Annotated in this window: 52 protein-coding genes (1 of these 52 only partly in view); 41 read left to right on the plus strand and 11 right to left on the minus strand. The window is 71.1% G+C overall.

Annotated elements, in window-relative coordinates; translation table 11 throughout:
- The first annotated feature begins 345 nt into the window (after positions 1–345).
- Positions 346–1470: a tRNA 2-thiouridine(34) synthase MnmA gene (gene mnmA / locus AV521_RS33695; protein WP_076093903.1), complete on the plus strand. Its 1125-nt coding sequence runs from the start codon at positions 346–348 to the stop codon at positions 1468–1470.
- Positions 1471–1487: 17 nt separating this feature from the next.
- On the opposite strand, the gene AV521_RS33700 is transcribed toward mnmA, so the two are convergent.
- A complete protein-coding gene (locus tag AV521_RS33700) occupies positions 1488–2270 on the minus strand; it encodes an alpha/beta fold hydrolase (protein ID WP_076093905.1) in 783 nt (260 codons plus the stop codon).
- A 37-nt stretch (positions 2271–2307) separates the two neighbouring features.
- Entirely contained in the window at positions 2308–2631 is a 324-nt protein-coding gene (locus AV521_RS33705) for a DUF427 domain-containing protein (RefSeq protein WP_076093907.1), read from the minus strand.
- Positions 2632–2715: 84 nt separating this feature from the next.
- On the opposite strand from AV521_RS33705, the gene AV521_RS33710 reads away from it, so the two are divergent.
- The 5 genes from AV521_RS33710 (at position 2716) to AV521_RS33730 (ending at position 9730) form a co-directional block, all read left to right on the plus strand.
- On the plus strand, positions 2716–3255 hold the full coding sequence (locus tag AV521_RS33710) for a TIGR00730 family Rossman fold protein (RefSeq protein ID WP_076093909.1): 540 nt from the start codon (positions 2716–2718) through the stop codon (positions 3253–3255).
- Positions 3256–3262: 7 nt separating this feature from the next.
- Positions 3263–3961 carry an SDR family oxidoreductase gene (locus tag AV521_RS33715; RefSeq protein WP_076093911.1) on the plus strand — a complete coding sequence of 233 codons (699 nt, stop codon included), beginning with the start codon at positions 3263–3265 and terminating at the stop codon, positions 3959–3961.
- A 50-nt stretch (positions 3962–4011) separates the two neighbouring features.
- A complete protein-coding gene (locus AV521_RS33720) occupies positions 4012–5019 on the plus strand; it encodes a methionine synthase (protein ID WP_076093913.1) in 1008 nt (335 codons plus the stop codon).
- 15 nt (positions 5020–5034) lie between these two features.
- Positions 5035–7233: an NAD-dependent DNA ligase LigA gene (gene ligA, locus AV521_RS33725; RefSeq protein WP_076093915.1), complete on the plus strand. Its 2199-nt coding sequence runs from the start codon at positions 5035–5037 to the stop codon at positions 7231–7233.
- A gap of 259 nt (positions 7234–7492) precedes the next feature.
- Positions 7493–9730, plus strand: a complete 2238-nt coding sequence (locus tag AV521_RS33730; protein WP_076093916.1) for a bifunctional diguanylate cyclase/phosphodiesterase — start codon at positions 7493–7495, stop codon at positions 9728–9730.
- Positions 9731–9840: 110 nt separating this feature from the next.
- Here AV521_RS33730 and AV521_RS33735 read toward each other — a convergent pair whose 3' ends face one another.
- A complete protein-coding gene (locus AV521_RS33735) occupies positions 9841–10362 on the minus strand; it encodes a TetR/AcrR family transcriptional regulator (protein ID WP_076093918.1) in 522 nt (173 codons plus the stop codon).
- A 101-nt stretch (positions 10363–10463) separates the two neighbouring features.
- Here AV521_RS33735 and AV521_RS33740 point away from each other — a divergent pair, with 101 nt between their 5' ends.
- The 13 genes from AV521_RS33740 to AV521_RS33800 all read left to right on the plus strand — a co-directional run bounded on the left by AV521_RS33740 (position 10464) and on the right by AV521_RS33800 (position 23042).
- The gene (locus tag AV521_RS33740) at positions 10464–10835 is read left to right on the plus strand and encodes a DUF4267 domain-containing protein (RefSeq protein ID WP_076093919.1); all 372 of its coding nucleotides are present in this window, start codon (positions 10464–10466) and stop codon (positions 10833–10835) included.
- Between the two features lie 28 nt (positions 10836–10863).
- Positions 10864–11358 (plus strand): cupin domain-containing protein, encoded by a 495-nt coding sequence (locus AV521_RS33745; protein WP_076093921.1) that lies wholly within the window; start codon positions 10864–10866, stop codon positions 11356–11358.
- Positions 11359–11455: 97 nt separating this feature from the next.
- The gene (gene gatC / locus AV521_RS33750) at positions 11456–11752 is read left to right on the plus strand and encodes an Asp-tRNA(Asn)/Glu-tRNA(Gln) amidotransferase subunit GatC (RefSeq protein WP_076093923.1); all 297 of its coding nucleotides are present in this window, start codon (positions 11456–11458) and stop codon (positions 11750–11752) included.
- Positions 11753–11757: 5 nt separating this feature from the next.
- Complete coding sequence (gene gatA / locus AV521_RS33755) at positions 11758–13257, plus strand: Asp-tRNA(Asn)/Glu-tRNA(Gln) amidotransferase subunit GatA (protein ID WP_076093924.1); 1500 nt, start codon at positions 11758–11760, stop codon at positions 13255–13257.
- Positions 13254–13496: a hypothetical protein gene (locus AV521_RS33760; RefSeq protein ID WP_023546573.1), complete on the plus strand. Its 243-nt coding sequence runs from the start codon at positions 13254–13256 to the stop codon at positions 13494–13496. The genes gatA and AV521_RS33760 overlap by 4 nt, the downstream gene beginning before the upstream one ends.
- Positions 13497–13512: 16 nt before the next feature.
- Positions 13513–15027 (plus strand): Asp-tRNA(Asn)/Glu-tRNA(Gln) amidotransferase subunit GatB, encoded by a 1515-nt coding sequence (gene gatB, locus AV521_RS33765; RefSeq protein WP_076093926.1) that lies wholly within the window; start codon positions 13513–13515, stop codon positions 15025–15027.
- 110 nt (positions 15028–15137) lie between these two features.
- Positions 15138–15461: a hypothetical protein gene (locus AV521_RS33770; RefSeq protein WP_076093928.1), complete on the plus strand. Its 324-nt coding sequence runs from the start codon at positions 15138–15140 to the stop codon at positions 15459–15461.
- A 211-nt stretch (positions 15462–15672) separates the two neighbouring features.
- The gene (locus AV521_RS33775; RefSeq protein WP_076093929.1) at positions 15673–17904 is read left to right on the plus strand and encodes an MMPL family transporter; all 2232 of its coding nucleotides are present in this window, start codon (positions 15673–15675) and stop codon (positions 17902–17904) included.
- Complete coding sequence (locus AV521_RS33780) at positions 17882–18457, plus strand: GNAT family N-acetyltransferase (RefSeq protein WP_076093931.1); 576 nt, start codon at positions 17882–17884, stop codon at positions 18455–18457. Before AV521_RS33775 ends, AV521_RS33780 begins: the two co-directional genes overlap by 23 nt.
- 45 nt (positions 18458–18502) lie before the next feature.
- On the plus strand, positions 18503–19123 hold the full coding sequence (locus tag AV521_RS33785; protein WP_076093933.1) for a hypothetical protein: 621 nt from the start codon (positions 18503–18505) through the stop codon (positions 19121–19123).
- A gap of 206 nt (positions 19124–19329) precedes the next feature.
- Positions 19330–19521 (plus strand): hypothetical protein, encoded by a 192-nt coding sequence (locus AV521_RS33790; RefSeq protein ID WP_076093934.1) that lies wholly within the window; start codon positions 19330–19332, stop codon positions 19519–19521.
- Positions 19522–19733: 212 nt separating this feature from the next.
- Positions 19734–22775, plus strand: a complete 3042-nt coding sequence (locus tag AV521_RS33795; RefSeq protein ID WP_179023588.1) for an AAA family ATPase — start codon at positions 19734–19736, stop codon at positions 22773–22775.
- A gap of 48 nt (positions 22776–22823) precedes the next feature.
- Positions 22824–23042 carry a DUF6191 domain-containing protein gene (locus AV521_RS33800; RefSeq protein WP_076093936.1) on the plus strand — a complete coding sequence of 73 codons (219 nt, stop codon included), beginning with the start codon at positions 22824–22826 and terminating at the stop codon, positions 23040–23042.
- A gap of 37 nt (positions 23043–23079) precedes the next feature.
- Here the strand turns inward: AV521_RS33800 and AV521_RS33805 are convergent, their stop codons facing one another.
- Both AV521_RS33805 and AV521_RS33810 read right to left on the minus strand, forming a co-directional pair.
- Positions 23080–24249: a sorbosone dehydrogenase family protein gene (locus tag AV521_RS33805; RefSeq protein ID WP_179023582.1), complete on the minus strand. Its 1170-nt coding sequence runs from the start codon at positions 24247–24249 to the stop codon at positions 23080–23082.
- Between the two features lie 98 nt (positions 24250–24347).
- Positions 24348–25346: an aldo/keto reductase gene (locus AV521_RS33810; RefSeq protein WP_076093940.1), complete on the minus strand. Its 999-nt coding sequence runs from the start codon at positions 25344–25346 to the stop codon at positions 24348–24350.
- A 76-nt stretch (positions 25347–25422) separates the two neighbouring features.
- Between AV521_RS33810 and AV521_RS33815 the strand changes: the two genes are divergently transcribed.
- From AV521_RS33815 to serA, 6 genes are all read left to right on the plus strand, one after another.
- On the plus strand, positions 25423–26376 hold the full coding sequence (locus AV521_RS33815; RefSeq protein WP_179023584.1) for a 2-hydroxyacid dehydrogenase: 954 nt from the start codon (positions 25423–25425) through the stop codon (positions 26374–26376).
- 377 nt (positions 26377–26753) lie between these two features.
- A complete protein-coding gene (locus tag AV521_RS33825) occupies positions 26754–29783 on the plus strand; it encodes a bifunctional diguanylate cyclase/phosphodiesterase (protein WP_076093943.1) in 3030 nt (1009 codons plus the stop codon).
- 243 nt (positions 29784–30026) lie between these two features.
- Complete coding sequence (locus AV521_RS33830; RefSeq protein ID WP_179023586.1) at positions 30027–31874, plus strand: acetolactate synthase large subunit; 1848 nt, start codon at positions 30027–30029, stop codon at positions 31872–31874.
- A gap of 21 nt (positions 31875–31895) precedes the next feature.
- Positions 31896–32420, plus strand: coding sequence for an acetolactate synthase small subunit (gene ilvN / locus AV521_RS33835; RefSeq protein WP_076093947.1), 525 nt, complete (start codon positions 31896–31898; stop codon positions 32418–32420).
- Positions 32421–32640: 220 nt separating this feature from the next.
- The gene (ilvC, locus tag AV521_RS33840) at positions 32641–33639 is read left to right on the plus strand and encodes a ketol-acid reductoisomerase (protein ID WP_076093948.1); all 999 of its coding nucleotides are present in this window, start codon (positions 32641–32643) and stop codon (positions 33637–33639) included.
- 242 nt (positions 33640–33881) lie between these two features.
- Positions 33882–35471 carry a phosphoglycerate dehydrogenase gene (gene serA, locus AV521_RS33845; RefSeq protein ID WP_076093950.1) on the plus strand — a complete coding sequence of 530 codons (1590 nt, stop codon included), beginning with the start codon at positions 33882–33884 and terminating at the stop codon, positions 35469–35471.
- A 108-nt stretch (positions 35472–35579) separates the two neighbouring features.
- Here the strand turns inward: serA and AV521_RS33850 are convergent, their stop codons facing one another.
- A complete protein-coding gene (locus tag AV521_RS33850; protein ID WP_076093952.1) occupies positions 35580–37115 on the minus strand; it encodes an MFS transporter in 1536 nt (511 codons plus the stop codon).
- Positions 37116–37212: 97 nt separating this feature from the next.
- On the opposite strand from AV521_RS33850, the gene AV521_RS33855 reads away from it, so the two are divergent.
- Both AV521_RS33855 and AV521_RS33860 read left to right on the plus strand, forming a co-directional pair.
- Positions 37213–37797: a TetR/AcrR family transcriptional regulator gene (locus AV521_RS33855; RefSeq protein WP_076093953.1), complete on the plus strand. Its 585-nt coding sequence runs from the start codon at positions 37213–37215 to the stop codon at positions 37795–37797.
- Positions 37798–38118: 321 nt separating this feature from the next.
- Positions 38119–38640: a hypothetical protein gene (locus AV521_RS33860; RefSeq protein ID WP_076093955.1), complete on the plus strand. Its 522-nt coding sequence runs from the start codon at positions 38119–38121 to the stop codon at positions 38638–38640.
- Between the two features lie 13 nt (positions 38641–38653).
- On the opposite strand, the gene AV521_RS33865 is transcribed toward AV521_RS33860, so the two are convergent.
- On the minus strand, positions 38654–39943 hold the full coding sequence (locus AV521_RS33865) for a CdaR family transcriptional regulator (RefSeq protein WP_076093956.1): 1290 nt from the start codon (positions 39941–39943) through the stop codon (positions 38654–38656).
- 183 nt (positions 39944–40126) lie between these two features.
- On the opposite strand from AV521_RS33865, the gene AV521_RS33870 reads away from it, so the two are divergent.
- The 3 genes from AV521_RS33870 (at position 40127) to AV521_RS33880 (ending at position 43363) form a co-directional block, all read left to right on the plus strand.
- Positions 40127–41053, plus strand: coding sequence for a proline dehydrogenase family protein (locus AV521_RS33870; protein WP_076093958.1), 927 nt, complete (start codon positions 40127–40129; stop codon positions 41051–41053).
- A 39-nt stretch (positions 41054–41092) separates the two neighbouring features.
- A complete protein-coding gene (gene pruA, locus AV521_RS33875) occupies positions 41093–42724 on the plus strand; it encodes an L-glutamate gamma-semialdehyde dehydrogenase (protein ID WP_076093960.1) in 1632 nt (543 codons plus the stop codon).
- Between the two features lie 99 nt (positions 42725–42823).
- Positions 42824–43363, plus strand: coding sequence for a GNAT family N-acetyltransferase (locus AV521_RS33880; RefSeq protein ID WP_076093961.1), 540 nt, complete (start codon positions 42824–42826; stop codon positions 43361–43363).
- Between the two features lie 7 nt (positions 43364–43370).
- On the opposite strand, the gene AV521_RS33885 is transcribed toward AV521_RS33880, so the two are convergent.
- Positions 43371–43580: a hypothetical protein gene (locus tag AV521_RS33885; RefSeq protein WP_371917090.1), complete on the minus strand. Its 210-nt coding sequence runs from the start codon at positions 43578–43580 to the stop codon at positions 43371–43373.
- Here AV521_RS33885 and AV521_RS33890 point away from each other — a divergent pair.
- From AV521_RS33890 to AV521_RS33900, 4 genes are all read left to right on the plus strand, one after another.
- The gene (locus AV521_RS33890; RefSeq protein WP_371917088.1) at positions 43494–43862 is read left to right on the plus strand and encodes a LysR substrate-binding domain-containing protein; all 369 of its coding nucleotides are present in this window, start codon (positions 43494–43496) and stop codon (positions 43860–43862) included. The genes AV521_RS33885 and AV521_RS33890 overlap by 87 nt on opposite strands.
- A gap of 222 nt (positions 43863–44084) precedes the next feature.
- On the plus strand, positions 44085–44216 hold the full coding sequence (locus tag AV521_RS51385; protein WP_107481103.1) for a hypothetical protein: 132 nt from the start codon (positions 44085–44087) through the stop codon (positions 44214–44216).
- Between the two features lie 80 nt (positions 44217–44296).
- Positions 44297–45340: a 3-isopropylmalate dehydrogenase gene (locus AV521_RS33895; RefSeq protein WP_076093963.1), complete on the plus strand. Its 1044-nt coding sequence runs from the start codon at positions 44297–44299 to the stop codon at positions 45338–45340.
- Positions 45341–45586: 246 nt separating this feature from the next.
- Complete coding sequence (locus tag AV521_RS33900) at positions 45587–46675, plus strand: branched-chain amino acid aminotransferase (protein ID WP_076093965.1); 1089 nt, start codon at positions 45587–45589, stop codon at positions 46673–46675.
- A 111-nt stretch (positions 46676–46786) separates the two neighbouring features.
- Here AV521_RS33900 and AV521_RS33905 read toward each other — a convergent pair whose 3' ends face one another.
- Positions 46787–48223, minus strand: a complete 1437-nt coding sequence (locus AV521_RS33905) for a cytosine permease (protein WP_076093967.1) — start codon at positions 48221–48223, stop codon at positions 46787–46789.
- 144 nt (positions 48224–48367) lie between these two features.
- Between AV521_RS33905 and ureA the strand changes: the two genes are divergently transcribed.
- The 7 genes from ureA (at position 48368) to AV521_RS33945 (ending at position 56164) form a co-directional block, all read left to right on the plus strand.
- A complete protein-coding gene (gene ureA, locus AV521_RS33910; protein WP_076093969.1) occupies positions 48368–49066 on the plus strand; it encodes an urease subunit gamma in 699 nt (232 codons plus the stop codon).
- On the plus strand, positions 49063–50805 hold the full coding sequence (locus AV521_RS33915; protein ID WP_076093970.1) for an urease subunit alpha: 1743 nt from the start codon (positions 49063–49065) through the stop codon (positions 50803–50805). The genes ureA and AV521_RS33915 overlap by 4 nt, the downstream gene beginning before the upstream one ends.
- Positions 50806–50821: 16 nt before the next feature.
- A complete protein-coding gene (locus AV521_RS33920) occupies positions 50822–51862 on the plus strand; it encodes an agmatine/peptidylarginine deiminase (protein WP_076093972.1) in 1041 nt (346 codons plus the stop codon).
- A 19-nt stretch (positions 51863–51881) separates the two neighbouring features.
- Positions 51882–52490, plus strand: a complete 609-nt coding sequence (locus tag AV521_RS33925) for a TetR/AcrR family transcriptional regulator (protein WP_076093974.1) — start codon at positions 51882–51884, stop codon at positions 52488–52490.
- Between the two features lie 54 nt (positions 52491–52544).
- Positions 52545–53867, plus strand: a complete 1323-nt coding sequence (locus AV521_RS33930; RefSeq protein ID WP_076093976.1) for an MFS transporter — start codon at positions 52545–52547, stop codon at positions 53865–53867.
- 289 nt (positions 53868–54156) lie between these two features.
- A complete protein-coding gene (cimA, locus tag AV521_RS33940; protein ID WP_076093979.1) occupies positions 54157–55767 on the plus strand; it encodes a citramalate synthase in 1611 nt (536 codons plus the stop codon).
- Positions 55768–55780: 13 nt separating this feature from the next.
- Positions 55781–56164 (plus strand): VOC family protein, encoded by a 384-nt coding sequence (locus AV521_RS33945; RefSeq protein WP_076093980.1) that lies wholly within the window; start codon positions 55781–55783, stop codon positions 56162–56164.
- 28 nt (positions 56165–56192) lie between these two features.
- Here AV521_RS33945 and AV521_RS33950 read toward each other — a convergent pair whose 3' ends face one another.
- Both AV521_RS33950 and AV521_RS33955 read right to left on the minus strand, forming a co-directional pair.
- Entirely contained in the window at positions 56193–56792 is a 600-nt protein-coding gene (locus AV521_RS33950) for a GPP34 family phosphoprotein (RefSeq protein ID WP_076093982.1), read from the minus strand.
- A gap of 103 nt (positions 56793–56895) precedes the next feature.
- Positions 56896–57172, minus strand: partial view of a ricin-type beta-trefoil lectin domain protein gene (locus tag AV521_RS33955; RefSeq protein WP_076093984.1) — the final stretch only. 1592 nt of this gene lie beyond the right edge of the window; the window shows 277 of its 1869 coding nt (coding positions 1593–1869); its start codon lies beyond the right edge, outside the window; the stop codon is at positions 56896–56898.

Below are 57172 nucleotides of genomic sequence, written 5' to 3' on the forward strand. Positions count from 1 at the left end.
AGGCGGCTGAGGCGCAAGCGACAGCCGCCGCGACATCAAGCGACCTACGAGGCGGGTTCCCTTCGCCGGCATTGTCCGGATCAGGTAGTTGGGGGTCGCCTTCCGGTCCAGTACTTGCGACCTTCCGGCCTCTCAGCCCGAGCGTCGACGTCGGCACCAGCGGAGATCGTCTACCTCTCACTGGGGGAGATACTGCATCTCTCGCTGAAGTCGGCTACTCCGCTTGAACTCCCTCACTCGTCTCGCAGGTCTAATTCCAGGGTAAATCGGTACCTATCATGCGCAAGGGGTCCGGCCTTGATTTTTTCGGAGCCGCGTCCCGGAGCCCCGTACCCTGGAGGGGCTATGACTGAGACACCGCAGCGCCCCCTCCGCGTCCTCGCCGCCATGTCCGGTGGAGTCGACTCCGCCGTCGCCGCCGCGCGCGCCGCGGAAGCCGGCCATGACGTCACCGGCGTCCACCTCGCGCTCTCCGCGAACCCGCAGTCCTTCCGGACTGGCGCGCGGGGCTGTTGCACCATCGAGGACTCCCGTGACGCCCGCCGCGCGGCCGACGTCATCGGCATCCCGTTCTACGTGTGGGACCTCGCCGACCGGTTCCGCGAGGACGTGGTCGAGGACTTCATCGCCGAGTACGAGGCCGGCCGCACCCCCAACCCGTGTCTGCGCTGCAACGAGAAGATCAAGTTTGCCGCCCTGCTCGACAAGGCGCTGGCCCTCGGCTTCGACGCGGTCTGCACCGGTCACTACGCCAAGGTGATCGTGCGCGAGGACGGCTCGCGTGAGCTGCACCGCGCCTCCGACATGGCGAAGGACCAGTCGTACGTGCTCGGTGTGCTCGACGACAAGCAGCTCGCCCACGCGATGTTCCCGCTCGGCGACACGGTCACCACCAAGGACGAGATCCGCGCCGAGGCCGAGCGCCGCGGCCTGGCCGTCGCCAAGAAGCCCGACTCGCACGACATCTGCTTCATCGCCGACGGCGACACCCAGGGCTTCCTCGCCCAGCGGCTCGGCAAGGCCGAGGGCGACATCGTCGACGAGTCCGGCGCCCGGCTGGGCACGCACGAGGGCGCGTACGGTTTCACGATCGGCCAGCGCAAGGGCCTGCGCCTCGGCACCCCGGCCCCCGACGGCAAGCCGCGCTACGTCCTCGACATCTCGCCGGTGAACAACACCGTGACCGTCGGCCCGGCCGCCGCCCTGGACGTGACCGGACTGACGGCGATCAAGCCCCGCTGGTGCGGCACCGCCCCCACCGGCCCCGGCACCTACACCGCCCAACTGCGCGCCCACGGCGGCGAGACCGAGGTCAGAGCGGAACCGGTCGACGGCGAGCTGCGCGTCAGCTTCACCGAGCCGGTCCGCGGCGTGGCCCCCGGCCAGGCGATCGTCCTGTACGACGGCACGCGCGTGGTGGGCTCGGCGACGATCGCGACGACCACGCGCGCGACGGCCGCGGCGGTGTAACCGCCGCCGACCGCCGCTCACCCCGCGACGAACTCCGCCAGCACCGGCCCCAGCACCTCCGGCTCCACCATGTGGGTCTGTCCCTCCAGAACCCGGTAGGTGCCCCGGGGCACGGTCCGGGCGACCGCGCGGGACGCGTCGCGCATCCACTCCGGGCTCGCCCCGCCCGCGACCGACAGCACCGGTACGGAGATCGCCGCCAGCCGCTCGCGCGGGAGCAGGCCGTCGCCCATGACCGTGTCGTCGTGCGCGAGGCTCGGCGCGACGGCTTCCATCCCGGCCCACATCGGCGACTGCCGGGCGCCCTGGATCATTTCCTCGCCGAGGCCGGTCAGCCGCAGGAACAGCTCCACCGCGTCCCCGCGCCGGCCGTCCGCGAGCGCCTTGGTCAGGTTCTCCTTGTACGCGGCCTCCCGCTCGGCGCCGCCCGCCAGCGTGTCGGCGTACGGCACCTCGTACACCGCCGCCCGGGGGATCGGCAGCCCGCTCGCCGCCGCCTCCAGGACCAGCGCTCCGCCCGAGGAGACCCCGAACAGCACCGCGTCGCCGCCCACGGCCTCGACCAGCGCGGCCAGGTCCTCGACCTCGCGCCCGACCGAGTACGGCGCCGTGTCACCGCTCGCGCCGCGGCCCCGGCGGTCGTAGACGACGGCCGTGCAGCGGTCCGCGAGCCGCTGTGCCAGGGGCGCCATGGTGCCCCCGGTGGACATGGCGCCGCTCACCAGGATCACCGTCGGCCCCTGGCCGGTCACTTGGTACGCGAGGGCGGTGCCGTCGCGCGAGGTCGTCTTCTTGTCCATGCCGGTGCAGACTGCCGTACCGGCATGAACTCATCGCTCACGACACGTCGACGTCGTAGAAGCAGTAGTGATCCTTGATCTCCGCCACGTCCGGCTTCGGCTCCGGGTACGCCCACACCAGGTCCGCCGCGTCCGGCAGCGACCAGTAGGAGGCAGTGCCCTTGAAGGGGCACACGGTGTGTGTGCCGGAGGGCGTCAGCAGGTCGAGGCGTACGTCCTCGGCGGGGATGTAGTACCGAACCGGGCTGCCCGTCTCGCGCAGCACCAGCGGACGGTCGGACTCCGCGAGCACCAGATCGCCGTGCACCACGCGCACGTGCCGCTCGCTCTTCTCGATGGTGATGGTGTGTCCTTGGCTCATATCTGGACAGCACCGGCGGGCCCGCGCTTCTTCCCGCGCACGGCGCCTCTTCCCGCGTACGGCGCGAGCCGTACGGTAGGGACCATGAACATCTGCGTCTTCCTGTCCGCCGCCGACCTCGACGAGCGTTACACGCGCCCCGCGCGCGAGTTCGCGGAGCTGGTCGGGCGGGCCGGCCACACCCTGGTCTGGGGCGGCTCCGACGTCGGGCTCATGAAGGTCGTCGCCGACGGAGTGGAGGAGGCGGGCGGCCGGCTGCTGGGCGTCACCGTGGAGTTCCTCGCGAACAAGTCACGGCCCGGCGTCGACGAGATGGTCATCGCCGCCGACCTCTCCGAGCGCAAGAAGCTGCTGCTGGAGAAGGCGGACGCCGTGGTGATCATGGTGGGTGGCACCGGCACGCTGGACGAGGCCACGGAGATCCTGGAGCTGAAGAAGCACGGCCGCGCCGAGAAGCCGGTCGTCCTGCTGAACACCGCGGGCTTCTACGACGGTCTGCGCGAGCAGTTCCGACGCATGGAGGACGAGGGCTTCCTGCCGCGTCCGCTGTCCGAGCTGATGTTCTTCGCCGAGGAGCCGGCCGGGGCCCTGGCCCACCTGGAAGAGCAGCTCGGCGTCCACTGATGCGAGCATGGCGGTCATGGCTACTCATGTGATCACCGGGGCCGGGTCCGGCATCGGCGCGGCAGTCGCCCGCCGTCTGCACGCGCGCGGGGACGAACTCGTCCTGCACGCGCGCGACGCAGGCCGTGCGAAGGAACTGGCGGCCGAGTTCCCCGGCGCCCGGACCCTGGTGGGCGACCTCGCCGACCCGGACAAACTGTCCTGGGCCTTCTCGCACCAGACGCTCCCGGACCGCGTGGACTCGTTGCTGCACATCGCAGGCGTCGTCGACCTGGGCGAGGTCGGCGACCTGACCCCCAAGTCCTGGCGCCACCAGCTCAACGTCAACCTGATCGCGCCCGCCGAGCTGACAAGGCACTTCCTGCCCCAGCTCCGCGCGGCCCGCGGCCATGTGATCTTCGTCAACTCCGGCGCGGGCCTCAACGCCCATGCCGGCTGGTCCGCGTACGCCGCCTCCAAGCACGGCCTGAAGGCCCTCGCCGACTCGCTCCGCCACGAGGAGCACGGCAACGGCGTCCGCGTCACCTCGGTCTACCCCGGCCGCACGGCCAGCCCCATGCAGGCCAAGGTCCACCAGCAGGAGGGCAAGGACTACGACGCCGCGAAGTGGATCGACCCCGAGTCGGTGGCCACGACGATCCTGATGGCTCTGGACCTGCCGAGGGACGCGGAGGTCAACGACCTGACGGTACGTCCGGGGCGCTGACCGCTTCATCGGCGGAGTCGGGTGGCGGGTGTTCGGCATACCCTGCCGGGGTGAGTGAGAACAGCCAGTTCAGGTTTCCGGGGGCCACCGGAGTCGGGTCCATGCCGGGCGGCGATGCGCGCGAGGCCGCGAAGACAGTCACCGGCACCTTCGAGGACTTCCCGTTCCTGCCCGAGCTGCCCGCCCGCGGGCCCGGCGCCGACATGATCGGCCGTACCGCGGGCATGCTCGTCGAGCTGTACGCGCGCGTGGAGCCCAGCGGCTGGCGGATCGGGGACCGGCCGGGCCGGGACACCAAGCGGGCCCGGTCCTGGCTGGGGGAGGACCTGGACGCCCTGGAGGAGTTCACCCAGGGGTACGAGGGCGATCTGAAGGTGCAGGCGGTCGGGCCGTGGACCCTGGCCGCCGCCCTGGAGCTGAAGAACGGCGAGGCCGCCCTCGGCGACCCCGGCGCCTGCCGTGATCTCGCCGCCTCGCTCACCGAGGGGCTGCGGCTCCACCTCGCCGAGGTGCACCGTCGGATCCCCGGCGCCCGGCTCGTCCTCCAGCTCGACGAGCCCTCCCTCACCGCCGTACTGCGCGGACAGGTCCGTACCGCCAGCGGCTACCGCACGCACCGCGCCGCGGACCGGCAGGTCGTGGAGGCCACCCTGCGGGACGTGATCTCGGTCCATGGCGAAGGGCCCGTGATCGTGCACTCCTGCGCCCCTGACGTGCCGTTCGCGCTGCTGCGCCGGGCCGGCGCAGCGGCCGTCTCCTTCGACTTCTCGCTTCTCACCGAGCGTGACGACGACACGATCGGCGAGACCGTCGAGGCCGGCACGCGGCTGTTCGCCGGAGTCGTGAGCGGGACTCAAGGGCCATTGTCAGACCCTGCCGGTAGCGTCATGGGTGTCAGGACGCTGTGGCGCAGGCTGGGGCTGCATCCGGGGTTGCTCACGGAGGCGGTCACGGTCACCCCGGCGTGCGGTCTCGCGGGCGCTTCCCCCACGTACGCACGCCAGGCGCTCGCTCACTGCGTCCGGGCGGCGAGATCCCTCGCGGACAACCCAGAGTAACGGGAGGACACAACGGTGGCCGGCGACAAGCAGCAGGCGGAGACGGCAGTGCCCGCCGAGGCACGTGAGAAGCACGCGCAGCTCGCTGAGCAGATCGAGGAGCACCGCTTCCGGTACTACGTGAAGGACGCTCCCGTCATCAGCGACGCCGAGTTCGACAAGCTCCTGAAGACCCTGGAGGCCCTGGAGGAGCAGTATCCGGAGCTGCGCACCCCGGACTCGCCGACCCAGAAGGTCGCGGGTTCGTACGCGACGGAGTTCACCGCGGTCGAGCACCGCCAGCGCATGCTGTCGCTCGACAACACCTTCAACGACGAGGAGCTGGCCGCCTGGACCGAGCGCATCGCGCGCGAACTCGGCGACCAGGAGTACCACTTCCTGTGCGAGCTGAAGGTCGACGGCCTCGCGGTCAACCTGACGTACGAGAACGGCCGCCTCACGCGCGCGGCCACCCGGGGTGACGGCCGTACCGGAGAGGACATCACCCCCAACGTCCGTACGATCGCCGAGATCCCGGACCGGCTGCAGGGCGACAAGGTCCCCGACCTGGTCGAGATCCGCGGCGAGGTCTACTTCCCGATGGAGAAGTTCCTCGAACTGAACGAACGCCTGGTCGCCGCCGGTGACAAGCCCTTCGCCAACCCCCGCAACGCCGCAGCCGGTTCGCTGCGCCAGAAGGACCCGAGGGTCACCGCCACCCGCCCGCTGCACATGGTCGTCCACGGCATCGGCGCCCTGGAGGGCTTCACGGGCATGACCCGGCTGTCCCAGGCCTACGACCTGCTGAAGACCTGGGGCCTGCCCACCTCCCCGCACAACCGCGTGGTCGACGATCTCGACGGCGTACGGCAGTTCATCGCCCACTACGACGGCGAGATGCGCCACTCCGTGGAGCACGAGATCGACGGCGCCGTGATCAAGCTGGACGAGATCCGCCTCCAGGGCCGCCTCGGCTCCACCGCGCGGGCGCCCCGCTGGGCGATCGCGTACAAGTACGCGCCGGAAGAGGTCAACACCAAGCTCGTCGACATCAAGGTGGGCGTCGGCCGCACCGGCCGGGTCACGCCGTACGCCCAGGTCGAGCCGGTCACGGTCGCGGGCAGCGAGGTGGAGTTCGCCACCCTGCACAACCAGGAGGTCGTCAAGGCCAAGGGCGTCCTCATCGGGGACACGGTCGTCATCCGCAAGGCCGGTGACGTCATCCCGGAGATCCTCGGCCCGGTGGTCGACCTGCGCGACGGCAGCGAGCGCGAGTTCGTGATGCCGAGCGAGTGCCCCGAGTGCGGCACACCGCTCCGGCCCATGAAGGAGGGCGACATCGACCTCCGCTGCCCCAACGCCCGTACCTGCCCGGCCCAGTTGCGCGAGCGCGTCACCTACCTCGCGGGCCGCGAGTGCCTGGACATCGAGGGCTTCGGCGCGGTGGCCGCCGCCGCGCTCACCCGCCCGCTGGAGCCGGCCGACCCGCCGCTGGTGGACGAGGGCGACCTGTTCGACCTGACGGTGGAGAAGCTGCTGCCCATCAAGGCCTATGTCCTCGACCCCGACAGCGGTCTGCCCAAGCGGGACCCGAAGACGGGCGAGGAGAAGGTCGTCACGGTCTTCGCCAACCAGAAGGGCGAGCCGAAGAAGAACACCCTCGCCCTGCTGGAGAACATCGAGGCGGCCAAGCAGCGCCCGCTGGCCCGGTTCCTGAACGGCCTGTCCGTCCGGCACGTCGGCCCGGTGGCCGCGCAGGCCCTCGCCCGCGAACTCCGCTCCGTCGACCGCATCGAACAGGCCACCGAGGAGGAGCTGGCGGCCACCGACGGCGTCGGCCCGACCATCGCCGCCGCGCTCAAGGAGTGGTTCGCCGAGGACTGGCACCGCGAGATCGTCCGCAAGTGGAGGGCCGCCGGAGTCCCGCTGGAGGACGAGTCCACCGGCGAGGACGAGGGCCCGCGCCCGCTGGAGGGCCTCACCGTCGTCGTCACCGGCACACTGGAGCACTTCACCCGGGACGGCGCCAAGGAGGCACTGCAGAGCCGGGGCGCGAAGGTGACCGGATCGGTGTCGAAGAAGACCTCGTTCGTGGTTGTGGGTGACAACCCGGGATCGAAGTACGACAAGGCCATGCAGGCGAAGGTGCCGGTGCTGAACGAGGACGGTTTCAACGTCCTCTTGGAGCAGGGCCCCGAAGCGGCGGCCGAAGTCGCGCTTTCGACCGAGGAGTAGCGGTTGAAGGCCACCCGTTCGGCGCATATCAGTTGCATACGGGTGGCCCGGGCGCATTCGGGCAACCGTCGACGACCGGTGCCCGTGGAAGCCTTCCGCGGCCTACTGTTGAGATGTGCACCTGCCGTGCCCGGCTGCGGTTGGGGCATCCTCGTGCGCTCCCGGCGTGCGCGGAAGGTCGCTTCAACGCGGAGCTGCTGATGGGTGTCGGACATCGGGCCGCGTGGCGTGGGCACCGCCGGCTGTGAGAGGGACGGGAATGGAACCGACCGAGAGCGTCGCCCCGGACTCACGGCTACGCCTGTGCCGCCGCGCGATCACCTGGCGCGGGACCCGGTGGCCGGCGCGGGGCCACGGCCGTACGGGCCAGGCCCGTACGGCCGGACCGCGCACCGCCGCCGACGCCCACCCGCCCATACCCCTGGCCATCGAATCTGCCCCCGGCCTGAGCGGCGCCGAACCCGAACGGCATCTGTCCTGGCCCGCACTGCCCGCAGCCGTCGTGGCCGCCGCCGCGTTCGTCCTCGGCGCCGGCTTCTACCGCGGCTTCAGCGGCCACCACGCCCTCTTCCCGAGCGGCGCCGTCGGCTGGTCGCTGGCCCTGCTCACCGGCGTCATCGTCGGCCACCTGGTGATGCTGGGCCGTGCCCGCTGGTGGGGCGGCACCGGTTCCGGCGCCGCCCTCACCCTCGCCGTGCTGCTGCTGTACGGCTGGGTGCCCGCCGGCATGGTCAGCCTCACCGTCGTCGTCCTGGTCGGCATCGCCCGGCGCCACCGCTGGCGGCAAGGCGTGCTGCACGGCGCGGTGGACATCCTCGGCATCGGCGCAGGCGCCCTGCTGCTCGGCGCGTTCGGCCGCGTCCCGAGCGTCGAGACACCCTGGCGGCCGGACAGCTGGAGCATCGCCACCGCACCCGAGGTCGTCCTCGCCGCCGTCGCCTATCTCGCGGTCAGCCGGGGCCTGCAGTGGTATCTGTACGCCCCGCGCACCGGCAAGGTGCCCACCGTGGCCCGGACCGCCCTGGTCAGACAGGGCCTGGTCGCCGTCGCGCTGCTCGGCATCGCACCGCTGCTCTGCGTCGTCGCCGACGCCCAGCCGATCCTGCTTCCGCTGTTCGCCATCCCCCTCATCGCCCTCGACTCCACCCTGTGGATGGCCCGCGCGCGTGCCGAGGAGCAGCTGCGCGACCCGCTGACCGGGCTGCCCAACCGGCAGTGGCTGCTGGAGCGGATCTGGACGGCCCTCGACGACGCGGAACGCATCGGCGCCCGCTCGGCCCTCATGCTGATCGACCTCGACCGGTTCCGTTCGGTGAACGACACCCTCGGTCATCTCGCCGGTGACCGGCTGCTGCTCCAGATCGCCGACCGGCTGCGGCTCGCCCTGCCGCGTGGAGCGGAGGCCGCGCGGCTCGGCGGCGACGAGTTCGCCGTGTTACTGCCCGTCGCCGACTCCACCACGTCGGCCACGCGGATCGCCCGCGGCCTCGTCGCCGCGCTCAGCTCCCCGCTCGATCTCGACGGGCTCACCCTCGTCCTGGAGGCCAGCGCCGGCGTCGCCGTCTTCCCCGACCACGCCCTGGACGCCGAAGGCATGCTGCGGCGGGCGGATGTGGCGATGTACCAGGCGAAAAGGGATCGTACGGGCGTGGAGGTGTACGAGTCCAAGCGGGACTCCAACACCCCGGACCGGCTCGGCCTGCTGGGCGATCTGCGCCGGGCGCTGGACGCGCACGAGGTGCAGCTGCACTACCAGCCCAAGGTCCGCTTCGACGGTCAGGTCGCGGGCCTTGAGGCGCTCGTCCGCTGGGTGCATCCGGAGCGAGGGAAGGTTCCGCCGGACGAGTTCATAGCGATCGCCGAGTCCTCCGGACTGATGCCCCATCTGACGGAGTACGTCCTGGAGACCGCGCTCGGACAGGTCGCCAAGTGGCGCGCGCAGGGGCTGCGGGTGCCGGTGGCCGTGAATGTCTCGCCGCGTGATGTGCATACGCCCGGTTTCGCCGGATCGGTCGCGGCCCGGCTGGCCCGGCACGGGGTCCCTGCGGGCGCCCTGCAGCTGGAGATCACCGAGCATGTGCTGCTGGAGGATCCGCAGCGGGCCGCCGACACCCTCGCCGGGCTCACCGGGCACGGCGTGAAGATGTCCCTGGACGACTTCGGCACCGGGTACTCGTCCCTGGTGCATCTACGGCGGCTGCCGGTGAGCGAGCTGAAGATCGACCGCTCCTTCGTGGCGCGGCTGGCCGTGGACAACGAGGACGCGGAGATCGTGCGCTGCACGGTCGATCTGGCGCATTCGCTGGGGTTGCTGGTCGTCGCCGAGGGTGTGGAGGACGACGAGACGTGGGAGCGGTTGCGGGACCTGGGGTGTGACGCCGTGCAGGGGTGGCTGGTCGCCGCGGCGATGCCGCCCGAGGAGACCACGGCGTGGTTGCGGGCGCGGGGGTCCCGTGGGTGGCAGAGGCCGCGCGCCGCGCTGCCCGCTGCCGAATGACGTTTCCCGCCCGCCCGTTCCACTTGGTCGACTGGCGGGTCTTCGCCGTGTGTCCTGGTCGGCGTCGGCGGGTGCGGGTTCGGTGTGGCTTGTCGCGCTGTTCCCCGCTCCTAGGGGGTTTGCGGTCGGCCTGCTGTGAAGTGGCTGACCAGTAGCGCCCAGAACGTCTCCGTCAGCAGGTCCGGGCCCTCGCCCTCGGACCTGATCGGCTCCACGACCACGAGCAGTTCCCCGAACGCCTCCCGGAGCGGCGCCGGTGCTTCCTCCGTCGCGAAGGGCAGATCGACCAGGTGCGTGAACATCGCGTCGTAGAGGGCGGGCCGGTGGCCGGCGAAGGATGTGCAGGTCTCCGCCACGGCCGCCAGTGCCTCCCGCGTGCCTCGTACCGCCGTCCGCGCCTGCCGTAGCTCCGCCGCCAGGTCGGCGCAGCCCTGTACCGCGACCGCCGCCGTGATCGCGTCCTTGCCCTTGAAGTGGCTGCGGGGGACCGGCTGGCTGTACTCGATCTCGGCGGCCGGCCGGCGTGTGGTCACCGCGTCCCAGTCTTCGTCCTCGGCCAGCTCCCGTGCGGCCGTCACGATCAGCCGCTCACGTTCCGCTCGTTCGCGCTCCCGGCGCGTCCGGACCGCCATGAGCTCGAATTCTAGCAGCGCTAGCTAATCTGTCGGCGCTCTGCTAGCTTGGCTCCTGTTCCTAGCATTGATAGAACAGCCACACAGGGGGGGAGACCCACATGACCGTCACCGCGTACACCCTGGCCGTCCTGCTCGACCTGTTCTGCGTGTTCCTCGGCTACCGGTTCCTGTTCCAGCCCGGTCCCGCCGCGGCCGGGTACGGCGTCCCGGCCGACCCCGCCGGCGATGCCCGCGCCTACCTCTCGATCAAGGGGCTCAGGGACGGCACCTTCGGTCTGCTGGGCCTGGCCCTGCTGGCCTTCGCCGGAGCCCGTGCCGAGGCGCTGTTCATGCTCTGTGTGGCGCTCGTCCCGCTCGGCGACACGCTGAACGTCCTGCGCAACGGGGGTACGAAGGCGGTCGCCTTCGGGATCCACTTCGCCACCGCGGTCGTTGTACTGATCAGTGCGGGTCTGCTGTTCGCCGTCTGATCACCCGGTCACTCACAAGGGGCGTCCCATGTCGCTGTTCGTACCGAAGTTCGAAGAATCCGTGATCGTCCGCGAGGCGGAGGCCGAAGTCGTCGGCCGCGCTCCCGCCACCGTCCGCCTGCTGGCCGACAGCAGCTCGACCGGCGGCGCCCTGTCCACCCAGCGGGTCACGCTCACCCAGGGCGCCGACGGCGCCAAGCCGCACTGGCACGACCACTCCGCAGAGATGTTCTTCCTGCTCGACGGCGCAGCCGACATCCTCTCCGGCGAGGACGTCGTCACCGCCGGCCCCGGCGACCTCGTCGTCGTCCCGCCCGGCAAGCCGCACGCCTTCGCCGCCGTACCGGGAGCCGACGCCGATCTGCTCATCGTGATCACACCCGGTGTCGAGCGCTTCGAGTACTTCCGCCATCTGCGGCGCATCGCCCTCGGCGAGGCCACCCCGGAGAGCCTCCTGGAGGTGCAGGAGCTGTACGACAACCACTTCCTGAAGAGCGCCACGTGGGACACCCGGCACCGCTGAGGACGGGGCCCCGGGAAACCGTTTCACGCGCAGCCGGGCCAGCCCCATAGGATTGGGGCTGGCCCAAACCACACACACTCACCCAGAGGATCGCTGCATGCCTGGCATCACGCGCGAGGAGGTCGCCCACCTCGCCCGGCTGGCGCGTCTGGAGCTGAAGCCCGAAGAACTCGACCACTTCGCGGGACAGCTGGACGACATCATCGGCGCGGTCGCCCGCGTCAGCGAGGTCGCCGACCAAGACGTACCGCCGACCTCGCACCCGCTTCCGCTGACGAACGTCATGCGGACGGACGAGGTCCGTCCCTCGCTCACCCCCGAGCAGGCGCTCTCCGGCGCCCCGGCCCAGGAGCAGCAGCGTTTCAAGGTGCCGCAGATCCTGGGGGAGGAGTGACCGACATGACGGACAGCAACATCATCAAGCTCACGGCCGCGCAGATCGCCGACAAGATCGCCTCCGGCGAGCTGACGGCCGTCGAGGTCACCGAGGCCCATCTCGCCCGGATCGAGGCCGTCGACGAGAAGGTGCACGCCTTCCTGCACGTCGACCGCGAGGGCGCCCTCGCTCAGGCCCGCGCCGTGGACGCGAAGCGGGCGCGCGGCGAGAAGCTCGGGCCGCTGGCCGGCGTCCCGCTCGCGCTCAAGGACATCTTCACCACCGAGGGCGTGCCCACGACCGTCGGCTCGAAGATCCTGGAAGGGTGGATCCCGCCGTACGACGCCACCCTCACCAAGAAGCTGAAGGCCGCCGACGTCGTCATCCTCGGCAAGACCAACATGGACGAGTTCGCCATGGGGTCCTCCACCGAGAACAGCGCCTACGGGCCGACCGGCAACCCCTGGGATCTCACCAAGATCCCCGGCGGATCGGGTGGCGGTTCCTCCGCCGCGCTCGCCTCCTTCGAGGCCCCGCTCGCCATCGGCACCGACACCGGCGGCTCCATCCGTCAGCCGGCCGCCGTCACCGGCACGGTCGGCGTGAAGCCGACGTACGGCGCGGTGTCCCGCTTCGGCATGGTCGCCTTCTCGTCCTCCCTGGACCAGGGCGGGCCCTGCGCCCGTACGGTCCTGGACGCAGCCCTGCTGCACGAGGTGATCGCCGGTCACGACCCGCTCGACTCCACCTCCATCGACGCCCCGGTCCCCCCGGTCGTCGAGGCCGCCCGCAACGGCTCCGTGGCCGGCATGCGCGTCGGCGTGGTCAAGCAGTTCCGCGGCGAGGGCTACCAGGCCGGTGTCATCCAGCGCTTCGACGAGTCGGTCGAGCTGCTGAAGGAGCTGGGCGCCGAGATCGTCGAGCTGGACTGCCCGTCCTTCGACCTCGGACTGTCGGCGTACTACCTGATCGCGCCCTCCGAGTGCTCCTCCAACCTCGCCCGCTTCGACGGCCTGCGCTACGGCCTGCGGACCGGTGACGACGGCGGCCACTCGGCCGAGGAGGTCACCTCCCTCACCCGCGAGGCCGGCTTCGGCCCCGAGGTGAAGCGCCGGATCATGCTCGGCACGTACGCGCTGTCGAGCGGCTACTACGACGCGTACTACGGCTCCGCGCAGAAGGTCCGCACGCTCATCACGCGCGACTTCGAGAAGGCTTTCGAGCAGGTTGACGTCATCGTCTCGCCGACGACCCCGACCACCGCCTTCCCGATCGGCGAGCGTGCCGACGACCCGATGGCGATGTACCTCGCGGACCTGTGCACCATCCCGACCAACCTGGCGGGCAACGCGGCCATGTCCCTGCCCTGCGGCCTCGCCCCGGAGGACAACCTCCCGGTGGGCCTGCAGATCATCGCCCCGGCGATGCAGGACGACCGCCTGTACAAGGTGGGCGCCGCCGTCGAGGCCGCCTTCGTGGAAAAGTGGGGACACCCGCTCCTTGAGGAGGCTCCGTCGCTGTGAGCAGCGCTCTGTCGAAGGCCAAGGGCTTCAAGAAGTCCAAGTCCGGTACGTACCTGTCCATGGCCACCACCGCGTTCGGCGCGGTCGGTGTCGCCAAGCAGATCAAGAAGGCCCGAGCCGAGCACGACACGCTGCGGCTGATCGACGCGACGGTGTCCGCCGTGGCGATCGTGACCGGCCTCGCGATCCTCTACCGCGAGCTGAAGCGGCTGGGCGACGACGACGTCCTGCTGGGCTGAGAGGGAAGTTTTCACCGTGACCACCACGACCGACCTGGTGTCGTACGAGGACGCGCTGGCGTCGTACGACCCCGTCATGGGCCTTGAGGTCCATGTCGAACTCGGCACCAAGACCAAGATGTTCTGCGGGTGTTCGACCGAGCTGGGCGCCGAGCCCAACTCGCAGACCTGCCCGACCTGCCTCGGCCTGCCCGGCGCGCTCCCGGTCGTCAACGCGACCGGCGTCGAGTCCGCGATCAAGATCGGTCTCGCGCTGAACTGCGAGATCGCCGAGTGGTGCCGCTTCGCCCGGAAGAACTACTTCTATCCGGACATGCCGAAGAACTTCCAGACCTCCCAGTACGACGAGCCGATCGCCTTCAACGGCTATCTCGACGTACAGCTGGAGGACGGCGAGACCTTCCGCGTGGAGATCGAGCGCGCCCACATGGAGGAGGACACCGGCAAGTCGACCCACGTGGGCGGCGCGACCGGCCGTATCCACGGCGCGCAGCACTCCCTCCTCGACTACAACCGCGCGGGCATCCCGCTCATCGAGATCGTCACCAAGCCGATCGTCGGGGCGGGCGAGCGCGCCCCCGAAGTGGCGAAGGCGTACGTCCGTGAGCTGCGCGAGCTCATCCGTGCCCTCGGCGTGTCCGAGGCCCGCATGGAGATGGGCCAGATGCGCTGCGACGTGAACCTGTCGCTGATGCCCAAGGACGCCGACAAGTTCGGCACGCGCTCCGAGACGAAGAACGTCAACTCGCTGCGTTCCGTGGAGCGCGCGGCCCGCTTCGAGATCATGCGGCACGCCGCCGTGCTCTCGTCCGGCGGCACGATCGTCCAGGAGACCCGCCACTTCCACGAGGACACCGGGTCCACGACCTCGGGCCGCGTGAAGGAGGAGGCCGAGGACTACCGGTACTTCCCGGAGCCCGACCTCGTGCCGGTCGCGCCCACGCGTGAGTGGGTCGAGGAGATCCGCGCGGCCCTGCCCGAGATGCCGCTGGCCCGCCGCACCCGGCTGCTCGCCGAGTGGGGCATCTCCGCCACCGACATGCAGGCGATCCTCAACGCCGGTGCGCTGGACCCGATCGTCGCCACGATCGAGGCCGGTGCCGACGCCGCCTCCGCCCGCAAGTGGTGGATGGGCGAACTGGCGCGCAGCGCCAACGAGTCGGGCAAGGCGCTGGACGAGCTGGCCATCACCCCGGAGCAGGTGGCCCGGGTGACCTCTCTCGTCGCCGACGGCTCCCTGAACGACAAGCTGGCCCGCCAGGTCATCGAGGGCGTCCTCGCGGGCGAAGGCACCCCGGAAGAGGTCGTCGAGAAGCGCGGTCTCAAGGTGGTTTCCGACGATTCGGCCCTTGGCACGGCCGTCGACGAGGCCATCGCCGGCAACCCCGGCATCGCGGACAAGATCCGCGGCGGCAAGGTGGCCGCGGCCGGCGCCCTGGTCGGCGCGGTCATGAAGGCGACCCGAGGTCAGGCCGACGCGGCTCGCGTCAAGGAACTGATCCTGGAGAAGCTGGGCGTGAGCGAGGGCTGAGCCCGCACCGCGCACCGTACGGCCCCGGAAGGCTCGCCCTCCGGGGCCGTACGCATCTCCGGGCGCCCCGCTCCCCCTGCTCTCGGCCGGAGGTACTACGCTCGCCCGCCATGAGTGGACGCACCGATTCCGATGCCGGACCCGCCATAGCGGAGGACGCGGAGCAGCAGATCGGGGAGGAGCCGATCGCAGAGGCTCGTCGGGCCCGTTGGATCGCGGCCGCCACCGGGGTGCTGCTGGCGCTCGTGGGGCTGGCCGCCGCGCTGGTACGGTTCACCGGTTCCGCTCCGGCCCGTGTCCCCGCCGCCTTCGCCCTCGGCTCGGCCGTGTGCGCGCTCGCCGCGGTGCTCGGGGCCAAGGGCCGTACTCGCAGGGCCTTGTGGCTGTTGATCGTGGGGACCATGGTCATGGCGTTCGGAGATCATTCCGACTGAAGCGTACGAAGTGCCGCCTGAGGTGACAGAGTTCGCCGGAGTGTCCTGTGACGTCCCTCCCACTCTTGTGAATAAGCCCACGAACGCGGCAAACGATCACTTTCGCCTGCAAGAGTGTCCTGCGATTCCTCATACGTTCTTTGCGGGCTGTTCAGCTTTTGGGCGATCGTTCCCGGCCAAAGATCCACACATCGTCCCTGGGAGCACGTCCGTGGCAGACCTCGCCCGTTGGTGTGTCCGGCATCGGCTGGTCGCGGTGCTGCTGTGGCTGCTCGCCTTCGGCGGGGTCACCGCTGCCGCCGCCGTGGCCGGTTCGGCGTACTCGAACGACTACGAGGTCCCCGGCACCGAGTCCGGCCGCGCGACACAGCTGCTCGAAGAGGGGTTCCCGGGGCTCGGCGGGGACAGCGACACCGTGGTCTGGCACACCGCCACCGGCACCGTCCGCGCCTCCGACGTCGAGCAGACGATGACCCAGACCCTGGACCGGATCGCCGCGCTGCCCGGCATCGCCTCGGTGACCGGCCCGTACAGCGGCCAGGGCGGGCACCGGATCAGCGCCGACGGCCACACGGCCTACGCCACCGTCACCTTCACCCGGTCCGTCGAGCACATCGGCGCCTCCGAGGCGCGGGCCGTGGTGCGCACCGCCAAGGCCGCCGAGGCCGACGGACTCCAGGTCGAGCTGGGCGGCAGCGCGATCGGGCTCACCGCGTCCCCGCGCGAGCACACCGCCGAGCTGGTCGGCGTAGTCGTCGCGGCCGTCGTGCTGTTCCTCGCCTTCGGCTCGCTCGCCGCCTCGCTGCTGCCGATCGCCACCGCGCTGGTCGGCGTCGGCACCGCCTACGCCGGTATCGGGCTGCTCGGACACGCCATGACCGTCGCCGACTTCGCGCCCATGCTCGGCATGCTGATCGGCCTCGGCGTGGGCATCGACTACGCACTGTTCATCGTGACCCGGCACCGGCGCGGTCTGAATCGCGGCCTGAGTGTCACCGAGGCCGCCGTGAACGCCGTGGCCACCACCGGACGCGCGGTCGTCTTCGCGGGTGCGACGGTGTGCATAGCCCTGCTGGGGATGCTGACCCTGCGGCTGGGCTTCCTCAATGGGGTCGCCGTGGCCGCCTCGTTGACGGTCGTGCTCACCGTCGCCGCCTCGGTCACCCTGCTGCCCGCCCTGCTGTCGTACCTCGGCTCCCGCGCCCTCAGCCGCCGCGAGCGGCGCCGGCTCGCCGAGCACGGGCCGCGCCCGGAACTGCCCACCGGTCTCGCCGCCCGCTGGTCGGCGCTGGTGGAACGCCGCCCCAAGCTGCTCGGCGCGCTCGCCGTCGCCGTCATCGCCGTACTCGCCGTGCCGACCCTCTCTCTCCACCTCGGCACCTCCGACCAGGGCAACGACCCGCGCACCGCCACCACCCGCAAGGCCTATGACCTGCTCGCCGAGGGCTTCGGACCCGGCGTGAACGGGCCGCTCACCCTGGTGACCCGGGTGGACGGCGCCGCCGACAAGCTCGCCCTGGACAACCTCGACACCACTCTGCGTGACACTCAGGGCGTCGCCTCCGTCACCCCGGTCGTCTACGACACCGGCGGCGACACCGCCTGTCTCACCGTCGTCCCCGGCTCCGCGCCCCAGTCGCAGGACACCAGCGACCTCGTGGACCGCCTGCGCACCGAGATCCTGCCGCGCGCGCAGACCGGCACCTCCCTGGACATCCAGGTCGGCGGGGTCACCGCCGGCTACGACGACTTCGCGGATGTGATCGTCGGCAAACTGCCGCTGTTCATCGGCGCGGTCATCGGGCTCGGCTGTCTGCTGCTGCTCGTCGCGTTCCGCTCGCTCGGCATTCCGCTGAAGGCGGCCCTGATGAACATCGCCGCCGTAGCGGCCGCGTTCGGTGTCGTCGTCGCCGTCTTCCAGTGGGGCTGGGGCAGCGAACTGCTGGGTCTGGGCCGGGCAGGGCCCATCGAACCGTTCCTGCCGGTGATCATGGTGTCGGTGTTGTTCGGCCTCTCCATGGACTACCAGGTGTTCCTGGTCAGCCGGATGTACGAGGAGTGGCTGGAGACCGGGGACAACCGGCGCGCCGTCCGCGTGGGCCTCGCCGAGACCAGCCGGGTCATCAACTCCGCCGCGGTCATCATGATCTCGGTCTTCCTCGCCTTCGTGCTCAGCGGCGACCGGGTCATCGCGATGTTCGGCATCGCGCTGGCCGCCGCCGTCGCCCTGGACGCCTTCGTGCTGCGCACCCTGCTGGTGCCCGCGCTGATGCATCTGCTCGGCGCCGCCAACTGGTGGCTGCCCGCCTGGCTGGAGCGCCGGCTGCCCCGCGTCAGCATCGAGCCGCCCGAGTGCCGCGCCGCGCATGAGAGGCTCGGCAGGATGCCGGTGGAGGAACTGCGGGAGGAAGGACACCCCGATGTACGCGATATCCCTGGGTGACGACGGTGCCGAGCTGCGGCCCCTGGAGGTCTGGCACGCCGAGGAGGTGCTCGCGAACATCGACCGGGGACGGGAGTTCATCGGCCGGCACATCGGGTTGCCGGACGTGGTGTCCGACCTGGCGGGCGCCCGTTCCTGGGTGAAGTCGTACGCCGACAGGCGCGCCGTCGACGCCGGCAGCCTGCACGGCATCTGGCTGGACGGGAAGCTGGTCGGCGGTCTGCTGTTCCGGGTGTGGGACACCCCGAGCGGTGTGTGCGAGGCCGGCTGCTGGCTGGAGCCGGCGGCGGCCGGGCGCGGGCTGGTCACACGGGGTATGCGGGTGCTGCTGGACTGGGCCTTCGAGGAGCGCGGTATGCACCGCGTGGAGTGGCACGTGTCCTCGGCCAACGAGCCCAGCGTCAACGTGGCCCGGCGGCTCGGGATGACCCGCGAGGGCGTGCTCCGCGAGAACTTCCCGCACCGGGGCGCGCGGACCAGCACCGAGATCTGGTCCGTGCTCGCCCCGGAATGGCACGCGGCACGCGCGCGTACGCCGCGCAACGATCATTGACGATCATTAAGAGACTTCTCAGACAGCGTCCGTACGGTGCCTCGCATGGCTACGAAGACTGAGGAAGGCGCCGAGGCCGGCACCACGGCCGGCATCGAGACGCACAACGACGACGAGACGAGGGCGAAGACCGGGACGGCCGGGGAGACCGCAAGGGCCGAGGAGACCAAGACCACCGCAGCGGCCGACGAGGTCGACGAGGCCGAAGGGGCTGAGGACTCCGAGGGCCTCGATGCCGAGGAGGGCGCCGACGACGGTGACGCCAAGGTGCCCTCCGGGGTCGGTCAGGGCGCCGGTGCCGTCGTGTCCGCCGCGCTGGGCCTCGTCTCGCTCAGCGGCGGCTGGATCGGCACCATAGCGGGCGCCCGCGAGCAGCTCGTCGGCCAGCTGCGGACCCCCTCCACGGCGGGCGTCGCCACCCAGATCAAGGCGGTCTACGGCAATGCCTGGCACAGCACCGCCCTGTGGGCCGGCCTGTTCGCGCTGGCCGCGCTGCTCACCGGCGTGGTCGTGCTCGCCCGGCCCGCCTTCGGCGTGCCCGGCCGTCCGCAGGCCCCCTGGATCAAGTCGGTCGCCTGGGCGGGTGTCTGCCTCGGTGTCATCGGCCTGCTGCTGGCCGTACTGAAGTACTCGGACGCCCTGCTCGGCCTCCCCTCGACGGGCTGAGCACCGGCTGAGAACCCGCAGTTCACCGGGGCCTTAGGGAATCCATGAGCACCTTATGGACTCCCTAAGGCCCCTTACGCGCGCGTGCGGCCCGTACGCCGCCCGAAGATGCGGAACTCTCCCGATGTGGCGCACCCCCCTGGGAGACGAAGGTTGAGGCATCGCGGAAAGCGACGCACCACACCGACTCTCCCCGAAGGACCGCCATGATCGAGTTCGAGTACCACAAGATGCGCTCCGCCCAGCTGATCCGTGAGGCCGAGCAGCAGCGCCTGGCCCGCGAGGTCGCCCGGGCCCGCCGCACCACCCGCCACGAGGCCGCAGCCGGCCACGACGGCACGGCCGCCGAGTCCCATACGGGCCGCCCCCGCCGGCGCCGGATCCCGCGCACCGCGTGAACCCCGGACCGACGGACCGGGGCCGGACGGAGGGCGGTCGCACGGGGGTCGGCCGCCTTCCGGACCTTCCCGACCAGGGTCGTACGACCGCCCAGCGCGGTGGTACGACCCGTCCGTCCGTTCCGTCTGTGGATACGGCTCTCCCGGCCGCCGGTACGACGATCGCACCGGAGCTGTGGAAAACGGGTGCCCCGCCGTCCGGACCTCGTGCGATGCTCGGGCCCGTGGAGACCAGGTCCGTCAGTCCCGTGTTCGTCGGCCGCACCGACGAACTGGACACGTTGAACGACAAGCTCGCCCGCGCCCGCGCCGGCGAGCCGCAGGCGCTGCTGCTCGGCGGCGAGGCCGGGGTCGGCAAGACCCGCCTCGTCGAGGAGTTCGCCACGGCCGCCGCCCGGCACGCGGTCGTCGCCGTCGGCGGCTGTGTGGAGATCGGCGCCGACGGGCTGCCGTTCGCCCCCTTCTCCACCGCGCTGCGCGCCCTGCGCGACGCCCTGCCCGAGGAGTTCGCCACTGCCGCGCGGGGACAGGAGGAGGAACTGGCCCGCCTCCTGCCCGACCTCGGCGAGGCCGGCGCCGGCCGCCATGACGAGCAGGGCATGGCCCGCCTGTTCGAACTCACCGCCCGCCTTCTGGAACAGGTCGCCGCCGCACAGCCGGTCGTGCTGGTCCTGGAGGACCTGCACTGGGCCGACGCCTCCACCCGGCATCTCCTCGCCTACCTCTTCCGCACGTTGCGCGCCGGCCGGCTCCTCGTCCTCGCCAGCTACCGCTCCGACGACATCCACCGCCGCCACCCGCTGCGCCCCCTGCTCGCCGAACTCGACCGGCTGCGCACCGTCCGCCGTATCGAACTCGCCCGCTTCACCCGCGAGGAGGTCGGCCGCCAGATCGCCGGCATCCTCGCCGCCGAACCCGACCCCGCCCGCGTCGACGAGATCTTCGAACGCTCCGACGGCAACGCCTTCTTCGTCGAGGAACTCGCCGTCGCGGCCTCGGAGGGATGCTGCACCGGCCTGACCGACTCGCTGCGCGACCTGCTGCTGGTCCGGGTCGAGGCGCTGCCCGAGAGCGCCCAGCGAGTCGCCCGGATCGTCGCCGAGGGCGGCTCCACCGTGGAGTACCGGCTGATCGCCGCCGTCGCCGGGCTCTCCGAGGACGACCTCATCGAGGCGCTGCGGGCCGCCGTCGGCGCCAACCTCCTCACCGCCACCCAGGCCGGCGACGGCTACCGCTTCCGCCACTCCCTGGTCCGCGAGGCCGTCGCCGACGACCTGCTGCCCGGCGAACGCTCCCGGCTCAACCGCCGCTACGCCGAAGCCCTGGAGGCCGACCCCGCGCTCGTCCCGGCCGACGCACGGGTGATGCGGCTGGCCAGCTACTGGTACCAGGCCCACGACGCCGCCAAGGCCCTGCCCGCCGTCCTGGACGCCTCCGTGGTAGCCCGCCGCCGGCACGCCTACACCGAGCAACTCGGGCTGCTGGAGCGGGCGATGGAGCTGTGGGACAGTGCCCCCGAGGACGTGCGCTCCGCCCTGCGCCCGGTCGACTACACCGAGGTCTACCCTCCCTGCGGCTGCGACCCGGCCAGCACTCCGCTGCGCTATCTCGACCTGATGGCCGAGGCCGCCGTCGCGGGCCGCTTCGGCGGTGAACGCGAACGCGCCCTGAAGATCACCAAGCGGGCGCTGCGCCTGCTCGAAGACGACCCGGACCCCTTGCGCGCCGCCTGGTTCTGGGTGCAGCGCTCCCGGCTCGTCCAGGCCCAGGCCCGCGGCGACGGCTGGCAGGAACTGGGCACCGCCCAGGACCTGGTGCGCGGCCTGCCGCCGTCCGAGGTGCACGCCGAGGTGCTGGCCCTCGCCGCCGGCTGGTCCATGCTGCACCGGCCCGGCCCCGAGGCCTTCGCCGCCGCCGAGCGCGCTGTGGAGTACGCGCGCATGGTCGGCGCCCGCCACATCGAACTGCACGCCCGCCTCACCCTCGGCGGCCTCCGGGTGGACTCCGGTGACTACGAGACGGGCCTGGCGGAGATGCGGCAGGTGCTGCGGGACACCCTCGCGGAGGGCGTGCACGATGTCGCGGGCCGCGCCTATGTGAACCTGCCGTCCGAGCTGCAGAGCGTCGGCCGCGACCGGGAGGCCGCCCCCCTCCTGCGCGAAGGCATCGCCTTCGCCCGCAGATACGGGCTGCTGGACTCCGAGATCTGGATGCGGGGCAACCTGTCCGAGGCGCTCTACTCGCTCGGACAGTGGGCCGAGGCCGCCGAGGCCGCCACCCGCGCGACCGGGGTCGGCCACAGCGCCAAGCCGCGCGGCGCGGGCGCCCTGCGCCTGGCCCATCTCGCCCTTGCCCGCGGCGACCTCGCCGAGGCGGCCCGGCAACTCGCCGCCGCCCGCGCCCACTGGGGCACCCACGACCCCATGCCCCAGCAGTCCCTGCCCCTGGCCCGGGTCGCCCTCGGCGTCGCCGCCGAGGAGGGCCGCATCGGCGACGCCCGTGCCGAACTGCTCCGCGCCCTGGACGCCGGTTTCCCGCCCGGCACCCACCGCTACGGCTGGCCGCTGCTGCGGGCCGCCGCCACCGCGGAGGCCGAGGCCCGCACCCTGCCCGCCGCCCAGGACGGCCGCGCCGAGATCCTCGACCGCCTCCGCGAAGCCACACGGACACTCGCCACCGGCGTCCCGCTCTGGCAGGCCTACGACCACTGGACCCGCGCAGAACTGCGCCGCGCGGAGGCCACGGACACCGCCGAGGACTGGTCGCCGGTCGTCACCGCCTTCGAGTGCCTGGACCGCCCGTACGAACTCGCCCGGGTCCGCCACCGTCTCGCCGCGGCACTCCTCGCCGCCGGCGGCGACGCCGAGCGCGACCGCGCGGTGGAACTGCTCCGGCTGGCCGTGGCGGTCGCCGCCCACCTCGACGCCCGGTCCCTCGCCGACGCCGTCGCCCGGCTCGCCCAGCGCGCCCGTCTCACCCTGACCCGCGCCTCCCGAGAGGCCCTCGCCCCGGCCGACCCGGTCGCGGCCCTCGGCCTCACCAGCCGGGAGCGGGACGTGCTGCGCCTGGTCTCGGCCGGCCGCACCAACCGCCAGATCGCCGAGGAGCTGTTCATCTCCCCGAAGACCGCGAGCGTCCACGTCTCCAACATCCTGAGCAAGCTCGGCGTCTCGGGCAGGGGCGAGGCGGCGGCGACGGCACACCGGCTGGGCCTCTTCCCGGCCGAGACGCTCACTGCCGGTACGGCGGGGTGAGACCTACGCTGGAGAAGAGCCGTAACGTGACAAAGCGGGGGAGTTTCCATGTTCAACGCCTTCGAGGAACTGTTCGCGCCCGGCCGCAAACACACGCGGGACGAGCAGAACCGGCTGGAGCTGACCCGCGAGGACGTGGGGGACGCCGACCCCGGGCGGGGTCCGATAGACCTGGCCTCGGGGAAGGCGGTCATACGCCGTCCCGGAGCACCGCCCGCCGAGGAGGAGCCGGCGGAGAGCCGGCACGAGGGCGCCCAGGAGGCGTGAGCAGTTCACCGACGAGGCGTGAGCGGTCCGGCGGGCGTCACTTCACCTTCGCCTCCAGTACCCGGTCGTCCCCCTTCGCCGGGTGTCCCGGGCCGTCCGTGTCGCTCGTCACCAGCCACACCCTGTCGCCGCCCGCCGCGAGCACCGTGCGCAGTCGGCCGTACGTCCCGGTGAGGAAGGCCTGGGGCGGTGCCGAGGCTTCCGTGTCGCGCAGCGGGATGCGCCACAGGCGTCGGCCCTTCAGACCGGCCGTCCAGATCACGCCGTTGACGTAGGCGATGCCGCTGGGGGAGGTGTCGCCGGTGTGCCACTGGGCCAGCGGGTTCTGGAGGGCGGCGTCGGAAGACCTGCCCTCGGCCCGCGGCCAGCCGTAGTTCCCGCCCGGCTTGATCGCGTTCAGCTCGTCCCAGGTGTCCTGGCCGGACTCCGGGGCGAACAGACGCTGTTTGTCGTCCCAGGCCAGGCCCTGGACGTCCCGGTGGCCGTACGAGTACACCGGGGAGCCCGGGAACGGGTTGCCCGGAGCCGGTTCGCCCTCCGGGGTCAGGCGCAGGATCTTGCCGCCCAGGGACTTCTTGTCCTGGGCCAGGCCAGGCCGGCCGCTGTCGCCGGTGCCCGCATACAGCATCCCGTCCGGGCCGAACGCGATCCGGCCGCCGTTGTGGAGGGAGCCCTTGGGGATGCCCTTGAACACCGTGTCCGGAGCGCCCAGTTGCTCACCGGCCGGTTTGCGCTCGTCGTACAGCATGCGGACGATGCGGTTGTCCGAGGCGGAGGTGAAGTAGGCGTAGATCATGTGGTCCGAGGCGTAGTCGGGGGAGAGGGCGATGCCCAGCAGTCCGCCCTCGCCGCCCGGGGAGGCTCCGGAGACCTTGCCCAGCTCGCTCGTGCGGCCCGTCGTCGCGTCGATCCGCAGGATCGTGCCGTCGTCGCGGGAGGACACCAGCAGACCGCCGCCGGGCAGCGGGGCCAGCCCCCACGGCGTCCTCAGGCCCTCGGCGACGGTGCGCAGCACCCGCACCGAGCCCTCGGCCGCCGGGACCGGTTCGGTGGCCCGGCCGGAGGGAGGCGCGCCCGCCGTCGTACCCGGGGACGCCGTCCGCCCGGGGCCGATCGGGAAGTGCCCTCCGCCGGCGGAGCAGCCGGCCGTGAGCAGGAGGGCGGCCATGGCCAACACGGCCGGCACAGCTCGACGTTGCACGATCATGGTCCCTTCGAGGCGGTGGTCCAGCGGCAGGTGCTACTTCTCATACACCGCCCGCCCGGCCCGGGTTCCCGTTCCCCGCGACCGATCTCCGGAACCGGTCAGTCCCACGACCCCTGGGCCGCCGGCAACCGGGACACCTCCGCCAAGTCCGCCTCGGTCAGGCGCAGTTCGGCCGCCGCCGCGTTCTCCACGGCCCAGCGTTCCTGCTTCGTGCCCGGAAGGGCGATCACATGGCGGCCCTGGGCCAGCACCCAGGCCAGGGCCACCTGGGCCGGGGTGACCTGCTCGCCGTGGCGGCGCGCGATGCGGCGCAGGCCCGCGACGATCGGCTGGTTGGCCGCCATCATCTCGGCCGTGAAACGGGGATGGCGGGCCCGTATGTCGTCCGGTTCGAAGCCCTCGCCGGGGGTCAGCGTGCCGCTCAGAAAGCCGTTGCCCAGCGGCATCCCCGCGAGGAGGCCCACGCCCCGCGCCTCGCACCAGGGCAGCAGCGCCCGCAGGGCCTCCGGCGACCACACCGACAGCTCCGCCTCCACCGCGGCCACCGGGAACACCTGCTGCACCCGCTGCAACTGGCGCAGGGTGCCGTCGTACAGCCCGGCCCCGGAGCGGCGGCCACCGCGCGCACCCATCGCGCACAGGCCCAGCGCCCGCACCTTGCCGGCCCGCACCAGCTCGGCCATCGCGCCCCAGGTCTCCTCGACCGGGACCTCCGGGTCGGCGCGGTGCAGCTGGTAGAGGTCGATCACGTCCGTCTGCAGGCGCCGCAGCGAGGCGTCGCAGGCCCGCTTCACATACCCGGGGCGGCCGTTGGCCACGATGTGCTGCTCGCCCACCAGCAGCCCCGCCTTCGTGGAGACGAATGCGTCCGCGCGCCGCTCCTTCAGCACCCGGCCCAGCAGCAGCTCGTTGGTGAACGGGCCGTACATGTCCGCCGTGTCGAGGAGGTTCGAGCCGAGGTCCAGCGCCCGGTGCACGGCTCTGACCGATGCGTCACCCCGCTGCCGCGACCCGCTGTACGCCCAGCTCATCGGCATGCACCCGAGTCCGACGGCCCCCACCGCGAGTGCCCCCGCGCCGATCGTCCTGCGCTCCACCTGCTCGTGACCCTCCCTCTGCCCGGCCCCCAACCTAACCTCTGCACGCGCGCGTACCTGACATAGCCTCCATGCCATGAGTGCAGACGTGTGGCTTCCCATCGCGCCGCAGGAGATCGAGGGGCTTCCCCAGGGGCCCCGGTACCTGTTCTGGGACGGCGGCGAGGACGGTGACCAGCCCTTTCCCGGCGACCCGGCGGACTGCGTCCTGTACGTGGTGCCGTACATGAAGCGAGGGCCGGTCAAGGTACGCCCGCTGGAGCGGCTGACCGGCGTCCGGGTCATCCAGACGCTGACGGCGGGCGTCGACGACGTCACCGCGCGGCTCTCGGCCATCCGGCCGGGCGTCCAGCTGTGCAACGCGCGGGGGGTGCACGAGGCGAGCACCGCCGAACTCGCCCTCACCCTGACCCTCGCCTCCCTGCGCGGCATCCCCGGATTCGTCCGCGCCCAGCAACAGCAGCGCTGGGAGAGCGCGTTCCATCCCGCTCTCGCCGACAAGAACGTCCTCATCGTCGGTTACGGCGCGATCGGCGCCGCCATCGAAGACCGGCTCACGCCCTTTGAACTCGCGCGGGTGGCGCGCGTCGCGCGCTCTGAGCGCACCACGGCGCGCGGTCCGGTGCACCCGCTCACCGAATTGCCCTCACTGCTTCCGGACGCCGACGTCGTGATCCTGTCCACGCCCTTGACGGAGGCGACGCGAGGGCTGGTGGACGCCGAATTCCTCGGGCGGATGAAGGACGGGGCGCTGCTGGTGAACGTGGCGCGCGGGCCCGTCGTCGACACCAAGGCGCTGCTCGCGGAGCTGGAGAACGGCCGTATCAGCGCGGCCCTGGACGTCACCGATCCCGAGCCGCTGCCGCCCGGACACCCGCTCTGGCAGGCCCCCGGCGTGCTCATCAGCCCCCATGTGGGCGGACCCTCCTCGGCCTTCCTGCCACGCGCCAAGCGGCTCCTCGTCGACCAGCTGACCCGGTTCGTGAATCACGAGCCCCTGCGCAACGTGGTCCTCACGACGGGCGCGTAAACCGGCTTTCGGCACCCTCCGCAACCCCCCGGACGCGGCCTGTACTTGCATCCCCGCTGGTCGTCACGGAGCGTAGAGAAGCTATGTCCCTGAGTGACGATCCTGGTGTATCGTCCCGACAGGGGCTGCGCCGCCGACGTACGGCGCCGGGGATGGACATTTCAGATTTTGTGAGGGGGGCGACGGGCGATGCACGGCCTATGGACGAACGATCCGACGCGGCGGAGCCGCCGACGGCGGCCCTGGCGCACAGCCACGCGCAGGCGTGGCCACCACACCAGCCATCACCAGCGGAGGCACAGCGCCCGCAGGAGGCACACGCACCCAGCGCACCGGGACCGTCGGGACCCGGGAGCGGCGCGGACCGGGAGGCCCCGGTGAGCGCGCCGCCCTCGATGACGACCGCCCTCGACGGAGCGGTGCGCGCACCGCTCCCGCAGCAGGCGCCGCCGCCCGGCCGGCCGGCCGCCGACGAGGGCACCCGCACGGTGGAGCAACTCGTTCTCGCCACGGTCTGCGCAGCCTACGCCGTCGGGGCCGCGTTCGACTGGGGTACGGGCGAAATGGCGCTGATCATGGGCGACTTCGGGCTGAGCGCCGCGGCGGGCACCGCCGCCGTCTCATGCTTCCTGTACGCCCGCAATCCGCGCATCCGCTTCCGCTCGGCCTGGTTGCTGTTCGCCCTCTCCTCGACGATGGCGGCCCTCGGCAACGCGGTCTGGGGGTGGTACGAGGTGGTCCTCGGACGGCCCGTGCCCAGCCCCTCCTACGCCGACCTGTTCTTCCTGTGCTTCGCGCCGCCCGCCATCGTGGGGCTGCTGGTGCTCGCCAAACGGCCGGTGACCAAGGCCGGCTGGATCTGCCTGGGGCTCGACGCCTGGCTGATCGGCGGCTCGCTGCTCACGCTGTCGTGGAGCCTCGCGCTCGCCCAGGCGGCCCGGTTCGACGGCCCGAGCGTGGCGCACACCGCGCTGTCGCTGGCGTACCCGCTGCTCGACATCGCGCTCGTCAGCATGGTGCTCGCGCTGCACTTCCGCCGCGCCCCGGGCAACCGCACCGCGGTGAACACGGCGATCGGCGCACTCGCGCTGACCGTCATGTGCGACGCGCTGTTCACCTCGCCGCTGCTGCACAGCAGCTACCGCTCCGGTCAGCTGCTGGACGCCGGCTGGTTCGCCGGTTCGCTGCTGCTCGCCTACGCCCCCTGGGCCGTACCGCGCGGCAAGGGCGCGCAGGAGGCGCACGCACCGGACGGGCACACGCGCGTGGTCCACGAGCACCTGCCCGGACAGCGCGGCACGGGTCACCAGCACACGTCCGTGCCCGCCCCGGGAGGTGAGCACAGCCGGTATCCGGCCGGCCGCCCGCTCACCGGCTCCATCGCCGCGCTCACCCCGTACCTCGCCGCCGCAGTGTGCACCCTGGGCATCCTGTACAACGTCCTCAACGGCCGCCGACCCGACCACGTGGTCCTCATCACCGCGGGCGCCGTCGTGCTCGCACTCGTCATCCGGCAGGGCATCATGCTGCTGGACAACATCACACTCACCCAGGAACTGGCACAGAAGGAGAACCACTTCCGCTCCCTGGTGCAGGGCTCCAGCGACGTGATCATGATCGCGGCGCCCAACGGCATCCTGCGCTACGTCTCCCCGGCCGCCGCCGGGGTCTACGGCCGGCCCGCCGAGGAACTCGTGGGCGGGGAGCTGGCCAGTCTGATCCACCCGGAGGATCTGGGCTGCGTGGTGCACGAGGTGCGCCGCTTCCTCGCCGCCAGTCCGCTGGAGGAACCCACCACCCGTATCGAGTGCCGCTTCCGGTCCGGTGACGGCGGCTGGCTCAACGTGGAGTCGACCGTCAACCGCCACCACGGCGGCCTGATCTTCAACAGCCGGGACGTGACCGAACGGGTGCGTCTGCAGGCGCAGTTGCAGCACAACGCCGAGCACGACCCGCTGACCGACCTGCCCAACCGCGCCCTGTTCACCCGGCGCGTGCAGCAGGCCCTGTCCGGCCGCCGGGCCACCGACCGGGGCACCGCGCTGCGCAACACGGCGGTGCTCTTCATCGACCTGGACGGCTTCAAGGCCGTCAACGACACGATCGGGCACCAGGCCGGGGACGAACTGCTCGTCCAGGCCGCCCGCAGACTCCAGGACGCGGTCCGGCAGGGGGACACCGCCTCCCGGCTGGGCGGCGACGAGTTCGCGGCCCTGATCGTCGGGGACGGCACCCGAGACCGTGCCGCCCGGGAGCGGAACATCCTGGAGCTGGCCGAACGCCTGAGGGTGACCCTCTCCCAGCCGTACCCGATCGACGGCAACGATGTCCGGGTCAACGCCTCCATCGGCGTCGCCTTCGCCGAACCGGGCCTCGGCGCGGGCGAGCTGCTGCGCAACGCCGACCTGGCGATGTACCGCGCGAAAGCGGCCGGAAAGGGCCGGGTCGAGCTGTACAAGCCGCAGATGCAGCAGGACGTCGTACGCAAGGCGGAGCTGGCCACGCGGCTGCGCGCCGCGCTGCACGACGGCGAGTTCGCCCTGCTGCACCAGCCGGTGGTGAGCCTCGACGGCGGCCGGATCACGGCGGTCTCGACGCAGGCGCGCTGGCGCTCCTCGCAGGGGGTGCTGTTCACCCCGGCGGAGTTCCTGCGGGTGGCCGAGGACGGCGACAAGACCGCCGAACTGGACCGCTGGATCCTGCAGGAGGCCGTCGAGCAGGCCGCCGAGCGGGCGGCCACCGGGGTCGTCGTCCCGGTGACAGTACGGATGAACGCCCGGCGGCTGCTGGACCGCTCCATGCCGCTGGGCTCGGTGGAGGCGCTGCTGACCCGGCATGGGCTGCCGCCCGGCGCGCTGGTCGTCGAGCTGTCCGAGACCGACCCGCGGATCTCCCTGGACGAGCTGGAGCGCCGGCTGGCCGCGCTCAGCCGGCTCGGGGTGCGGATCGCGCTGGACGGCTTCGGCAGCGGCCACGCGGCCATCACGGCCCTCAGAAGGCTCCCCGTCGACATCCTGAAGCTCGACCGCAGTCTGGTCGAGGGAGTCGTGGAGTCCGCGCGACTGCACAAGATCACCAGTGGTCTGCTGCGGATCGCCGGGGATCTCGGGCTGCAGTCCATGGCCGACGGTGTGGACCTGCCGGAGCAGGTGGTCGCGCTGCGCGCGATGGGCTGCACACACGGGCAGGGCATGGCGTTCGCCGGACCACTGGACGAGTACCGGCTGCGCCGGGCGCTGGGAACCGGCCACTATCCGGTGCCGCACGCCCCGGCGGAACCGGCGTTCGCCGGCAGTCTCAGGGAGCCGCAGGGGCGCGCGGGGGTGTACACAGGGGGTGTACCCGCTGTCCTGGGAGGCGGTAGTGCCCTGCGTTCACATTCTGAGACTCCTGTCCCACCCACTTGACACCTGGTGCGCGTCAGGGGGAGGGTCAGTGCCATGCGCACCCGAATTCTCGTACTTGGACAGCGCGTCGGCTGAGCTGGGACCCACCGGAGGGCGATCCGGAATCCCCAGCGACCACACCGGCGCGCTCCCCTCGCTTGCCCTACGGCACGAGGGGTTTTTTGTTGCATGAGTGCCTCTCGTGCAGCGCTTGAGCTCCGTACAAACCTCGCAAAAACCCTCAGCATCGAGAAGAGAATGCCGATGACCGAGCAGGCCACCGGGGCCCATCCGCAGCCGCGGCCCCGATCCGGAGGACAGCAGTCCGCCCCCGTCGAGCACGTCACGGGTGCGCAGTCCCTCATCCGCTCCCTTGAGGAGGTCGGCGCTGAGACGGTATTCGGTATCCCCGGCGGTGCGATCCTGCCGGCGTACGACCCGCTGATGGACTCCACCCGGGTGCGCCACGTCCTGGTCCGCCATGAGCAGGGCGCCGGCCACGCGGCCACCGGCTATGCGCAGGCCACCGGCAAGGTCGGCGTGTGCATGGCGACGAGCGGTCCGGGCGCCACCAACCTGGTCACGCCGATCGCGGACGCCCACATGGACTCCGTGCCGCTGGTCGCGATCACCGGTCAGGTCGCCTCGAAGTCGATCGGCACGGACGCCTTCCAGGAGGCGGACATCGTCGGCATCACGATGCCGATCACCAAGCACAACTTCCTCGTCACCAAGGCCGAGGACATCCCCCGGGTCATCGCGCAGGCGTTCCACATCGCCTCCACCGGCCGCCCGGGCCCGGTCCTGGTCGACATCGCCAAGGACGCCCTCCAGGCGAAGACCACCTTCTCCTGGCCGCCCACCATGGACCTGCCCGGCTACCGCCCGGTGACCAAGCCGCACGCCAAGCAGATCCGCGAGGCGGCCAAGCTGATCACCTCCGCCAGGCGGCCCGTCCTCTACGTCGGCGGCGGCGTCCTCAAGGCGCAGGCCACCGCCGAGCTGAAGGTCCTCGCCGAACTCACCGGAGCGCCCGTCACCACCACCCTGATGGCGCTCGGCGCGTTCCCCGACAGCCACCCGCTGCACGTGGGAATGCCGGGCATGCACGGTGCGGTCACCGCCGTCACCGCGCTGCAGAAGGCCGACCTGATCGTCGCCCTCGGCGCCCGCTTCGACGACCGCGTCACCGGCAAGCTGGACAGCTTCGCCCCGTACGCCAAGATCGTCCACGCCGACATCGACCCGGCCGAGATCGGCAAGAACCGCGCCGCCGACGTGCCGATCGTCGGTGACGCCCGCGAGGTCATCGCCGACCTGGTCCAGGCCGTGCAGAAGGAGCACAGCGAGGGCCACAAGGGCGACTACACCGCCTGGTGGAGCGACCTGAACCGCTGGCGCGAGACCTACCCGCTCGGCTACGACCAGCCCGAGGACGGCTCGCTGTCCCCCCAGCAGGTCATCGAGCGCGTCGGGCAGCTCGCGCCCGAGGGCACGATCTTCGCCGCTGGCGTCGGCCAGCACCAGATGTGGTCGGCGCACTTCATCCAGTACGAGAAGCCCGCCACCTGGCTCAACTCCGGCGGTGCCGGAACCATGGGCTACGCGGTCCCGGCCGCGATGGGCGCCAAGGCCGGACAGCCGGACCGGACGGTCTGGGCGATCGACGGCGACGGCTGCTTCCAGATGACCAACCAGGAACTGACCACCTGCGCCCTGAACAACATCCCGATCAAGGTCGCCATCATCAACAACGGCGCTCTCGGGATGGTCCGCCAGTGGCAGACCCTGTTCTACAACCAGCGCTACTCCAACACCGTGCTGCACAGCGGTCCGGAGGACATCAACCCGGAGGCCAAGGGCACGCGCGTGCCGGACTTCGTGAAGCTGTCCGAGGCGATGGGCTGTGTGGGCCTGCGCTGCGAGCGCCCGGAGGACCTGGACAAGGTCATCGAGGAGGCGAACTCCATCAACGACCGCCCGGTCGTCATCGACTTCATCGTCCACGAGGACGCGATGGTGTGGCCGATGGTCGCCGCCGGCACCTCCAACGACGAGATCATGGCCGCCCGGGACGTCCGCCCCGACTTCGGCGACAACGAAGACGACTGAGCGAGAGAGACGTAAAAGACCATGTCCAAGCACACGCTCTCCGTCCTGGTGGAGAACACGCCGGGCATCCTCGCCCGGATCGCCGCCCTGTTCTCGCGGCGCGGCTTCAACATCGACTCGCTCGCGGTCGGCGTCACCGAGCACCCCGACATCTCCCGCATCACCATCGTGGTGGGCGTCGAGGATCTGCCGCTGGAGCAGGTGACCAAGCAGCTCAACAAGCTCGTCAACGTGCTGAAGATCGTCGAGCTGGAGCCCGGTCAGGCCGTGCAGCGTGAACTCGTCCTGGTGAAGGTCCGCGCCGACAACGAGACCCGCTCCCAGATCGTCGAGATCGTCCAGCTGTTCCGCGCCAAGACCGTCGACGTCTCCCCGGAGGCCGTCACGATCGAGGCCACCGGATCGAGTGACAAGCTGTCCGCCATGCTCAAGATGCTGGAGCCGTTCGGCATCAAGGAGCTGGTGCAGTCCGGCACGATCGCGATCGGCCGCGGCGCCCGCTCGATCACCGACCGGTCGCTGCGCGCGCTCGACCGAACCGCGTAAAGCCGCACTCGGCCGCAGCGCGTAAAGGTGAACTCGACCGCAGCGCTTAAAGCCGGACTCGACCGGACCGCGCGAGGCTGGACTCGACCGATCCGCGAAAGGCCGGATCCGGGCGGTCGGCGACACGTCGTCCGCCCGGATGCCGAGATCCCGAGACTTCCCATCCCCTCACCGTCATACGGTGGGACGCACAACCTGCACACCAAGGAGAGAACCCAAAGTGGCCGAGCTGTTCTACGACGCTGACGCCGACCTGTCCATCATCCAGGGCCGCAAGGTCGCGGTCATCGGCTACGGCAGCCAGGGCCACGCCCACGCGCTGTCGCTGCGTGACTCCGGTGTCGACGTCCGCGTCGGTCTGCACGAGGGCTCCAAGTCCAAGGCCAAGGCCGAGGAGCAGGGCCTGCGCGTGGTGACCCCGGCCGAGGCCGCCGCCGAGGCCGACGTCATCATGATCCTGGTTCCGGACCCGATCCAGGCCCAGGTCTACGAGGAGTCCATCGCCCCGAACCTGAAGGACGGCGACGCGCTGTTCTTCGGCCACGGCTTCAACATCCGCTTCGGCTTCATCAAGCCCCCGGCCGGCGTGGACGTCTGCATGGTCGCCCCGAAGGGCCCGGGCCACCTGGTCCGCCGCCAGTACGAGGAGGGCCGCGGCGTTCCGTGCATCGCCGCCGTCGAGCAGGACGCGACCGGCAACGGCTTCGCGCTGGCCCTGTCGTACGCGAAGGGCATCGGCGGCACCCGCGCCGGCGTCATCAAGACGACCTTCACCGAGGAGACCGAGACCGACCTGTTCGGCGAGCAGGCCGTCCTCTGCGGTGGTACGGCCGCGCTGGTCAAGGCGGGCTTCGAGACCCTGACCGAGGCCGGCTACCAGCCGGAGATCGCCTACTTCGAGTGCCTGCACGAGCTGAAGCTGATCGTGGACCTCATGTACGAGGGCGGCCTGGAGAAGATGCGCTGGTCCATCTCCGAGACCGCCGAGTGGGGCGACTACGTCACCGGCCCGCGCATCATCACCGACGCCACCAAGGCCGAGATGAAGCAGGTCCTCGCCGAGATCCAGGACGGCTCCTTCGCCCAGAACTGGATGGACGAGTACCACGGCGGCCTGAAGAAGTACAACGAGTACAAGAAGCAGGACTCCGAGCACCTGCTGGAGACCACCGGCAAGCAGCTCCGCAAGCTGATGAGCTGGGTGAACGAGGAGGCGTAAGCCTCACGTCAGGGGGCCGGGGCAGACTGCTCCGGCCCCCGTCGTCCATCTGTTGTCCACCCCGTCCAGCACCGGACGGGTGATCCTTCCGCAGAGGCGCAAGACGACCACCGCCGCGCCACTACACTGCTGCACAACACGCGTCAGGCCCACAGCGTCGTGCGTCTTCCGCGGCTAGCCCCTCCTCCGCCTGCGGCCGTCGGGACGGCCGTCCGCATGCTCTGGACTTGTGAGGACCTCACGTGAGCTCGAAACCCGTCGTACTCATCGCTGAAGAGCTGTCGCCCGCGACCGTGGACGCACTCGGCCCGGACTTCGAGATCCGGCACACCAACGGAGCGGACCGAGCCGAACTGCTCCCTGCCATCGCCGATGTCGACGCGATCCTGATCCGTTCTGCCACCAAGGTCGACGCCGAGGCGGTCGCCGCGGCGAAGAAGCTCAAGGTCGTCGCCCGCGCCGGCGTCGGCCTGGACAACGTCGACGTCTCCGCCGCCACCAAGGCCGGCGTGATGGTCGTCAACGCCCCGACCTCCAACATCGTGACCGCCGCCGAGCTGGCCTGCGGTCTGATCCTCTCCACCGCCCGCAACATCCCGCAGGCCAACTCCGCGCTGAAGAACGGCGAGTGGAAGCGCAGCAAGTACACGGGCGTTGAGCTGGCCGAGAAGACCCTCGGCGTCGTCGGCCTCGGCCGCATCGGCGCCCTGGTCGCCCAGCGGATGTCCGCCTTCGGCATGAAGGTCGTCGCCTACGACCCCTATGTGCAGCCCGCGCGAGCCGCGCAGATGGGCGTCAAGGTGCTGTCCCTGGACGAGCTGCTGGAGGTCTCCGACTTCATCACCGTCCACCTGCCCAAGACCCCCGAGACCCTCGGCCTCATCGGCGACGAGGCGCTGCGCAAGGTCAAGCCGGGCGTGCGCATCGTCAACGCCGCGCGCGGTGGCATCGTCGACGAGGAGGCGCTGTACGCGGCGCTGAAGGAGGGCCGGGTCGCCGGCGCCGGCCTCGACGTGTACGCCAAGGAGCCGTGCACCGACTCCCCGCTGTTCGAGCTGGACCAGGTCGTCTGCACCCCGCACCTCGGTGCCTCCACGGACGAGGCCCAGGAGAAGGCCGGTATCGCCGTCGCCAAGTCGGTGCGCCTCGCGCTCGCCGGTGAGCTGGTGCCGGACGCGGTGAACGTCCAGGGCGGTGTCATCGCCGAGGACGTCAAGCCCGGTCTGCCGCTCGCCGAGCGCCTCGGCCGTATCTTCACGGCGCTCGCCGGCGAGGTCGCCCACCGCCTCGACGTCGAGGTCTACGGCGAGATCACCCAGCACGACGTGAAGGTGCTGGAGCTGTCCGCGCTCAAGGGCGTTTTCGAGGATGTCGTCGACGAGACGGTGTCGTACGTCAACGCGCCGCTGTTCGCGCAGGAGCGCGGCGTCGAGGTGCGGCTGACCACCAGCTCCGAGGCGAACGAGCACCGCAACGTCGTCACCGTGCGCGGCACCCTCGCCGGCGGCGAGGAGGTGTCGGTCTCCGGCACGCTGGCCGGCCCGAAGCATGTGCAGAAGATCGTCGCGGTCGGCGACTACGACGTCGACCTGGCGCTCGCCGACCACATGGTCGTCCTGCGCTACGAGGACCGTCCCGGTGTCGTCGGCACCGTCGGCCGCATCCTCGGCGAGGCGGGCATCAACATCGCCGGCATGCAGGTCGCCCGCGCGGCGGTGGGCGGAGAGGCGCTGGCAGTTCTCACCGTGGACGACACGGTTGCCTCCGGCGTGCTGGCCGAGGTCGCCGCGGAGATCGGGGCGACGTCCGCGCGCTCGGTGAACCTGGTCTGAGGCTGGCCTCTGGGGGCTGCTGCCCCAGGCCCCCGCATCGGCCCTGAACGGGCCTTGTCCTCAAACGCCGGACGGGCTGGTTTTGCCCGTCCGGCGTTTTTTCGTGCCTTACCTGGTGCCGGCCTCGGTCCTCCGCAGGGTCACCGCCGCCCCCACCGCGGCCAGCGCCACCACCACCGCCCCGGCGATCGCCGCGCCCTGGAAGCCGTCGGTGAACGCCTGCCGGGCCGTGGCGAGGAGGGACGCACCGGCACCGCCGGGGAGACGGGCGGCCGTGGCGAGGGCGTCGCCCAGGGATTCACGGGCCCCGGCCGGGGCGGAGGCCGGCATCTCGTGGCGGTAGATCGCCGTACCGATGGAGCCGAGGACGGCCATGCCGAGTGCGCCGCCGAACTCGGTACCGGTCTCCAGCAGTGACGAGGCCGTGCCCGCCCGCTCCACCGGGGCGCTGCGCATGGCCAGGTCGACCAGCTGGGACGTGATCGCGACCATCCCGCAGGCGAGGACGCCGGCCCCGAGGAGCGCCAGCCACAGCGAGTCCGTGCCGAGAAGGGCCAGCATCGAGAAACCGGCCGTCATGGCCGCGAAGCCGCCGGCGACGACGTAACCCCGGTTGACGCCCCGCTGGACGAGCTGTGCGGTGACCGGACCTGCGAAGCCGATGAACACCGAGGGCAGCAGGCTCCACAGGGCCGCCGCCAGCGGACCCTTGCCGAGGACCGACTGCAGGTACTGCGTGGTGAAGATGGCCGAACCCATCATGGCAAGGGCCGCGACGAGGTTCAGGACCAGCGCCGGGGCGAAACCGTGGCCCTTCAGCAGGGCCGGCGGGATCAGCGGAGAGGCACCCGTGCGCTGCCGGCGGACGAACAGGGCCGCGAAGAGCAGGCCGACGATGATCGAGACGACGTACAGGGGGTGCCAGCCCTCTGAGGGGATCTCCTTCAGGCCGTAGATCACCGGGAGTACGGCGGCCATCGACAGCGGGACGCTCAGCCAGTCGAAACGGCCCGGGTTCGGGTCCTTCGACTCCGGCAGCAGCACCGGGCCGAGGAGCAGCAGGAGCACCATCGCGGGCAGGTTGACCAGGAAGACCGAGCCCCACCAGAAGTGCTCGACGAGCAGGCCGCTCATCACCGAGCCGAGCGCGATACCGCCGGTCATCACGCCGGACCACAGGCCGATCGCCTTCGCCCGCTGGCCGGGGTCGGTGAACATCGTGCGCAGCAGCGCCATCGTGGACGGCATCAGGGTCGCGCCGCCGATGCCGAGGATCGCGCGGGCCGCGATCAGGGCCTCGGCGCTGTTCGCGTAGGCCGCGAGGAGCGAGGCGGTGCCGAAGGCGGCGGCGCCCATGAGGAGGAGCTTGCGGCGGCCGATGCGGTCGCCGAGCGAGCCCATCGTCATCAGCAGGCCGGCCAGGACGAAGCCGTAGATGTCGTAGATCCACAGCTGCTGGGTGCCGCTCGGGTGCAGGTCCGCGCTGATCGCGGGGGTCGCGAAGTACAGGACGGAGACGTCCATCGAGACCAGCAGCAACGGCAGCATCAGCACGCCCAGAGCGGTCCACTCGCGCCGGCCGGCGCGAGTGGGGGCGGCGCTGTCGGCGCCGACGAAGGCGGTGGTGCTCGTCGAGTTCGTCATGCCAGCGACTGTACGGGCGTATTAAACGGTTGTCTAGAACGAATGTATAAGTCACTTGTCTAGGACGGTTGTATGGATCGGCGGTAGGGTGGTGCGCATGGGACACCGTGAGGATCTGCTCGAAGGCGCCAGGCGCTGCCTGCTGGAGAAGGGGTTCCTGCGTACGACCGCGCGGGACATCGTCAAGGAGTCGGGCACCAACCTGGCGTCGATCGGCTACCACTACGGGTCGAAGGCCGAGTTGCTGGTGCAGGCCTACATCTCGCTGATCGAGGACGTGGGGGAGCGGTTCGACCCGGGGCTCGACGGGAAGGTGACGCAGCCTCCGGGGACGCTGGAGCGCTTCCAGGAGGTGTGGGCGAGCATCATCCGTACGGTGCCCGAGTCGCGGGCGATCTGGCTGCTCAGCTTCGAGCTGATGTTCCAGGACGAGCGGTTGGAGGAGGTGCGCAAGCTCCTGGCCGAGGCGCAGAAGGAGGGCCGTTCGGGGCTCGCGGCCATGTTCAACGGTGTTCCGGAGGCCGAACTCGACAAGGAGGCGGCCGAGACCGAGGGCCGTCTCTACCAGACGCTGCTCAACGGCCTCATGGTCCAGTGGCTCTTCGACCCGGACTCGGCGACCACCGCCGAGCAGCTGACGGAGGGGCTGCGGCGGGTGATCGACGGACTCGGCACGAGCTGATCCGTCCGTCCCGCGGCTCTTCGAGGACCAGCAGCCGGGGAGCGGCGGCCAACGCCCAGGTGGTTCCGGCGCGTTGACGCCGGCCGCCGCACAGTTCGTGCGGGAATCGGGCGCCGGGTGCCGGTTCGAGGCACGCGGTCAAGGAGCCCGGCCACCCGCTCCGGGCCGGACCGCCGGGCCCAGCGGGCCTGGACCCTGGTACGTCTCGAAACGCGTGCGTACGCCCGGGCGCGGATTGCGGCCGGTCGTCGGCTACGGGAGATTGGCCCCATGCGCCGGATCCCATGCGTGGAACCCTGGTCGAGATGCTCGTAGCGGGCTGTGGCCAACGCCCAGCTCCTGCACGGGGTGCAGAGCCGCCGGCTCGCCCGGCTGCAGGCCGGTGAAGCGGTGCCGGACCAGGTCGAACTGCCATGGACGGACCGGTACTTCGCACAACTCGGCCTGGTGCTCGGCGTCGCCTACCGCTCCACCGCCGTCCTCACCACCACCCCCGCCCCACCCCAGAGGACGGTCGAAGGCACCGACTACGTCCCCACCCCCGAGCCGGGCCACCGCCTGCCCCACCGCCGGCTCGGCGACGGCCGCTCCACGCTGGACGCCGTCGGCGCCTGGTTCACCCTGTTCACCCCGGACCCCGCTGCCTGGGCGCGGGACACCGCCGTGTCCGTGCCGCTGCGCATCGAACCCCTGCCCGCCGCGCACACCGAGCCGTACGCCTTCGGTCCGCACGGCGCCCTGCTCGTCCGCCCGGACGGTCACATCGCCACCCGCCGGCCCGACGGCCCGCCGACCGCCACGGCCCTCGCCGAGGCCCTGAGCGCGGTCACCAGCCGGCCCTGACACGCCAAGGCGCCTACAGCCGCGCCCGCTTCAGCGCCATGTGCAGCAGCAGCCGGTCCTCGCCGTCGTCCAGGTCGAGGCCCGTCAGCTGCTCGACCCGGGACAGGCGGTAGTACAGGGTCTGCCGGTGGATGCCCAGTTCGGCGGCCGTGCGGCCGGCCTGGCCCGCGCAGTCGAGGTAGACCTCCGCGGTGCGGGTCAGCTCCCGATGGGCGGGGGAGAGGAGCGCGCCGACCACGGGATCGTGCGCGGCCTGCGGCGGCAGCGCGGTCAGCAGCCGGTACGGACCGATGCGCGCCCACTCCACGACCGGCCCGAACCGCGGCTCGGCCAGCGCGGCGCGTGCGGCGGCGGATGCCTCCTGCCACACCGTCCCCAGGTCGGCGAGACCGATCCGGGGATCCCCGATCCCGACGGCGCATCCGGCACCCGCGGCGGCCCCGGCGGCCCCGGCGGGTCCGGTGACTCCCGCGGCCGCAGCCGCGGCCACCCGGGCCCCGGCCCCGCGCGCCGCGCTGCCCGACGCCCCGCGCGCGCCCTCGGCCTCCTTCAGCAACCGCGCGGCCGCCGTCTGCACGGGGGCGCTCACCTCCGTGGTCCGCAGCCGGACCAGCACCGCGAGGCTCTGCCCCGACGTACCCCACGGCAGCGTGCACAGCGCCGCGGCGTGCGGGATCGTACGGGTGGCCGGGGCGTCGTCCGGGTCGGCCGACGGCCACGGGGCGACGCAGACCAGGGTGAGCGGGCCGTCGGCGCGGGGGCCGAGCGCAGTGCGCAGTTCGGCGACCGCCATGTCCCGCTGCCAGCCGCGTTCCGCGGTGAGCACCGCCCGCAGCTCCCGGCTCAGCCCGGCCCCGGCCTCCGCCTCGTCCGCGAGCAGCGCGCCGATCCGGCCGGCCACCTCCATCGCGGCGGCCAGCTGCGCGTCCGTCGGCCCCGGATCGCCCTCCAGCAGCCAGACGTAGCCGAGTACGACACCCCGGTGGCGTACCGGGAGGCAGATCCGGCCGCGGTAGACCCCTGCCTCCGTGCTCGGCGGGATCCGCACAGGGCCGGTCGCGCGGGTGATGCCGAAGCCCTCGAACCACGCCCGGACCGTCGCCGTGGAGCGCCGGGTCAGGATCGAGCGGGTGCGCACCGGGTCCAGGGCGGTGGGATCCAGCTCGTCGTCACTGTCGTACGCGCCGAAGGCGATCAGCTCGAAGTCGCGGTTCTCCAGGGTCGCCGGGACGCCCAGCAGCTCCGAGATCTCGTCGACCAGCTCCTGGTAGTCACCTTTGAAAGCCTTGAAATCCGCCGCCATTCGGGCATTCTCTCTCATTTCTTGACGGCCTTCATACAGCTGTCTGAGATCCAGGGCACGGATGCGTGACAGCTGTCGATGGCTCACGATCGGAGAGATCCTTAGGTTTCACGGTGGTTCTCCGTGCCGTACCCGAACCGTCGGGTGATGGCCGTATTTGGTGCTTGTCTGTGGAGGTGCCCCGTGCTGGGTCCCGTGATTCTCGCCGCGTCGCGCAGTGACCGGATGCGACGCCTGATCTCGGCGGCTCCGGTGACCAAGCAGGTCGTCGACCGCTTCATCCCCGGCGAGACCGTGGCCGACATCGTGCCGATCATCAAGGACCTCACGGCCAAGGGCCTGCAGCTGACGATGGACGTCGTCGGCGAGGACATCACCACCCCCGAGCAGGCCGCCGCCGCCCGCGACGCCTACCTGGCGCTGATCGACCACCTCAGGGAGCTGGAGCTCGGCGAGCGCGTCGAGATGTCCGTCAAGCTGTCGATGTTCGGCCAGGCGCTCCCCGGTGGCCATGAGCTCGCCCTCGCGAACGTCCGCCCGGTCGTCGCGGCCGCCGCCGCGATCGGTACGACCGTGACGCTGGACGCCGAGGACCACACCACCCTCGACTCGATGTTCGCCATCCACGAGGAGCTGCGGAAGGACTTCCCGCAGACCGGCTGTGTCATCCAGGCCTACCTCTTCCGCACCGAGGCCGACGCCCGCCGCCTCGCCGCCGCCGGCAGCCGCGTCCGCCTGGTGAAGGGCGCCTACAAGGAGCCCGCCGAGGTCGCCTACCAGCAGAAGCACGAGATAGACAAGGCGTACGTCCGGGTCCTGCGCATCCTCATGGAGGGCGAGGGGTACCCGATGATCGGGTCTCACGACCCGCGCCTGATCGCCATCGCCCAGGAGCTGGCCCACAAGGCCGGCCGCAAGCTCGACGAGTACGAGTTCCAGATGCTGTACGGCATCCGCAGCGAGGAGCACCTCCGGCTGGCCGCCGAGGGGCACCGCATGCGCGTCTACACGGCCTACGGCACGGACTGGTACGGCTACTTCATGCGCCGTCTGGCGGAGAAGCCCGCGAACCTGCGGTTCTTCCTCCGCTCGATGGTCAGCAAGGGCTGAACCCGAACACCCGCTCACGATCAAGGAGTCAAGGATCTCATGGACGCTGTGACCCAGGTCCCCACCCCCGTCAACGAGCCGGTGCACGGCTATGCCCCCGGCTCGCCCGAGCGTGCCCGGCTGGAGGCCAAGCTCAAGGAGCTGGCGGAGAACCCGATCGACCTGCCGATGACCATCGGCGGCGAGAAGCGGATGGGCGGTGGCGAGCCGTTCCAGGTGGTCCAGCCGCACAACCACAAGGCCGTCATCGGCACCCTGCGCAACGCCTCCCAGCAGGACGCGCGGGACGCCATCGACGCGGCCCTGGCCGCCGCGCCGGCCTGGCGTGCGATGTCCTTCGACGACCGCGCCGCGATCATCCTGCGCGCCGCCGAGCTGCTGGCCGGCCCGTGGCGTGAGACGATCGCCGCCTCCACCATGCTCGGCCAGTCGAAGACCGCCCAGCAGGCGGAGATCGACAGCCCCTGTGAGCTGATCGACTTCTGGCGTTTCAACGTCCACTACGCCCGCCAGATCCTGGCCGAGCAGCCCCCGGCCAACTCCCCGGGCGTCTGGAACCGCCTGGACCACCGCCCGCTGGAGGGCTTCGTCTACGCGATCACGCCGTTCAACTTCTCGGCGATCGCGGGCAACCTGCCCACCGCCCCCGCCCTGATGGGCAACGTCGTGGTCTGGAAGCCGTCCCCGACCCAGACCCACGCCGCCGTGCTCCTCATGCAGCTGCTGGAGGAGGCGGGCATGCCCAAGGGCGTCATCAACCTCGTCACCGGTGACGGCATCGAGGTGTCGAAGGTCGCCCTGGAGCACCGTGATCTGGCCGGTATCCACTTCACCGGCTCGACCAAGACCTTCCAGTACCTGTGGAAGACGGTCGGCAACAACATCGACAAGTACCGCTCCTACCCGCGTCTGGTCGGCGAGACCGGCGGCAAGGACTTCCTGGTCGCCCACCCGTCGGCCGACCGCGCGGTGCTGAAGACGGCCCTCACCCGGGGCGCCTTCGAGTACCAGGGCCAGAAGTGCAGCGCGACCTCCCGGGCCTACATCCCGGCGTCGATCTGGAACAGCGGCTTCAAGGAGGAGTTCGCCGCCGAGGTCGACTACCTCACCATGGGTGACGTCACCGACCTGTCGAACTTCATCGGCGCCGTGATCGACGACCGTGCCTTCGCCAAGAACAAGGCCGCGATCGACCGCGCCAAGGAGGACCCGGCCTGCACGATCGTCGCGGGCGGCAGCTACGACGACTCGGTCGGTTACTTCGTCCGCCCGACCGTCGTCGAGTGCACCGACCCGGAGAACGAGGTCTTCCGCACCGAGTACTTCGGCCCGTTCCTCGCCGTCCACGTCTACGAGGACGACAAGTACGACGAGATGCTGACCCAGATGGAGTCGGTGTCGGACTACGCCCTGACCGGCTCGGTCATCTCCAACGACCGTGCGGCGGCCGCCCACACGATGGAGAAGCTCCGCTTCGCGGCGGGCAACTTCTACATCAATGACAAGTCGACCGGCGCCGTCGTCGGCCAGCAGCCCTTCGGCGGCGGCCGCTCCTCCGGCACCAACGACAAGGCCGGCGCCCCGCAGAACCTCCTGCGCTGGACCCTGACCCGCGCCATCAAGGAGACCCTGGTCGCGCCGACCGACTACACGTACCCGCACATGGGCTGACCCTCGCCCCCCCCGAGCAACGGGCCGGGAAGCCTGCCACGAGCGGGCTCCCCGGCCCGTTTCCATTCCCACGGGTTTCCCGTCGGTCACACTGGGTCCATGACCACCGGACTGCGGCTCGCCCACACCGCCGACCTTGACCCCCGCGAACTCCACGCCGCCCGCGCCCTGTTGGACGCGGCGTTCGACGGTGGTTTCTCTTCCGAGGACTGGGATCACGGGCTCGGTGGTCTGCATGTCCTCGTGCAGGACGGCACCGGGCTCGCCGCGCACGGAGCCGTCGTGATGCGGCGCATCCGGCACCGGGGGCGCTGGCTGCGGGCCGGATACGTGGAGGCCGTCGCCGTACGTCCCGACGTGCGGCGGAAGGGGCTCGGCGGGCGGGTGCTGGGGGAGCTGGAGCGGGTGATCGGGCGGGCGTACGACCTCGGCGCGCTCTCGGCGAGCCCGGAGGGGGCCCCGCTGTACACGGCCCGGGGCTGGCAGCGGTGGGGCGGGCAGGTGCACGGACTGTCCCCGGACGGGATCGTACGGCTGCCGGAGGAGGAAGGGGGCATGTATGTCCGGCCCGCGCTCGCCGGGGCGCTCGACCCCGCCGAGGAGTTCGTGCTCGACTGGCGGGACGGGGACGTGGCCTGACGGTCCCTCAGGCCGCGCGGACCAGGATCTTGCCCGTGTTGCCGCCGCGCAGCATCAGCAGGAACGCCTCCACGATCCGCTCGAACCCGTCGACCACCGTCTCGTCCGCCGTCAGCGCCCCGCTGCGCAGATGCGGTACGGCGAAGTCGTACAGCTCGTCCTGCGCGTCCCGGTGGTCCTTCACCGGGACGCCCTCGATGCGCAGGCTCTTCTCCACGACGTCCGCGTGGCGACCGTCAACGCCGAGGACGACGGCGGGGTGCTGTCCATGGTGGGCAGCGGGCTCGGCATGGCCATCATGCCCGCGCTCTCGCTCGCCGGGGCGCCGCCCGCCGTGGAGATCACCGACCTCGGGCCCGAGCGGCCGTACCGCTCCGTCGGCTGTGTGACCACTCCGGAACTGGCCACCACCACCGCCGTACGCGCCCTGATCCGCACCCTGCGCTCCCTCGGACAGCCCTCCCCCGAACGCACGAAGGCCCAGCTCAGAGCAGTGTGACGGGAGCCGCCGTCTCAGATAGTAGGAAGTCCGAGTAGTTGTGCAGACAGATGCGGGCCGCTCCTTTACGTTTGTAGGAGCCGAACGTCTCGCTCGATCAAGCGAATGGCGGTCGTGAGCCGGACCCGTGCAGGCAACCCCTGCGGTCCGCCGCTCCCCGCCCCTTCCGGCGTCTCGCACCCCTCTTGCCGTGCTTCGCGTCTGCCGAAGGAGTCGATTTCCATGGCCGAGACGACCGTCCGCCGCCGAGTCCGCCACGTGTCCCGGACGAGCGAGTCCGACCGCAAGAACGCCGCCGACGCCCTGCAGCGCGCCCTCGACCGCCGTGACAACGGCGGCGAAACCGGCCACTGACCGTCCGGATCCCGCCCCCGTCGGTGTCCGAATGGTGGAAGCATCGTGTCATCACCTGGGACGAGGAGTAGGGTGCCGGCATGTCTCGCAGCCTCAATCTCGCAGTGATCCCCGGTGACGGCATCGGCCAGGAGGTCGTGTCCGAAGGTCTGAAGGTCCTCTCCGCCGTGCTCCCGCAGGACGTGAAGCTGGAGACGAAGGAGTACGACTTCGGCGCCAAGCGCTACCACGCCACCGGTGAGACGCTCACCGACGCCGACCTCGACGCCCTCAAGCAGCACGACGCCATCCTGCTCGGCGCCATCGGCGACCCGTCGGTGCCGTCCGGCGTCCTGGAGCGCGGCTTCCTGCTCAAGCTCCGCTTCGCCTTCGACCACCACGTCAACCTGCGGCCGAGCAAGCTGCTCCCCGGTGTGGCGACCCCGCTCGCCGGCCAGCCGGAGATCGACTTCGTGGTCGTCCGCGAGGGCACCGAGGGCCCGTACACCGGCAACGGCGGCACCATCCGCAAGGGCACCGAGCACGAGGTCGCCACCGAGGTCTCCGTCAACACGGCCTACGGAGTCGAGCGCGTGGTCCGCGACGCCTTCGCCCGCGCCCAGGCCCGCCCGCGCAAGAAGCTCACGCTGGTCCACAAGAACAACGTGCTGACCTTCGCCGGGCATCTGTGGACGAACATCTTCAACAAGGTGGCCAAGGAGTTCCCCGAGGTCACCACCGACTACATCCACGTCGACGCGGCCACCATCTACCTGGTCACCGACCCGGCCCGGTTCGATGTGATCGTCACCGACAACCTCTTCGGCGACATCATCACCGACCTCGCCGCGGCCGTCTCCGGCGGCATCGGCGTGGCCGCCTCCGGCAACATCAACCCCAGCCGTGAGTTCCCGTCCATGTTCGAGCCGGTCCACGGTTCGGCCCCGGACATCGCCGGACAGGGCAAGGCCGACCCCACCGCCACGGTTCTGTCCGTCGGCCTGCTGCTGCGCCACCTCGGCTACGCCGGCGAGGCCGACCGCATCGACGCGGCCGTCGCCGCCGACCTCACCGAGCGCGCCGCGCTGGGGACCCGCAGCACCTCGCAGATCGGCGACGCGCTCGCCGCCCGAGTAGCCGGCTGACCCGGCGCTCCGCACAAGAAGCCGCCGGGTCGGACGATCGCCCGGCGGCTTCCGCATGTCCCCGCCGGGTGCCACCATCGACCCCTGGGCCGCTGTCACCCCCATTCCGTCCGCCGCCACCTCCGCGCGATAATCGAACGCGGAGCCGCGGTATGAGGGAAAGCTCGGACGTCCTAACACTGGCGAGTCGCAGTGAGGGGGCGTGAGCGCGGCCCGTCACAACGACCGGTGAAGGACACATCACTCATGACGACGCCCACGATCGAGCTCAAGCCCTCCGCCAGCCCCCTCGCCGCCGCAGAGCGCGCGGCGATTCTGGCCAACCCCGGGTTCGGCCGCCACTTCACCGACCACATGGTGACGATCAAGTGGACCGAGGGGCGGGGCTGGCACGACGGCCAGCTCGTCCCGTACGGCCCGATCTCCCTCGACCCCTCCACCCACGTCCTGCACTACGGCCAGGAGATCTTCGAGGGGCTGAAGGCCTACCGCCAGCCCGACGGCTCGGTCGCGCTGTTCCGTCCCGAGGCGAACGCCCGCCGCTTCCGGAACTCCGCCCGCCGCATGGCCATGGCCGAGCTGCCCGAGGAGCTGTTCATCGCCGCGCTGGACGCGCTGCTCACCCAGGACGCCGCCTGGGTCCCGCCGCACGGCGGCGAAGAGTCCCTGTATCTGCGCCCGTTCATGTTCGCCACCGAGGCCGCGCTCGGTGTGCACCCGGCGAACGAGTACCTGTTCATGCTCATCGCCTCGCCCTCCGGCGCGTACTTCGCCGGTGGCGTGAAGCCGGTCACCATCTGGGTCTCCGAGGACCACGTCCGCGCCGTCCCCGGCGGCACCGGCGACGCCAAGACCGGCGGCAACTACGCCGCGTCCCTGCTGCCGCAGGCCGAGGCCGCCGCGCACGGCTGCGACCAGGTCGTCTACCTCGACGCGGTCACCCGTACCAAGGTCGAGGAGAGCGGCAGCATGAACGTCGCCTTCGTCTACGGCGACCGGATCGTCACCCCGGAGCTGACCGGCTCGATCCTGGAGGGCATCACCCGTGACTCGCTGCTCCAGGTCGCCCGCGACCTCGGCTACACCGCCGAGGAAGGCGTGGTCACCCTGGAGCAGTGGCGCGCGGACGCGGCCTCCGGTGCCCTCACCGAGGTCTTCGCCTGCGGCACGGCCGCCGTGGTCACCCCGATCGGCCACGTCAGGACCAGGACGGACGAGTGGTCCCACGGCGACGGCGCCCCCGGCGAGGTCACCGTCCGCCTGCGTGAGGCTCTGCTGGGCATCCAGCGCGGGGTGACGCAGGACCAGCACGGCTGGATGCACCGCATCGGCTGACAGCTCAGCGGGGACCGCCACGACAAGCCGGCGTCGTCTGCGGCGTCGTCGTGGCTGGTCGCTCCCCGTCGCGGCGGAGCCGCCTGTCGGTACGGCCCGCGCCTCTTCGCGCTACGCGCTCAGGGCCGCCTCGGACTCCTGGTCGAGTTCCGTGGCGGCCCTGGTCTGTTCCCTGCCGGACGTCAGCAGCAGGTACACCGCGCCGCCGACCGCCCCCGACAGCAGGAAGCTGCAGTCCACCCCGCCGGTCAGACGCAGCAGCGGACCCTGGTACGTCGGCAGGGACACGGCCAGCAGGCCGACGCCGGCGCCCAGGGCCCAGGAGACGGTCGCGCGGATGTTCCAGCCCGCCCGGTACCAGTAGATCCCGCCCCGCGAGCGGCGGTTGAAGACCTGCAGGGCGTCGGCGTCGTACACCCCGCGACAGCGGGCGAAGCCGATGAGGGTGATGACGGCCCACGGGGTGCCGATGGCGGTGAGCAGCAGCACGAAGGACGTCATCGCGGACTGCGCGTTCCAGGCGTAGTGGCCGACGAAGACACAGGCCGTGGCGACGAGGGCAACCGTGTAGGTGGCGCGGGCGCGGGAGGCCCTGGGCAGGATCGCGTCCAGGTCCAGGCCCATCGAGTACAGCATCAGACCGGCGTTGCCGACCGAGCCCGCGGACGCGGACAGCAGCAGCGGGATCAGGTACCAGGCGGGGGAGGCCTGCACCAGCGGACCGGCGTAGTCGAGCGCCGCGTGCGCCCCGTACGCCGTGAACGTGCCGAACAGCTGCGGCACCAGCAGGCCCAGGATCAGACCCGCCCAAGTGGCCCGGAGGACGCGGCGGTTGGAGTGCCGGGCGGGGGAGATGTAGCGGGTGTAGTCGCCGAGCAGGGTGATGAAGGCGATCGGACCGGACAGGCCCGCCGCCACGGCCGACAGGAACCAGGTCGGCCAGAACGAGCCGAGCAGGTAGCCACCCGTCTGGGGCATGGCCGCGGTGGTGAAGTGCGGGGCGTACGCGAAGATGCCGAGCACCAGCAGGACGGTCATGCCGATGGACAGGACCTTGGACATGTTCAGCAGCACCCGGTAGCCGTACACCGCGCCCGCGACCGTGGCGCCGGCGAGCACCGCGTAGACGGCGGCGTACGACACCCCGTCCGCGGGCAGCCCGAACATCCGGCCGAGCACGCCGATCATCACGTCCCCTCCGATCCACACGGTCAGCGCCGTGTAGCCGAGGGCGAGGAGCAGGCCGACGACCGAGCCGACCAGCCGGCCCCGGACGCCGAACTGGGCGCCTGAGGAGGTGGAGAGATTGGTCGCGGTGCGCAGCGAGATCAGCGCCAGCGGTGCCGTCACGGCCGTACCGACGATCGTGCCCGCGACGATCGCGCTCACGGACGCCCACCAGCCGAGGCCGAAGGACGGGGGCAGCCAGCCGAAGATGATCACCCCGAGGCAGAGGTTGGAGCCGAGCAGGATCGAGACGAGGTCGCGCGGACCACTGGTCCGTTCCTCGTCCGGGATGGTGTCGACTCCGCGCTGTTCGATCGGCATGGGTGGGTCTCCTTCGACTACCGCCAGAGAGTTAGAGTGACGTTCAATGTCTGTGAAGCTTCGCTTGCAGTCAATGCTTCTGTTTCATGAATTCTGTGTTTAGAGTGATGTTCTAACCTAGGGATGGCAAGGAGGTGCCGCGACGTGAGACTGACCCCCACGGAACGTGACCGGCTGCTGCTCTTCGGAGCCGCCGAGCTGGCCCGGGCCCGCCGGGCGCGCGGCCTCAGGCTGAACGTGCCGGAGGCGACCGCGCTGATCGCGGACACCGTGTGCGAGGCCGCGCGGGACGGCAGGCGGCTCGCCGAGGCCATCGAGGCGGCCCGGTCCGTGCTCGGTCCCGAGGACGTGCTGCCGGGTGTGGCCGACGTCGTCACCGAGGTGATGGTCGAGGCCGTCTTCGACGACGGCTCCCGGCTCGCGGTGGTCTCCGACCCCATCGGCGGCGGCCTCGGCGAGCGGGCGCCGGGCGCGCTGCTGCCCGGACCCGAGCACGCCGACCCCGCGCCGGCCGCCCGGCTCACGGTCACCAACACCGCGACCGTGCCGGTCTCCGTCACCTCCCACTTCCACTTCTTCGAGGCCAACCCGCGCCTCGACTTCGACCGCGCCCGGGCCTACGGCATGCGGCTCGCCGTACCCGCCGGATCCTCGGTCCGCTTCGGGCCGGGCGAGAGCGAGGACGTCGGCCTGGTGCCGATCGGCGGCGAGCGGATCGCGATCGGCTTCGCCGGACTGGTCGACGGGCCGCTGGACGCGCCCGGAGCGAGGGAAGAGGCCCTGCGCAGGGCCGCCGCATGCGGATACCTGGGAACGACACCGGAAGGAGGCGAGGAACGATGAGCCGCTCGAAGGGACGCGAGGTGAGCCGGGCGGTCCATGTCGACCCGTACGCCTACGCCGCCACCCACGGCCCCCGCGCCGGCGACCGCATCCGCCTCGGCGACTCCGGGCTCACCGTCCGCGTGGAGTCCGACTCCCAGCGCTACGGCGACGAGTTCCTGGCCGGCTTCGGCAAGACCGCCCGGGACGGACTGCACCTGAAGGCCGCCGCCGTCCGCGAGACCTGTGACGTGGTCATCAGCAACGTGGTCGTGATCGACGCCGTGCAGGGCGTCCGCAAGGTCTCCATCGGCATCCGGGAAGGGCGGATCTGCTCGATCGGGCGCGCCGGCAACCCGGACACCCTCGACGGCGTCGAGGTCGTCGTCGGCACGGGCACCTCGATCGTCTCCGGCGAGGGCTTGATCGCCACCGCCGGGGCCGTCGACACCCATGTCCATCTGCTGTCGCCGCGCATCATGGAGGCCTCCCTCGCCTCCGGCGTCACCACGATCATCGGGCAGGAGTTCGGCCCGGTGTGGGGCGTCGGCGTGAACTCGCCCTGGGCCCTCAAGCACGCCTTCAACGCCTTCGACGCCTGGCCGGTCAACATCGGCTTCCTGGGCCGGGGTTCGTCCTCGTCCGACGCGCCGCTCATCGAGGCGCTGGCCGAGGGCGGGGCGTCCGGCTTCAAGGTGCACGAGGACATGGGCGCCCATACGCGAGCCCTGGACACGGCGCTGCGCGTCGCCGAGGAACACGATGTCCAGGTCGCCCTGCACAGCGACGGCCTGAACGAGTGCCTGTCGGTCGAGGACACCCTTCGCGTCCTCGAAGGCCGTACGATCCACGCCTTCCACATCGAGGGCTGCGGCGGCGGACACGTGCCCAACGTGCTGAAGATGGCCGGCGTCCCGAACGTCATCGGCTCCTCCACCAACCCCACCCTGCCCTTCGGCCGGGACGCGGTCGCCGAGCACTACGGCATGATCGTCTCCGTCCACGACCTCAAGCCCGACCTGCCCGGCGACGCCGCCATGGCCCGCGACCGCATCCGCGCCGGCACCATGGGCGCCGAGGACGTGCTGCACGACCTGGGCGCGATCGGCATCACCTCCTCCGACGCCCAGGGCATGGGCCGCGCCGGTGAGACCGTCCGCCGTACGTTCGCCATGGCCGGCAAGATGAAGGCCGAGCTGGGTCCCCTGCTGCCCCATAACGGGGAGGGCGGCGACGGCGAGGGCGACGACAACGCCCGCGTCCTGCGCTACCTGGCCAAGCTGACCATCAACCCGGCCATCGCGCACGGCCTCGCCCACGAGGTCGGCTCGATCGAGGCCGGCAAGCTCGCCGACATCGTGCTGTGGCGCCCGGAGTACTTCGGCGCCAAACCGCAGCTCGTCCTCAAGTCCGGCTTCCCGGCGTACGGCGTGGTCGGCGACCCCAACGCGGCCACGGACACCTGCGAACCCCTGGTCCTCGGCCCGCAGTTCGGGTCGTACGGCGCCACGGCCGCCGACCTCTCCGTCGCGTTCGTCGCCCAGGCCGCCGTCGACCAGGGCAGCGACCGGATGCCCACCCGGCGCAGGAGGGTCGCCGTGCGCGGCACCCGGGGCATCGGCCCCGCCGACCTGAGGCTGAACGCCCGGGTCGGAGCGGTCGACGTCGACCAGCGCACCGGTCTGGTCACCCTCGACGGCGACCCGCTGCGCTCCACGCCCGCCGACTCCGTCTCCCTCAACCGTCTCTACTTCCTCTAAGGATCCGGGAACTCACATGACCACCCCCGCCGCCGACGGCTTCCGTATGCCCGCCGAGTGGACCCCGCACGAGCGCACCTGGATGGCGTGGCCGGGCCCCAACCCCACCTTCGACGACCCCGAGGACCTCGCCGCCTCCCGGGGTGCCTGGGCGTCCGTGGCCCGCGCGATCCGCCGCTTCGAGCCGGTGACCGTGGTGTGCGGCCCCGGCCAGTCCGCCGAGGCGCAGGCGCTGCTCGGCCCCGGCATCGACACCGTCGAGCGGGAGCTGGACGACGCCTGGATGCGGGACATCGGCCCCACCTTCCTCACCGACGGCAAGGGCGAACTGGCCGCCGTGGACTGGACGTTCAACGGCTGGGGCGCCCAGGACTGGGCGCGCTGGGAGCACGACTCGAAGATCGCCGCGTATGTCTGCGACCTCGCGGGCGCGAAGACGTACGCCTCGAAGCTGGTCAACGAGGGCGGTGCGATCCACGTCGACGGCGAGGGCACCGTGCTGCTGACGGAGACGGTCCAGCTGGGCCCGGAGCGCAACCCGCACTGGTCGCGCGCGGAGGTGGAGGCCGAGATCCACGCCCACCTCGGCACGGGGAAGGCGATCTGGCTGCCGCGCGGCCTCACCGGCGACTATCCGCCCTTCGGCTTCGGCACCCTGGGCCACGTCGACATCGTCGCCGCTTTCGCCCGCCCCGGCGTGGTCGTCGCCCATCACCAGCCCGACCCCGCCCACCCCGACTTCGAGGTCACCAAGGAGGTCATCGGCCTGCTGAGGTCGGCGACCGACGCGCGCGGCCGCAAGCTGGAGGTCGTCGAGGTCCCCGCCCCGACCGTCCTGGAGGCCGACGGCCACTGGGCCGACTACTCCTACATCAACCACTACATCTGCAACGGCGGCCTGGTGCTGTGCGGCTTCGACGACCCGCGCGACGAGATCGCGGCCGGGATCTTCCGCCGGCTGTTCCCCGAGCGGACGGTGACCCTGGTGGACGCGCGTACGATCTTTGCGGGTGGGGGCGGCATCCACTGCATCACCCAGCAGCAGCCGAAGGCATGAACATGTAGGAGAGTCACAGATGGCCGGTGCGGCACGGGCGCGGAAGAACGCGCCGCCGCGCGAGGAGGTACTCGCCGCCGCCATGGACATGATCGCCGAGCGCGGTCTGGAGAAGCTCACCATGGCGGCGCTCGGCCGCGAGGTGGGCATGAGCAGCGGCCATCTCCTTTACTACTTCCACTCCAAGGACGAACTGCTGCTGCAGACTCTGGAGTGGAGCGAGGGCCGGCTGGGCGCGGAGCGCGTCCGCCTGCTCGACCGGGGCGGACCGGCCCGCGAACGCCTGGACGCCTACGTGGACCTGTACGTCCCGGACGGCCACCGTGATCCGCACTGGACGCTGTGGCTGGAGGTGTGGAACCGCTCGCAGAACGCGGACGACGAGGCGCGAGCCCGCCAGGCCGCGATCGAGGGTGCGTGGCATCGCGATCTGGTCGCGCTGATCGCCGAGGGGATTTCACGGGGGGAGTTCCGGAGGGTGGACGCCGATCGCTTCGCGGCGCGGTTGCGTGCGCTGCTCGACGGCTTCTCGATTCACGTCGCCATCGGCCTGCGCGGTACCGGCCGTGGGCAAGTACTCGCGCATGTACGGGAGTTCATCGCGGACGCACTCCTCGCCGGCACCTGAGACCCCGACCGGGTAAAGGAATCCTTTCCTCCAGCGCCGGGCAGGTAACCGCGCATGGGACGACAACACTGGAAGAAGATCTGGGTCGGGTCGGCCGGGAACATGGTCGAGTGGTTCGACTGGTTCGTGTACGCGAGCTTCGCCACGTATTTCGCCGGCGCGTTCTTCCCGAGCGGCAATCCCACCGCCCAGCTGATGAACACCGCCGGCATCTTCGCCGTCGGCTTCTTCATGCGCCCGGTGGGCGGCTGGCTGCTGGGCCGGGTCGGCGACCGCAAGGGCCGCAAGGCGGCGCTGACGCTGACCGTCACGCTGATGTCGGCCTCGGCGATCCTCATCGCCGCCGCCCCGACCTATGCCGTCGCCGGCTACGGCGGCGTGCTCGTGCTGCTCGTCGCCCGCCTGCTGCAGGGCCTGTCGGTGGGAGGCGAGTACGCGGCCAGCGCCACGTACCTCACGGAGGCCTCGGACCCGAAGCGGCGCGGATTCGCTTCCAGCTTCCAGTACGTCTCGATGACCGCCGGCCAGATCGCCGGCCTCGGACTGCAGATCATCCTGCAGCGGACCATGTCCGACAGCGCGCTGCACAGCTACGGCTGGCGCATCCCGTTCATCGTGGGCGCGCTCGGCGCGGCGATCATCTTCTATCTGCGCCGCACCATGCTGGAGACCGAGGTGTACGAGGAGGACGCCTCCCGCGCCGAGGAGCGCGGCACCCTGCGCGCGCTGTGGCGGCACAAGCGGGAGGCGTTCCTGGTCATCGCCCTCACCATGGGCGGCACGGTCGCGTACTACACGTACACCACCTATCTGACGAAGTACCTGTCCAACTCGGCCGGTCTGTCCAAACAGACGGCGACGCTCGTCTCCTTCAGCGCACTGATCGTCTTCGCCTGCCTCCAGCCGCTCGCCGGCGCCCTGTCCGACCGGATCGGCCGCCGTCCGCTGCTGATCACCTTCGCGGTCGGCTCCACCTTCCTGACCGTGCCGATCATGACCCTGCTGGGGCACGCGGGCAGCTTCTGGCCGGCGTTCGGCCTCGCCCTGCTCGCGCTGGTCGTCGTCACCGGCTACACCTCGATCAACGCCTGTGTGAAGGCCGAGCTGTTCCCGACCGGCGTCCGCGCGCTCGGCGTGGCCCTGCCGTACGCCATCGGCAACGCCCTCTTCGGTGGCACCGCGGAGTACGTCGCCCTGTGGTTCAAGAAGGCCGGGATCGAGTCGGGCTTCTTCTGGTACGTGGCGGGCGGTGCCGCCGTATCCCTTGTGGTGTACGTCACCATGCGCGAGACGAAGGATCTGGATCTGGCCCGGGTGAGGGCCGGTCAGGAAGCCGGAGCGGGATCCGGGGAGTCCAGCCTGACGACCGCATCCTGAGACGGCCGGTGAGCCGGGGGCGGGGCTGTGCCAGACTGCCCCCGTGCTCTCGTTCGCCATGATTATTGGCAGCAGGCGCGCCGGTCCGCAGTGACCACCTCGTACGACCAGGTGCGGGTGGCCACCGTCGTCCTCGACCCGCGCGCAGACCTCTCGCACCCGCGAGGGGTTTTTTCGTTTTCCGGCCCACCTTCAGCCGGGTGAAACGGAGCGCGAGGGATCATTGGGGGGATGGTGGAGCCGGTCATTCCGGTAAGACCGAAGATCCACATTCAGGAGCCTTGAGACCATGACCGAGACGGCAACCAGCGAGCTCGACGACTCGTTCCACGTCTTCGACACCACGCTGCGCGACGGCGCGCAGCGTGAGGGCATCAACCTCACCGTCGCGGACAAGCTCGCCATCGCCCGGCACCTGGACGACTTCGGCGTCGGCTTCATCGAGGGCGGCTGGCCCGGCGCGAACCCCAGGGACACCGAGTTCTTCGCCCGCGCCCAGGCCGAGATCGACTTCCGCCGCGCCCAGCTGGTCGCCTTCGGCGCCACCCGCCGGGCCGGCGCCAAGGCCGCCGAGGACCCCCAGGTCAACGCACTGCTGGAGTCCGGCGCCCCGGTGATCACGCTGGTCGCCAAGTCGCACGACCGGCATGTGGAGCTGGCGCTGCGCACCACGCTGGACGAGAACCTGGAGATGGTCCGCGACACGGTGTCGTACCTGAAGGACCAGGGCCGCCGGGTCTTCGTGGACTGCGAGCACTTCTTCGACGGCTACCGCGCCAACCCCGAGTACGCGAAGGCGGTCGTACGGGCCGCTTCGGAGGCCGGCGCGGACGTGGTCGTCCTGTGCGACACCAACGGCGGCATGCTCCCCGCGCAGATCCACGCGGTCGTCGCCACCGTCCTCGCCGACACGGGCGCCCGGCTCGGCATCCACGCCCAGGACGACACCGGCTGCGCGGTGGCGAACACGCTGGCGGCCGTGGACGCCGGCGCGACCCATGTACAGTGCACGGCCAACGGCTACGGCGAGCGCGTCGGCAACGCCAACCTCTTCCCGGTCGTCGCGGCCCTGGAGCTGAAGTACGGCAAGAAGGTGCTGCCCGACGGCAAGCTCCGCGAGACGACCCGTATCTCCCACGCCATCGCCGAGGTCGTCAACCTCACGCCGTCGACGCACCAGCCGTATGTGGGAGTGTCCGCCTTCGCGCACAAGGCCGGGCTGCACGCCTCCGCGATCAAGGTCGATCCGGACCTCTACCAGCACATCGACCCCGAGCTGGTCGGCAACACCATGCGCATGCTGGTCTCCGACATGGCGGGCCGTGCGTCGGTGGAGCTGAAGGGCAAGGAGCTGGGCGTCGACCTGGGCGGCGACCGCGAGCTGGTCGGCCGGGTGGTGGAACGCGTCAAGGAACGCGAGCTCAAGGGCTACACGTACGAGGCGGCGGACGCGAGCTTCGAGCTGCTGCTGCGGGCCGAGGTCGAGGGCAGGCCCCTGAAGTACTTCGACGTGGAGTCCTGGCGGGCCATCGTCGAGGACCGCCCCGACGGCACCCACGCCAACGAGGCCACGGTCAAGCTGTGGGCCAAGAGCGAGCGGATCGTCGCCACGGCGGAGGGCAACGGCCCGGTGAACGCCCTCGACCGCGCCCTGCGCGTGGCGCTCGAAACGATCTACCCCCAGCTCGCCAAGCTGGACCTGGTCGACTACAAGGTCCGCATCCTGGAGGGCAAGCACGGCACCCAGTCCACGACCCGGGTGCTGATCTCCACCTCGGACGGCTCCGGCGAGTGGTCCACGGTGGGCGTCGCCGAGAACGTCATCGCCGCCTCCTGGCAGGCGCTGGAGGACGCGTACACGTACGGACTGCTGCGGGCGGGCGTGGAACCGGCCGAGTAGCCACAGTGGAGGTATGACCACAGAGCACACCGATCCGCTGGCCCGGGCCCGGAGCTTCTATGCCGAGAAGCTCGGCCTGGAGCCGGTGGACGAACGCCCCGGCGGGCTGCTGTACCGCTGCGGCGGCGTCGACTTCGCCGTCTTCCGCTCCACCGGCGTCTCGCCCGGCACCTTCACCCAGATGGCGTTCGAGGTCGACGACCTGGATTCGGTGGTGACGGAGCTACGGCGCCGGGGCGTGGTCTTCGAGGACGTGAACGCCCCCGGCTTCCACACCCGGGACGGCATCGCCGAGATCGAGGGCAACTACCCGAGCAAGGGCGCCCGCGGCGAGCGCGCGGCCTGGTTCCGCGACAGCGAGGGCAACCTGATGGGGATCGGCGAGCCGACACGGTAGTCGGGGCGGAGGGGAGAGGACGGGGGAGTCAGGGCGCCCGCCAGATGTTGTCGAAGGCGGCGTTCTCGATACGGCGCCGCTCGCGTACGGCCTCCAGCTCGGTCACCGCGTCACCGACGGCGACCAGCACGGTGACGACCGCCTCGTCGCCGGGCTCCTCCTCGGGCGGCCGCTCGCCCTGGACGCCCAGGGTGGCGGCGAGCCCGGCGAGGACCGGCTCATGGGACCACCAGCGGTCGGCGGCGTGTTGCCGGGCCGGGCTTTCGGCCGCCGTGGCCTTGTCCGCCCGGCGTGGCCAGCGACGGGGCTTCCCGGAGAGCTGCCCGTCAGCGTCCAGGTCATCGCGATAGGCCACGGCCAGCCCCTCGCCCCGGCGCCACAGCCAGTCCTCCACCGTCTCGTACGGCTCCCACCGCACGAGCGCAGCCTCGGCCGCGTCCAGCATTCGGTCACCCGTGGTCAGCACCGGCCCGGGCACGATGCGCTCACCGTCCAGCCGGAGCGCCCGGGCCCCGAGAAGATCGATCAACTCGGCCCCCGCGAGCGCCAGCGAAAGATCCCCCTGCTCGACAGGGCGCTCACCGGGCACGTCCAGGCTGACAAGGAACAGATCCTGCGGTGTGGTCATACCCCTACCATGTGCCGCCCACGACCGAACCGCAGCACAGCGACACCCATGGACGACCCGCTTTCCCGGCCGAGCGGGCCTTCGCGGGCCCCTGACGGCCGCGCTACCGCAGGTGCCACTTCTGGTTGGCGGCTCCCGTGCAGGACCAGATCTGTGCCCGCGCCCCGTTCGCCGACGAGTTGTCCGTCACGTCCAGACACTTGTTCGCGGCGAGGTTCACGACATCCCCGGTGGACGCGTTGTAGGACCACTGCTGCGCGCCGGTGCCGTTGCAGTCGTACAGCTGGACCTTCGCCCCGTCCGCAGTCGAACCCGACGTCACGTCCAGGCACTTTCCGAGTGCTCGTACGGATCCGTCTCCCTGTACGGTCCACTGCTGG

The organism is Streptomyces sp. IMTB 2501 (assembly GCF_001953885.1).
Taxonomy (GTDB): Bacteria; Actinomycetota; Actinomycetes; order Streptomycetales; family Streptomycetaceae; genus Streptomyces.

What these genes read in the sequence shown, in the direction of transcription:
- AV521_RS33890 (WP_371917088.1), top strand. Translation starts at nt 43,494, where the DNA reads ATGCGGTACGGCGAAGTCGTACAGCTCGTCCTGCGCGTCCCGGTGGTC.
- AV521_RS33715 (WP_076093911.1), top strand. Translation starts at nt 3,263, where the DNA reads ATGGCGGTCATGGCTACTCATGTGATCACCGGGGCCGGGTCCGGCATC.
- AV521_RS33790 (WP_076093934.1), top strand. Translation starts at nt 19,330, where the DNA reads ATGATCGAGTTCGAGTACCACAAGATGCGCTCCGCCCAGCTGATCCGT.
- AV521_RS33785 (WP_076093933.1), top strand. Translation starts at nt 18,503, where the DNA reads ATGGCTACGAAGACTGAGGAAGGCGCCGAGGCCGGCACCACGGCCGGC.
- AV521_RS33745 (WP_076093921.1), top strand. Translation starts at nt 10,864, where the DNA reads ATGTCGCTGTTCGTACCGAAGTTCGAAGAATCCGTGATCGTCCGCGAG.
- AV521_RS33930 (WP_076093976.1), top strand. Translation starts at nt 52,545, where the DNA reads ATGGGACGACAACACTGGAAGAAGATCTGGGTCGGGTCGGCCGGGAAC.
- AV521_RS33880 (WP_076093961.1), top strand. Translation starts at nt 42,824, where the DNA reads ATGACCACCGGACTGCGGCTCGCCCACACCGCCGACCTTGACCCCCGC.
- AV521_RS33900 (WP_076093965.1), top strand. Translation starts at nt 45,587, where the DNA reads ATGACGACGCCCACGATCGAGCTCAAGCCCTCCGCCAGCCCCCTCGCC.
- AV521_RS33735 (WP_076093918.1), bottom strand. Translation starts at nt 10,362, where the DNA reads ATGGCGGTCCGGACGCGCCGGGAGCGCGAACGAGCGGAACGTGAGCGG.
- mnmA (WP_076093903.1), top strand. Translation starts at nt 346, where the DNA reads ATGACTGAGACACCGCAGCGCCCCCTCCGCGTCCTCGCCGCCATGTCC.
- AV521_RS33895 (WP_076093963.1), top strand. Translation starts at nt 44,297, where the DNA reads ATGTCTCGCAGCCTCAATCTCGCAGTGATCCCCGGTGACGGCATCGGC.
- ilvN (WP_076093947.1), top strand. Translation starts at nt 31,896, where the DNA reads ATGTCCAAGCACACGCTCTCCGTCCTGGTGGAGAACACGCCGGGCATC.
- AV521_RS33830 (WP_179023586.1), top strand. Translation starts at nt 30,027, where the DNA reads ATGACCGAGCAGGCCACCGGGGCCCATCCGCAGCCGCGGCCCCGATCC.
- AV521_RS33740 (WP_076093919.1), top strand. Translation starts at nt 10,464, where the DNA reads ATGACCGTCACCGCGTACACCCTGGCCGTCCTGCTCGACCTGTTCTGC.
- AV521_RS33795 (WP_179023588.1), top strand. Translation starts at nt 19,734, where the DNA reads ATGCTCGGGCCCGTGGAGACCAGGTCCGTCAGTCCCGTGTTCGTCGGC.
- AV521_RS51385 (WP_107481103.1), top strand. Translation starts at nt 44,085, where the DNA reads ATGGCCGAGACGACCGTCCGCCGCCGAGTCCGCCACGTGTCCCGGACG.
- pruA (WP_076093960.1), top strand. Translation starts at nt 41,093, where the DNA reads ATGGACGCTGTGACCCAGGTCCCCACCCCCGTCAACGAGCCGGTGCAC.
- AV521_RS33855 (WP_076093953.1), top strand. Translation starts at nt 37,213, where the DNA reads ATGGGACACCGTGAGGATCTGCTCGAAGGCGCCAGGCGCTGCCTGCTG.
- AV521_RS33950 (WP_076093982.1), bottom strand. Translation starts at nt 56,792, where the DNA reads ATGACCACACCGCAGGATCTGTTCCTTGTCAGCCTGGACGTGCCCGGT.
- AV521_RS33770 (WP_076093928.1), top strand. Translation starts at nt 15,138, where the DNA reads ATGAGTGGACGCACCGATTCCGATGCCGGACCCGCCATAGCGGAGGAC.
- gatC (WP_076093923.1), top strand. Translation starts at nt 11,456, where the DNA reads ATGCCTGGCATCACGCGCGAGGAGGTCGCCCACCTCGCCCGGCTGGCG.
- AV521_RS33920 (WP_076093972.1), top strand. Translation starts at nt 50,822, where the DNA reads ATGACCACCCCCGCCGCCGACGGCTTCCGTATGCCCGCCGAGTGGACC.
- AV521_RS33700 (WP_076093905.1), bottom strand. Translation starts at nt 2,270, where the DNA reads ATGGACAAGAAGACGACCTCGCGCGACGGCACCGCCCTCGCGTACCAA.
- AV521_RS33815 (WP_179023584.1), top strand. Translation starts at nt 25,423, where the DNA reads ATGAGTGCAGACGTGTGGCTTCCCATCGCGCCGCAGGAGATCGAGGGG.
- AV521_RS33850 (WP_076093952.1), bottom strand. Translation starts at nt 37,115, where the DNA reads ATGACGAACTCGACGAGCACCACCGCCTTCGTCGGCGCCGACAGCGCC.
- AV521_RS33710 (WP_076093909.1), top strand. Translation starts at nt 2,716, where the DNA reads ATGAACATCTGCGTCTTCCTGTCCGCCGCCGACCTCGACGAGCGTTAC.
- AV521_RS33800 (WP_076093936.1), top strand. Translation starts at nt 22,824, where the DNA reads ATGTTCAACGCCTTCGAGGAACTGTTCGCGCCCGGCCGCAAACACACG.
- AV521_RS33905 (WP_076093967.1), bottom strand. Translation starts at nt 48,223, where the DNA reads ATGCCGATCGAACAGCGCGGAGTCGACACCATCCCGGACGAGGAACGG.
- AV521_RS33865 (WP_076093956.1), bottom strand. Translation starts at nt 39,943, where the DNA reads ATGGCGGCGGATTTCAAGGCTTTCAAAGGTGACTACCAGGAGCTGGTC.
- AV521_RS33945 (WP_076093980.1), top strand. Translation starts at nt 55,781, where the DNA reads ATGACCACAGAGCACACCGATCCGCTGGCCCGGGCCCGGAGCTTCTAT.
- AV521_RS33805 (WP_179023582.1), bottom strand. Translation starts at nt 24,249, where the DNA reads ATGATCGTGCAACGTCGAGCTGTGCCGGCCGTGTTGGCCATGGCCGCC.
- gatA (WP_076093924.1), top strand. Translation starts at nt 11,758, where the DNA reads ATGACGGACAGCAACATCATCAAGCTCACGGCCGCGCAGATCGCCGAC.
- AV521_RS33780 (WP_076093931.1), top strand. Translation starts at nt 17,882, where the DNA reads ATGTACGCGATATCCCTGGGTGACGACGGTGCCGAGCTGCGGCCCCTG.
- AV521_RS33925 (WP_076093974.1), top strand. Translation starts at nt 51,882, where the DNA reads ATGGCCGGTGCGGCACGGGCGCGGAAGAACGCGCCGCCGCGCGAGGAG.
- AV521_RS33915 (WP_076093970.1), top strand. Translation starts at nt 49,063, where the DNA reads ATGAGCCGCTCGAAGGGACGCGAGGTGAGCCGGGCGGTCCATGTCGAC.
- cimA (WP_076093979.1), top strand. Translation starts at nt 54,157, where the DNA reads ATGACCGAGACGGCAACCAGCGAGCTCGACGACTCGTTCCACGTCTTC.
- AV521_RS33705 (WP_076093907.1), bottom strand. Translation starts at nt 2,631, where the DNA reads ATGAGCCAAGGACACACCATCACCATCGAGAAGAGCGAGCGGCACGTG.
- AV521_RS33730 (WP_076093916.1), top strand. Translation starts at nt 7,493, where the DNA reads ATGGAACCGACCGAGAGCGTCGCCCCGGACTCACGGCTACGCCTGTGC.